Genomic DNA, 57,671 nt, shown 5'->3' with positions numbered 1-57,671 from the left:
CGCCCTGGCAGCCGTGATCGGCGATGGCGCAGTGGCACGCACTGAGGTGGTCAAGAAGGTGTGGGATTACGTCAAGGCCCACAACCTGCAAGACCCCAAAGACAAACGCGTCATCGTGGCGGACGCCAAGTTGCTGCCAGTATTTGGCAAAGACCGCGTGGGCATGTTTGAAATCACCGGTCTGGTCGGCAAGCACTTGGTGGCCAACGACTGAGCACGCACACCTGCGTGACTGACAGCCACGCCGCAGGGCGCTCCAATGGTGGAGCCCTGCGGCGTTTTTCATGGACATGTCATGGGTCAGGCCCATGCTGTGCGATCGATCTTTTGGAGGAAAGCCAGATGACAACGAATTTACCGACCCGCCATATCGTCTTACCCGGCACCACCAATTTTCGAGACCTCGGAGGCTATGTCGGTCATGCAGGCCGCAGCGTGCGCTGGCGTGTGCTGTTTCGCTCAGACCATCTGGCTGGCCTGACGCCAGACAGTTTGAGCACGTTGAAGTCGCTGGGCATACAGCGCAGTGCAGACTTTCGCGGTGTGCAGGAGCGCACCGTCGACGCCTATGCGTGGCAGGGCTTGCACACCCATGCTCTGACGGTGGAGCCCACCGTTGTGCAAAAAGCTATTGCATTGATCCATGCGGGCGGCAGCTTGAGCGTGGCCGATACCGTGGTGCTGATGCAAGAGACCTACCGCAGCTTTGTGCGCGAGAACGCTGCGCAGTTTGCGCAGCTGTTTCGCCTGCTGCTGGAGGAAGATGCTCCCACGGTGTTTCACTGCACGGCTGGCAAAGATCGCACAGGCTGGGCGGCGGCATTGATTCTGGAAGCCCTGGGCGTAGCCAAGGCAGATATTGAGCACGACTACCTGCTGACCAACCAGTTTTACCAGCGACCTGCTGCGATGGCCGCACGTGCCGCTTTGGCCGTGCCCCAGGAGGTGCTGGACGTGCTGTGGCGCGTGCAGCCCGGTTTTCTAGAAAGCGCCTATGCCATGGTGCAGCGTGAGCACGGCGGCATGCAGTCCTATCTGCGAGAGGTGATGCAGCTCGATGACGCAGCGCAGCATGCATTGCGGGCGCGCTATCTGCAAGCTTGAAGAGGCGCTGGTGATCAGCGCTTGCTGGCCGTGCTGCGCAGAGGATGGATGCTCGGGAAACTTTACGCTAAACTGACAAAATTGAGAGCAATCAGCGCTTGTGAGACAAGCGTTTGTCACATTTTCTAGCACATGCCACGGTGGGCTCAAAGGGTCTACCCCTGCAACATCCAAAGTACCAACCATGTTCCGCCGCCGTCTATTTTTAGCTGCCTGTGCAGCCAGCACCATGTGGGTCAGCGCCTGTTCACAGGCGGTTCCCACCAAGATCAGCGTCACACAGGCGCAGCTGGAGCAAGGCTTGAAGGGGCAGTTCCCCAAGCAGTTTCCGATTGCAGGGTTGCTGCAGTTCGACATGCAGCAGCCCCAGTTGCAACTGCTGCCGGCCAGCAACCAGCTGCAGGCCGACTTGGTCGTGCAACTGGCAGGACCCACGCTGCGCACCAGCTACCAAGGCAAGATGCAGGTGCGTTTTGGCTTGTATTACGAGCCCAAAGACCGCAGCGTGCGCGCCCAGCGCGTAGAAGTGATGGCCCTGGAGCTGCAAGACGCCAACCCTGCCATGGCCGAGATGGTGCAAACCTATGGCCTGCGTGTAGCGCAGCAAGCCTTGCAAGGTTTTGCGCTGTATACGGTGAAGCCGCAAGAGCTGGAACTCGCTGACAGTCTGGGGCTGCAGCCCGGCGCCATTACAGTAACAGCGCAGGGCCTGGATGTGGCCATTGAAAGCAAACCCGCAGCCCGATGACACCCTAGTGCTGCTGCGGCAAGGCCGCTAACATGGGGTGTCAACACAATGGAATACCTCAGCCCTAGCGCTGAGGCCAAAGCAGGAGTGAACAACGATGCAGCAATTCAACGGACATCCCATTGCCCGCAAGTGGCCAGCCCAGTTTCCCGACTGGCTGCAGTTGTATTCCTTGCCCACGCCCAATGGCATCAAGGTATCAGTCATGCTGGAAGAGGTGGGCATTCCGTACGAAGCCCACCGGGTGGATATTCAGGCCAATGACCAGTTTTCACCTGAGTTTCTGGCGCTCAACCCCAACAATAAGATACCTGCCATTCTGGATCCGCATGGCCCTGGCGGTCAGCCACTGGCCTTGTTTGAGTCGGGTGCCATCCTGATTTATCTGGCTGAAAAATCGGGCCAGCTGCTGCCCATGGATGCCATGCAGCGCTATGAAACACTGCAGTGGCTGATGTGGCAGATGGGCGGCGCAGGCCCCATGTTTGGACAGGTGGGTTTCTTTCACCGCTATGCCGGCAAGGACTTTGAGGACAAGCGCCCGCTGCAGCGTTATGTGAATGAGGCCAAGCGTTTATTGGGGGTGCTGGACCAGCGCCTGCAAGGCCGCGCATGGATCATGGGGTCTGACTACACGATTGCCGATATTGCGGTGCTGCCGTGGATACGCTGCCTGCACGTGAACTACGATGCGGGCGAGCTGCTGGGCCTGCACGAGTACAAAAACGTGCAGCGCACCTTGGCTGCATGGCTGAACCGGCCGGCGGTACAGCGCGGGTTGAATATGCCGCCAGCGCCCAACTAGCACGACACGTGCACAGCGTTCCAGCGCTGGAACGATCCGTTGCAGCCTCAGGGGCTTGGTAAGTTATTGCCAAGCCCTTATCTTTGAGGCATTGCAACGCTGCACGTTGCCTGCCCACAGGGGGTGGGCATGGCGGCACCAAGCAGGAGCGACGCATGTCTGCATCCCCCATCATCCAAACCTTGCCGCTGGGCGCACGCTGGCCGTGCATTGACCCCTTTTTGTTCTGTGCCCACCACAACGATGCCTACCCTGCCGGTGACGGCAGCATGGGCGTGCAGGCGGTGGAGCTGCAAGACAGGCCCATGGGCAGTGATTTCAGCAACAAGGATGGTTTTTCCATGTACCACGGTGAGCACGTGCCCGGCTTTCCCGGCCACCCGCACCGGGGCTTTGAAACTGTCACGCTGGTGCGCAGTGGCTTGATTGACCACGCCGATTCGCTGGGGGCTGCCGCGCGCTTTGGCGGTGGTGATGTGCAGTGGGTGACCGCAGGTGCAGGCATCATGCACTCGGAGATGTTTCCGCTGCTCAACACCGATGCGCCCAATCCGCTGGAGCTGTTTCAGATCTGGTTGAACTTGCCCGCCAGCCACAAGATGGTCAAACCGCATTTCACGATGCTGTGGAACGAACACATTCCGCGCTTGCAGCACACGGATGACGCCGGAAAAAAGACCACGGTGACTGTGGTGGCCGGGGCGCTGCAAGGGGCTGATGCGCCCTTGTCGCCACCGCCAGAGTCTTGGGCGTCGCAAGCGGCGGCGGATGTGGCGATCTGGACCATCAGCCTGGAGCCCGGTGCACGCTGGAGTCTGCCTGCAGCCCAGGGCGCGCAAACCCGCCGCATGCTGTACTGGTTTGTGGGCAGCCGTTTGCGCGTGGAAGGCGAAAACCTGAGCGAGCATGCTGCGCTGCAGGTGGAGGCAGGCCGCGCTCTGGAGCTGGTGAACACAGGCGCCGATGTGGCTGAGCTGGTCTTGCTGCAAGGCACACCGATTGGCGAGCCTGTGGCGCAGTACGGCCCTTTTGTGATGAACACACAAGAGGAAATCATGCAGGCCATGATGGACTTTCGCCGTACCCAGTTTGGCGGCTGGCCTTGGGACAGCAATGCCCCTGTGCACGGCGCACAGCCCCGGCGTTTTGCCCGCCATCCGGGACAGACGCAGGACGAAGTGCCGACCTCTGCGTAAGGCGCTGAGACCATCCCGTGCAAGGCTTGCAGGGGATGGTGGACAATGCAGCGCATTCCAACCATGGCGGCCAAGCCGCCATTTTTTGTGGCTATGCACATGAACATCACCAAAGACACCGCAGTTACGCTGAACTACAAGATCCATGAAATCCTCAACGGCGGCATTGCCGGTGAGTTGCTGGACAAGGGCGATGTGGCCTACCTGCACGGTGGTTACGAGAATATTTTTGCCAAGGTTGAAGCCGCTTTGGAAGGCAAGGCTGCGGGCGACACGCTGACGGTAGACCTGAGCGTGGAAGACGCCTTTGGCCCCCATGACCCCAGCTTGCAGCGCACCATTCCCAAGGGAGAGTTCCCGGCAGGCGTGAAGGTAGGTGGCCAGCTGCGCGGCACCAATGAGCAGGGCCTGCCCCAGATTTACAACGTGGTAAAGATCAAAGGCCCCGTGGTGCAACTGGACGGCAACCACCCGCTGGCTGGCAAGGCGCTGCGCTTTAGCGGCAAGGTGACAGAGGTGCGCGCAGCTTCAGAAGAAGAAGTGGCACACCGCCATGTGCACGGCGGCCACGGCCACCACCATTGAGCTCTGTGCATTGACGGCCACCACGGTGTACGCAAGCTTTTGTGCACAGCGTGGCCCCGCACGGTAGCGCCGTGCAAGCACCATCAAAAAGCCACCTGCAGGTGGCTTTTTTGCGTCAAACGCTTCTAAAAAATGAGCGTCTTGCTTCTGTTGAATAAAGAGATCAAATAGATATGCATCTGAAGTTGTTATGTCTTGCCAGATAGCTGCTATGGTTTTGGTGGGTTTTGAGAGGGCACTGTACTGAGAGCCATGCTTTTATTCGCAGCCCCTTTGTTGCTGCGCAGAGACATGTTGACGCTGATTGCGAGCGCCAGCCGTGCCATGGTTAGCAGCGTTTACGGCAACAACGAGCCGGTTGCTACAAGCGATAGTGCTATATTTTTGAGTAAGTAACCACACTCCGACAGGTGACTGGTGGTGGGGCATTTGAGGTGCTTTTAATAAAATGCATGAAAACAATTCTCAAAAGCATTTGCATCTCATGAATCATCCTGCATTTACTTTGCGACCCATCGTGGTCGCTTTGTCGTTCTGGGCCTGCGGTGGCAGCGTCTGGGCACAGACCGAAACCCCGGAGCTGGGCACCGTGACCGTAGAAGCCAGCGCTGACGCATCGGCACAGGGGCTGTCCAAGCCTTTTGCGGGCGGCCAGGTAGCCCGGGGTGGCCGTGTAGGCCTGCTGGGCCAGCAGGATGTGATGGATACGCCCTTTCAGCTGACCAGTTACACCAACCAGCTGATTCAGGACCAGCAGGCGCAAAGCGTGGCCGACGTATTGCTCAATGACCCGGCGGTGCGCAGTGCACGCGGTTATGGCAACTTCCAGGAAATCTACATGCTGCGCGGGCTGCCCATGTACTCTGACGATGTGTCGTACAACGGCTTGTACGGCTTGCTGCCACGCCAGTATGTGGCGTCAGAATTTTTTGAACGGGTAGATGTGCTGCATGGCGCCAGTGCGTTCCTCAACGGCGCTGCGCCGGGCGGGAGCAACCTGGGTGGTGCCATCAGTCTGGTGCCCAAGCGTGCCAGCAATCTGCCTTTGAGTCGCGTGACGGCTGGGGTTCAATCGAGTGGGCAGGCCACCGCAGCGGTGGACATTTCGCGCCGCTTTGGCCCAGACCAGAACACGGGAGTGCGCCTGAACGCGGTGCGCCGTGATGGAGACACGGTCGTTGACGGAGAAAGCCGTGGCTTGACAGCTTTGGGGCTGGGGCTGGACTGGCGCAGCCGCAATGTGCGCCTGTCGGCAGATGTGGGTTACCAAAATGACAAGCTCAAGGCACCACGCCCCAGCGTGACACCGGGCGCTGACTTTATTCCCGCCGTACCAGATAGCAAGACCAACTATGCCCAGCCCTGGACCTACTCCAACGCCAAGGATGTATTTGCCACGGCGCGCGCAGAGTGGGATGTGAATGACCAGATCACCGCCTGGGCGGCTGCAGGCATGCGCCGAGGCAAGGAAGGCAACTCGCTGGCCAACCCGACGATGGTGAACCTGTCTGGCGATGCGACGACGGGGCGTTTTGACAACCAGCGCGAAGACGATGTGAGCACCAGTGAGCTGGGCCTGCGCGCACGTTTTGCCACGGCAGGTGTGCAGCACCAGATGGTGGCATCGGCTTCGTGGTTCAGGCACGAGGAGCGCAACGCCTGGGCCATGCTCTGGGCGGGCCCCACGGTGCCAACCAACATTTACACCCCCTGGGGCTCGGCACGCCCGGCCACAGACTGGGGCGGCGGCAACCTGTCCAGCCCCTTGCGCGCGCAGGAAGACCGCACGAAAAGCGTTGCGCTGGCCGATACGCTGTCGTTTTACGACGAGCGTGTGCGCCTGACGCTGGGCCTGCGCCACCAGACCATTGAGCAAAACAGCTACAGCAATGCCACGGGAGCGCCCACCGGCAGCTACAAAAAATCAGCCACGACACCGGTGGTGGGTCTGGTGTTCAAGGCGTCCGAGCAACTGTCGCTGTATGGCAATTACATCGAAGGCCTGGTCAAGGGCGATACAGCCCCGCAGGTAGATAGCAGCAACCAGATCGTGGCCAACGGCGGAGAGGTGTTTTCACCCTATCGCACCAAGCAAAAGGAAGTGGGCTTGAAGTGGGAGAACCAGAATCTGGGGGCCACACTGGCGCTGTACACCATGGACCGTCCGCTCAGCCATTTGCAGCAGCAAGGCTCTCAGCTGGTGTACGGCGAATTTGGCAAACAGCGCTATCGCGGCATGGAAGTGAACGTCTTTGGTGAGCCCATCAAGGGCCTGCGCGTGCTGGGCGGGGTGTCTTTCACACAGGCCAAGCTCAAGGCCACACAAGGTGGTGTGGACCAGGGCAACACGGTCATCGGCGTGCCTAAGCACCAGATGACGCTGGGCGCGGACTGGGATGTGCCCGGCATGAGCGGTCTGTCACTGAATGCACGTGTCATTCACACGGCCAGCCAGTTTGCCAATACCGCCAATACGCTGAAAGTGGCGGCCTGGACGCGCACCGACCTTGGCGTGCGCTACCTGATGGACATGGGCAATGACCGCGTGCTGACCTTGCGCGCGCGTGTGGACAACGTGCTGGACAAGCGCTACTGGGCCTCGGTGGGCGGCTACCCCGGCTCCAACTATCTGGTGCAGTCGGCTCCGCGTACCTTTGCACTCAGTGCCAGCGTTGATTTTTGAGGTGTCTGATGCGTGAGTTATGGACGGTGGTCCACCGCTGGATGGGGCTGACAGTGGCCCTGTTTTTGATCGTTGCCGGGGCCACTGGTGCAGTGATTTCCTGGGACCATGAGATTGATGAATGGCTGAACGCCGATCTGATGCACACCCCGGGTCGTGGTGCCTTGCAGTCTCCGCTGGCTTTGGCCGCTGCGGTGCAAGATAGCGACGCACGGGCCGAAGTGTCTTACATGACGCTGGGGCTGGAAGAGGGGCATGCGGCCTCTTTTCTGGTGCGCCCCAAAGTCGATCCCGCAACAGGGCAGGCGTTTGTGCTGGACTACAACAACGTGTTTGTAGACCCGGTGACCGCACAGATCACTGGCCAGCGCGACTCCAAGAGTCTGGCGCTGAGCAAACGCAACCTCATGCCCTGGCTGCGTCACCTGCATGAAAGTCTGCACATGCCGGCCTTCTGGGGCAGTGACCGCTGGGGCTTCTGGCTCATGGGCGGCGTGGCGCTGATGTGGCTGATTGACAGCTTTGTGGCGCTGTACCTGACGCTGCCGGTGCGCGCAGCGCAGCGCTTGCGTACTGCAGATGCAGGCACTGGCCGTGCGCCACGTGCTTCATGGTGGCGGCGCTGGCAGCCAGCATGGGTGGTGCGCTGGCGGGCAGGGGGCTACAAGCTCAACTTCGATCTGCACCGCGCGGGTGGCCTGTGGGTGTGGGGCATCATCATCGTGGTGTCGTTCACATCGTTCTCTTTGAACCTGTACCGCGAAGTGTTCTACCCGGTGATGAGCACCATCTCCACCACCACGCCGGGGCCTTACGAAACGCTCAAGCCCGCGCCGTACGGCAGCTTCATCACGCCCAAGATTTCGTTTGCGCAGGCCATTGAGATTGCACAGCGCGAAGGTGAGCGGCTGAACTTTGAGCAGTCGCCCGGTGGTATCTGGTATGGCGGAGATTTTCCGTTCTACAACGTTTCGTTCTTTGACCCCAGCGATGAGCTGGGGGCCTTGGGCATGGGCTTGTCCAACATTTATGTCAGTGCTGAAACGGGCGAGGTGCTGGGCTCGCACCGTCCCTGGCATGGCACGGCGGCCGATGTGTTTGTGCAGCTGCAGCTGCCTTTGCATTCCGGACGCATTCTGGGCATGCCGGGGCGCATCATGATGTCCGTGATGGGGCTGATGGTGGTGATGCTGTCGGTGACCGGCATCGTCATTTGGGAGCGCAAACGCCGCGCACGGCGGCGCAAGTAACGGGCAGGTTATTGCATCAAAAGGAGCTATCAGCGCTTATGCTGACTAGTTTTCAAATACTTTTGTATCTGAAAACTAGTCTGTGCAAGCGATGGCAGCTCCTTTTTTATTTGCGCCGCAGCAAGGCACGACGCAGCATGCGTGTGGCGCGGTCGCGGATCTGGAAAGGGCTGTGGCTGACGCCGGGGCGCGTTTTGGCGCGTTCACAAGCGCTCAGGAAATCTTGCAGCAGCACGCTGTCATCCAGAGTGGGCGAATCCGGGTTGCTGAACTCTGGATGCCACTGGGTGGCCGCAATATAGCTTTTGCCGGTGTGGCCACGGTGGCGGTAAATGGCCTCGGGAATGTGGTCGGGCACGCTCCAGGCTTCCACATCAAAACCGGGTGCCACGTCTTTGATGGCCTGATGGTGGATGCTGTTGACACGCGCCATATAGGTGTTGGGGTACAGCTCGGCCAGGCGTGAACCTTGGACGATGTGCACATCGTGCTGGTGCCTGTCGTAGGTGCTGGCATTGCGGTGCAGCTGTGCGCCGGGCACCTGCGTGGCGATGTCCTGGTACAGCGTGCCACCAAAGGCCACATTGATGAGCTGCAGCCCCCGGCATACGCCAAAAATAGGCTTGCCAGCTTGGCTGAACGCCTCGACCACGGCCAGGTCATACAGATCACGCACCCGGTCGCCCAGCCACTCAGGGCGCAGCGGCTCTTCGCCATAGCTGCCGGGCCACACATCAGCACCGCCGTGCATGACCACGCCGTCCAGCCAGTCTGCGTAGTGCGACAGCGTCACGTCGCCCTTGGCTGTTTCACCGGTCGGGCAGGGCACCATGACCACCATGGCCCCGGCGGACATGATCCAGTGGGCGATCGATTGCTCGACGTATTGCAGGGTCTTGCCTGTGAACAGCGGGCGGCTGGGGTCCGCGTGCGAAAAACAGGCGGAAAGGCCGATCTTGAGGCGGCGCGATGCAGGCAGGGACATAGGGTGCTGTTCAGGGGTGGTGGCGCTGCCACTGTTTTACCTGCCCGGACCGGCTTTGTCATGTAGGAGAGTCACCGCACCCGTCGAATGCAGGCAGGCAATCCATGCAGTGCAGGGGCTCTGCTGCTATCTTTTTAAAGGTAATAAAACAATATAAAACAGCCAATGCGCAGTCATCTGACTACGGTGGAGGCGGGTGCATATCCGTTGACGGGTGTCAAGTAGTCGCACCGGGCTGACTTGCAAGCTGCATTTTTGGCCCCACACTGTGACCAAGGAGCAATCGCTGGCTCAGCACTGCTAGGATATAAACCGCAACCTGATTTCCGCTGGACTCAGCAAACCCCCCGCCGTGCTTTAACGGCACGGCTTTTGGTGACAAGGAGAGAGCATGCAAGTACAAGTCCATACCGACGCAACCATCCAAGGCGGCGATTCGCTGGAAGCCTGGGCCCATGAAGAGATCCACTCCAAGTTGGCACGTCTCAAAGAATATGTGGTGCGGGTTGAGGTATTTCTGACTGGCGTCGATGCACTGAAAGCTACCGGTGGCCCTGGCAAGAAATGTGTGCTGGAAACCCGGGCCAACGGCCGCCCGCCCATTGCGGTGAATGCCGAAGCCGAAAAAGTCAACGATGCCTTCAATGCCGCGCTGGAAAAACTGCGCCGCGCAGTGGAGGCGGATCTGGACAAACTGCGTGACAAGCACGGACGTGAAAGTGTGCGTGGGGTGGATGCCCCGCTGACGGGCACCGAAGGCTAAGCACGCGCACTACCTGCCTTCCTGTTAAAAAGCCATGGTCTTTCGACCATGGCTTTTTTGTTGGCGGCCTGCGATACATCGGCGCCAGTTCTGGCCGGTTGTGGCTGTAGTCAGCATGTGTTGGCTGGGCGTCAGAAAATAAACATCTGGAAACGCTTTTGCTGCAAGCCTGCCGCCTAACTGACAGACGGGTGGTCAGGCCTTGGTTACATTCGCAGAACGCATGGCGCTTACGCCTTGCGCAACGATAAGGAGGACACATGACTGCTAAAAGCGAAATGCCCACCAATACCGAAATGCCTGAGCACTTCAAGGCCCGCATTCAGGGAAAGGTGCAGCACCGCGTAGGCGATGGCCAGTTGGAGGACGTTCCGGTTGGTCAGGAAGTGCAGGTAGATGTTGCGATTGCCAGCATGGTGGTGTCATGGGTCAGTGAAGGCCAACCCGTGACGGTCACACTGGCGCGAGAAGAATTTTTGTTCTACGTGGATGAAGGCAGCATTGCCATCCTGCAGTAGCCCTTGTGGTCGTGTAGTGCTAAAAGTCGGCAGTTTGCCGGCTTTTTTTATGCCCGCATCGCAGGTGCCGCAACCGGCTGACCACTGCGTAAAAGGGTTCAAAAGTGAAGTGGCATGCGCTTTTCTGTTGAATGAACAAGGGGGGCTTGAGTGAGGTGTTGTGCGTTGAAAGCCTCTGCTCCGTTGCCCGGTTACGCGCCATAGGCACTCCAACGACGAAGCCCGTCGGCGCATGCCCCGTGTGGCTGGCCGCGCCTTGTCGTGATTGCGGTGCAACTAATGGCAGTTGCGCTGGTGCTGCACCCACAGCTGTTTTGGTGCTTTACACATAGCAAATGATTGGTTGGTGGGGGCGGGGTGTTCTCCCAGAATCCGTGGACTGCGCGCTCTGCGCTGCCTGGGGCCATAGGCCGTGAGGCGACAGTGCAGAGCGTGGTCATTTCCCTTTCTGCAAGACGTTTGTGATGCCCTCTTCTTCCGTGCTTTCCCGTTCTTTGCTGGCCGCTGCTGCTGCGCTGGCCTTCTCCACATCCGTCCAAGCGGAGCGACTGATCCGCATCGTGGTGCCGTTTGGCGCAGGTGCAACGCAGGACACGGTGGCACGCACCTTCAGCAATGAACTGGGCCAGGCGCTGGGAGCCACGGTGGTCGTAGAGAACCGCGCAGGTGCGGGGGGCAGTCTGGGTACTTCGCAGGTGGCCAAAGCGGGCCCCGATGGCAACACCTTGGTGCTGGCCGCAGCCAGCCACAATCTGGCCAGCCACCTGTACGCCAAGCTGCCGTACGACGCACAGAAAGATTTTGTCGGTGTGTCTTTCCTGGGGCGCACAGGTTATGTGGTGGGCGTGCCTGCGGCCTCGGGCATTACCTCGCTGCAAGCCTTGCTGCAGCGTGCCAAGGCCAAGCCGGGTGCGCTCAATTACGCCTCTGCTGGCAACGGCAGTGCCTCACACCTGGCCGCAGCTTTGCTGGCCGCCCGTGCGGGGGTGCAACTGCAGCACATTCCAATGAAATCCACCGGGGACGCCGTCAACGAGCTGCTGGCTGCACGCGTGGAGCTGGTCACGGGTGCCACCATCGGCATGCTGGCCTTTCAGAACGACCCGCGTGTAAAGCTGCTGGCCTATTCGGGCCAGCAGCGCTCGCGCTTCCTGCCCGATGTGCCGACCGTGGCTGAAGCCGGTATCCCCGGCTATGCGTTTGATTCCTGGCTGGGTTTGCTGGCACCTGCGGGCACACCGCCGGCCGAGGTGGAGCGCATCAATGCCGCCGTGCGCAAGGTGCTGGCCGAACCGGCGGTGCAAGAACGCCTGGCGCGTGTGGGGGTGGAAGCGGGCACCCTGCCAGCAGCCCAGTTCCAGCAACTTTTGCGTGATGACTGGGTGGCTGCAGGCCAGATCGTCCAGACAGCAGGCGGGCGCATTGACTGAGCGTTGAGTGGGCTTTTGCCCTTTTGCCCTTTTGTGCGCACCGGGTGTGCTGGGTTATGCCCGGCCGGGGTGACAAGCAACTGGATGTGGCCACCGATGCAAGGATCAGCTCTGGCCGCTGTGGGTGGCTGGGGGTGAACGGCCGCATTCTGGGGCCGGGTCAGCTCAATCTTGCGGCATGAAAAAAAGCCCGTCACCTGTAAAGATGATGGGCTTTTTTGATGGCTGTCAGCGCCTATCTGGCAGGCGCTGGCATCTGATGCTGCTTGTAATCGATAAGATTACTTGCTCACCACGCGCACCATTTCCAGGCACTTGTTGGAGTAGCCCCATTCGTTGTCGTACCAGGCCACAACCTTCACAAAGGTCTTGTCCAGTGCGATACCGGCTTCGGCGTCGAACACGGAGGTGCAGGTCTCACCACGGAAGTCGGTGGCCACCACCTTGTCTTCGGTGTAACCCAGCACGCCCTTCAAGGCGCCTTGCGACTGGGCCTTCATTTCGGCGCAGATTTCTTCGTAGGAAGCTTCAGCGTTGAGCTCGACGGTCAGGTCGACCACGGACACATCGGACGTAGGCACGCGGAAGGACATGCCGGTCAGCTTCTTGTTCAGCTCAGGAATCACCACGCCCACAGCCTTGGCTGCGCCAGTGCTGGAAGGGATGATGTTTTCCAGAATGCCGCGGCCACCGCGCCAGTCTTTGTTGGATGGACCGTCCACGGTCTTTTGTGTGGCAGTGGCTGCGTGCACGGTGGTCATCAGGCCGCGCTTGATGCCCCACTTGTCGTTCAGTACCTTGGCCACAGGTGCCAGGCAGTTGGTGGTGCACGACGCGTTGGAGATGATGTCCTGACCCGCGTAGGTCTTGCAGTTCACGCCAAACACGAACATGGGGGTGTCGTCCTTGGAAGGGGCCGACAAGATGACCTTCTTGGCACCCGCAGCGATGTGCTTGCGTGCGGTTTCGTCGGTCAGGAACAGGCCGGTGGACTCGATCACCACCTCGGCGTTCACTTCGTTCCACTTCAGGTTGGCGGGGTCACGCTCCTGGGTCAGGCGGATCTTCTTGCCGTTGACAACCAAGGTGTTGCCTTCGACCGAAACTTCACCATCAAAGCGGCCATGCACGCTGTCGTACTTGAGCATGTATGCCAGGTAGTCAGGTTCCAGCAGGTCGTTGATACCGACGATTTCGATGTCGGAGAAGTTTTGCAGTGCGGAACGCAGTACGTTACGGCCAATGCGGCCAAAGCCGTTGATACCAACCTTGATAGTCATAGTTGCCTCTTGCTATGGAAAGTGGAGATAAGAGAAAAATGAAATGGGGTGACTGTACGTAAAACACCCGCCAGAGCCAAGGCCGGGGCGGGTGTGATGTGCTTACTTGTTGCGCTGGATCGCTTCGATCACTGTGGCCGCCACGTTTTCAGTGGTGAAACCGAAGTGCTTGAACAACACGGGAGCGGGAGCAGATTCGCCGTAGGTGTCGATGCCCACGACGGCAGCGCAGCCGTACTTCCACCAGAAGTCTGTGACGCCCATCTCAACGGCAATGCGGGGCACGCCTGCGGGCAGGACCGAAGTCTTGTACGCCATGTCCTGGCGGTCAAAGGTGGTGGTGCTGGGCATGGAGACCACGCGCACGGCAATCTTTTGCTCGGCCAGCTGCTTTTGCGCAGCCAGAGCCAGCTGCACTTCAGAGCCGGTGGCAATGATCACGGCCTGGGCCTTCTTGCCCTTCAGACCGACGTCCTTGGGCTCGCTCAGCACGTAAGCGCCGCAAGCGATGTTGTCCAGGGCCTCTTCGGTCTTGGGCGAGTACGCCAGGTTCTGGCGGCTCAGCAGCAGGGCCGTGGGCTTGTTCTTTTGGCTCAGTGCCACAGTCCACGCCATCGCGGTTTCGGTGGTGTCGGCAGGGCGCCAGACGTCCAGACCAGGAATGATGCGCAGGCTGGCGGCGTGCTCAATCGACTGGTGGGTAGGGCCGTCTTCGCCCAGACCGATGGAGTCGTGGGTGAACACATGGATGACGCGCTGCTTCATCAGTGCAGCCATGCGGATCGCATTGCGGCTGTAGTCCGAGAACGTCATGAACGTGCCGCCGTAGGGGATGTAGCCACCATGCAGCGCTACGCCGTTCATGATGGCGGCCATACCGAACTCACGCACACCGTAGTTGATGTGGCGGCCAATCTTGCCGTCTTCGGTCTTGACCACGGCACCCTTGTCGTCCACGCGGAAAGCGGGGGTGGACTTGGTGTTGGTCAGGTTCGAGCCTGTCAGGTCGGCCGAGCCACCCAGCAGTTCGGGCAGCGCTGCAGTCAAGCCTTCCAGCGCCAGTTGGCTGGCCTTGCGGCTGGCCACGGTGGCGGCCTGGTCGTGCGCGTCAGAGGCAATCTTGGCTGCAGTTTCCAGGAAGTTGGCGGGCAAATCGCCGTTCATGCGGCGTGTGAACTCGGCAGCCTGCTCGGGGAAAGCTTTGGTGTAGGCCGCAAACTTCTTGTTCCAGGCAGCTTCCAGCTTCTTGCCGTTGGCCTTGCAATCCCAGTCTGCGTAAACGTCAGCAGGAATGTCGAACGGTGCCGCGGTCCAGTTCAGCTCCAGACGTGCCAGGGCAATTTCGTCGTGGCCCAGTGGCTCGCCGTGGGCCTTGGCCGTGTTGGCGCGGTTGGGCGAGCCCTTGCCGATGTGTGTCTTGCAGCAGATCAGTGTGGGCTTGGTGGCGCTCTTCTTGGCGGCAGCGATGGCTGCGTCCACCGCGTCGACGTTGTGGCCGTCTACGGCGCGGATCACGTTCCAGCCGTAGGCTTCAAAGCGTGCGGGGGTGTCGTCACCGAACCAGGGAGTGACCTGGCCGTCAATCGAGATGCCGTTGTCGTCCCACAGGGCGATCAGCTTGTTGAGCTTCCAGGCACCAGCCAGCGCAGCGGCTTCGTGCGAGATGCCTTCCATCAGGCAGCCGTCACCCATGAATACATAGGTGTGGTGGTCCACGATGGCGTGCTTGGGCTGATTGAACTCAGCAGCCAGCAGCTTCTCAGCCAATGCAAAACCCACGGCATTGGTAATGCCCTGGCCCAGCGGGCCGGTGGTGGTTTCTACACCGGGGGTCACGCCCACTTCGGGGTGGCCAGCAGTCTTGCTGTGCAACTGGCGGAAGTTCTTCAGCTCAGCCATGGGCAGGTCATAGCCGCTCAGGTGCAGCAGAGCGTAGATCAGCATGGAGCCGTGGCCGTTGGACAGAATGAAACGGTCGCGGTTGGCCCAGTGGGGGTTCACGGGGTTGTGCTGCAGGTGGCGGCTCCACAGCGCCACAGCCATGTCGGCCATGCCCATGGGGGCACCGGGGTGGCCGGAGTTTGCTTGTTGCACTGCGTCCATGGCCAGTGCGCGGATTGCGTTGGCCATCATTGGGGTGTTTGCCATGGGAAGGGGATTCCGGAGGGATTGGTTCAAAAGATGGCAGGATTTTACCGATGTGTACTGACGCCGGTTTCCATGCGATTACATAGCCCCCTGCATCGCCTACAGTGTGGGTTGCAGCGCGTGCAGACACGCGTTAGGAACTGATACGTGATAAGCCCTTTTTCTCTCCCCGCCATGTTGCTGGCCGCAGGCCGCGGCGAACGCATGCGCCCTCTGACGGATGCCACCCCGAAACCCTTGCTGCCCGTGCAGGGCCGTGCCTTGCTGGACTGGCACATGGCCGCTTTGCAGCGCGACGGGGTGCGCCATGTGGTGGTCAACACCGCCTGGCTGGGCGCGCAAATACCGGCGCACCTGAACGCCACATGGACGCAGCACGGCATGCAGCTGCAGTACTCGCACGAGCAGGACGATTTTGGTCACGCACTGGAAACGGCGGGCGGTATTGCGCGTGCACTGCCTTTGCTGGGCGATGCCTTTTGGCTGGCTGCAGGCGATGTGTTTGTGCCTGACTTCGTGTTTGACAGCGCTGCTGCACAAGCCTTTGCTGCTTGCGATGACCTGGCACATGTGTGGCTGGTGCCCAACCCGGCGCACAACCCCGGGGGCGACTTTGGGCTGGCCGAAAGCGCACCGGGCAGCGGCACGGGCCGGGCCGTGAACCTGCCGCCTGCCGATATGGCGCGCGATCTGCGACCGCGTTTCACGTACAGCACCATTGCGCTGCTCAAGGCCGAACTGTTTGCTGCGCCGTGGTGCGACATTGCGTCAGGCAATCCGCACGGACAAGCCGTACCACTGGCCCCGCTGCTGCGCCAGGCCATGGATGCGGGGCGCTGTGGCGCCACGCTCTACACCGGGCGCTGGACCGATGTAGGTACGCCGCAGCGGCTGGCGCAGCTGAACGCCGAGCCTTCTTCTGTATAAAAGTGAGCGCCTGTCGCTGGTTTGATGTGTATTTCAAGTGGAAAGATGTTGCAATAGCCCGCAGGTGTAGCGCGTGCCGCTCTTTTTTATGAATCGCCCGGTAACGGGCAGCGGGAGGCGCGCACCTCCCATGGAATGCACATGCAAGTGGACTGGGGCACCTACGGGTGGTTGATAGGCGTGGTGGTGCTGGCATCGGCCTGCCAGAATTTGACGGGTTTTGCCTTTGGACTGATCTTTGTCGGCATGGCCGGCGCCTTGCATCTGATGCCGATTGCCGATGCGGCCAACGTGGCCGGTCTGCTGTCGCTGGTCAATGGCGTGGTCTACCTGCGCAGCCACCCTTTTCAGCCGCGCTGGGACATGCTCAAGCCCATCTTGGTCAGCAGCCTGATCGGGGTGCTGGGCGGGCTGGCGCTGCTGCACTGGCTCAGCGGTGATCTGGTGAACGTGCTGCGCATGCTGCTGGGGGTCACCATCATTGCCTGCGCCATTGTGTTGTTGCTGCAAAAGCAGCAGCGCACAACGCTCTCGGGGCCGGGGGCGATGTGGGTGGCCGGCGGGCTTTCGGGGGTGCTGGGCGGCTTGTTTTCCACGTCCGGGCCGCCCATGGTCTATCACCTGTACCGCCAGCCACTGTCGCCGCAGCTGGTGCGCCAGTGTCTGCTGATCATGTTTCTGGCCAACACTGTGCTGCGGCTGGGCATTGTGATTCCCACGGGCGGGCTGAGCCTTGCGTCGCTGATGACCGCCGCTGTGGCCGTGCCGGTGGTGGCAGGCGTGACCTGGCTGCTGGCCAAATACCCGCCGCCACTGTCTACGCGCGTGCTGCAGTGGATGGTTTGCAGCCTGCTGCTGGCTGCAGGCGTCAGCATGCTGCTGGCATAGCCCTTGGAGCATTACCCTGGGGGCGTCATGGCTGCGCTTGGTCGTTCCTGGGTATTTGGTGCTTTCTCTGAGTCACCAGTTTTCGATGCGCTGGGGTGCCTGAATGGCGTGTGACCGGCGCTTGAAACGCGTGCGTTCAGCGCCGCCCAGCGCCAACAGGTGCTGCCAAGAGGGCCATCTGGCGCGCAGCAGGCGGCAGCGGCAGTACGATATGCCGATGACCTCTGTTTACGCACAACGCCGCGCTCGTCTGGCTGCCCAATTGGGCGATGGCGGGATTGCCATCATTCCCACGGCACCCGAGCGGGGCCGTAACCGCGACAACAGCTACCTGTACCGGCACGACAGCTACTTTTATTACCTCACCGGTTTCACCGAGCCCAACGCCTGTCTGGTTCTGAAAGCGGACGGCAGCAGCACCTTGTTTTGCCAGCCTAAGGATCTGGAGCGCGAAATCTGGGATGGCTACCGTCTGGGCCCAGAGGCGGCGGTCACCACACTGGGTGTCAGTGATGCCGCCTCCATTGAAGACATGGACACGCGCCTGCCCCGTTTGCTGGAAAACCAGACAACAGTCTGGTGGCCATTCGCCACACACGAAGGGCTGGCGGCCCGCGTAGAGGCCTGGCTCAATCAGGTGCGAGCCCGCACACGCGCGGGCGCACTGTGCCCGGCTGCACAAGGCGATGTGTGCACACTGATCGATGAGATGCGGCTGATTAAAGATGCGCACGAGCTGGACATCATGCGCCGCGCAAGCCAGATCAGCGCCCGGGCCCACATTCGCGCCATGCAGCGCTCAGCGCGCATGTTGCGCGCTGGACAAGATTGCCGCGAATACCATCTGGATGCTGAGCTGCTGCACGAATTCCGCCAGGGCGGGGCCAATGGCGTGGCCTATGACTCCATCGTGGCCGCTGGTCCCAATGCCTGTGTGCTGCACTACCGCGCTGACAAAGCACCCGTGCGCCAGGGCGATCTGGTGCTCATTGATGCAGGTTGTGAGCTGGATGGCTACGCCAGCGACATCACCCGCACTTTCCCTGCCAATGGCCGTTTTACCGGCCCGCAACGTGCGTTGTACGAGCTGGTGCTGGAAAGCCAGAAAGCCGCCATTGCGGTGACCAAGCCCGGCCAGCGTTTCATGGACCCGCACGATGCCACCGTGGCCGTGCTGGCACAGGGCATGCTGGATGTGGGCCTGCTGGACAAAAACGTCTATGGCAACGCGCAGGATGTGATCGCCCAGCGTGCCTACTTTCAGTTTTACATGCACCGTACTGGCCACTGGCTGGGCATGGATGTGCACGACTGTGGCAGCTATGTGGAACCCACCGAGATTGCGCAAAGCCAGCAACAGATAGACGCCCTGAGTGGCCAGGTCACCACCACCCGCCCAAGCCGCATCTTGCGCCCGGGCATGGTGACCACGATTGAACCCGGTATCTACGTGCGCCCAGCGCCCGGGGTGCCCGAGCAGTTTCACCATATTGGCATTCGCATCGAAGATGATGCCGTGGTGACGGACAACGGTTGCGAGCTGATCACCCGTGGCGTACCCGTTGAGGCCGATGAAATTGAAGCGCTGATGCGCGACTAAAAAAACGAATGGAGACCTTTTGATGCGTTTGCAAGACCTGTATATCCGCCGTGCCACCAAAATTGTGGCAACCCTGGGCCCTGCATCGAGTGATATCGAGCTGCTCACGAAAATGATTGCCACGGGCGTCAACGTCGTGCGCCTGAACTTCAGCCATGGCACCGCACAAGACCATATTGACCGCGCCAAGACCGTGCGCGAAGCCGCAGTGCTGGCGGGCCGCGAAGTGGCCATCATGGCCGACCTGCAAGGCCCCAAGATTCGCGTTGGCAAGTTTGCCCAGGGCAAGGTCATGCTGCAGGAGGGCGCCAGCTTCGTGCTGGACGCCAGCCGCAGTGAGCCCGGTGACATCAATGGCGTCGGTCTGGACTACAAGGAGCTGCCACGCGATGTGAAAGCCGGTGATGTGCTGCTGCTCAATGATGGCCTGATCGTACTCACGATCGATCGCGTGCTGGGGCAGGCCGTACACACCACGGTGACCATTGGCGGCGAGCTGTCCAACAACAAGGGCATTAACAAGCAAGGCGGCGGACTGACCGCCCCGGCCCTGACGGCCAAGGACATGGAAGACATCAAGACGGCCATTGCTCTGGGGGCCGACTATGTGGCGGTGAGCTTTCCCAAAAACGCCACCGACATGGAAATGGCGCGTCAGCTGTGCACGGTAGCCTGTGCGGGCACCAGCCACCGCCCGGGTCTGATTGCCAAGATTGAGCGTGCTGAAGCCATTCCGCTGCTGGAAGAAATTTTGCGCGTCTCTGACGGCATCATGGTGGCGCGTGGCGATCTGGCGGTGGAGGTGGGCAACGCTGCCGTGCCTGCGCTGCAAAAGAAAATGATCCGCATGGCGCGCGAGATGGACAAGGTGGTCATCACCGCCACGCAAATGATGGAGAGCATGATCACCAACCCCGTGCCCACGCGCGCCGAGGTGAGTGACGTGGCCAACGCTGTGCTGGATGGCACCGACGCGGTGATGCTGAGCGCAGAAACTGCAGCGGGCAAATACCCGCTGGAGACCGTACGCGAAATGGCCAAAATTTGCGCTGCCGCCGAGGCCGCGGAAGACCGCCGCCAGGACGCTCAGTTTGGTGAACGTGAATTCACACGCATCGATCAGGCCATTGCGCTGGGCGCGCTGTTTACCGCCAACAAGCTGGGTGCCAAAGCCATTGTGGCAATGACGGACAGCGGCTCCACCGCATTGTGGATGAGCCGCCACCGGATTCATACGCCCATTTATGCGCTGACCCCCAAGGTCAGCACCCAGCGCAAGATGGCCCTGTACCGCAATGTGCGCCCTCTGCTCATGGACACCAGTGCGGAGCGTGACACCGCCTTGCAGCAGGCAGAAAGCCACTTGCGCATGCGCGGCATTGTGCAGCCGGGTGACGTGTATGCCATTACCTGCGGCGAGCCCATGGGCCAGCCCGGTGGCTCCAACATGCTGAAAATCTGCCGCGTCGACTGACCGCATCGCCGCGGTTGAGGACAATAAAAAGGCAGCCCTTGGGCTGCCTTTTTACGTGCACGGTGACACGGCGCGGGCTATGCAACTGCCTGCAACTGGATGGGCAAATCACCGTCGAGGTGAATGCGCTCTGCCAGATCCACTTCCCAGGACAGATAGTCGCGAAAGGCCTGCAGCTGGGCTTCGCCTTCGTAAGCCCATGGGCCATACCAGCGGTCGAACTGCTGCGGTGCGGCACGTGCCAGACCGGCCTCGGTAGGCAGGCCCTGCTGCTGCCAGGCCTGCGTGCCACCCAGCAGGGCGCGCACATCACGGCCTGTTGCACGGCGCCATTCAGCGGCTGCCAAGCCCGCCAAAGTGCCATCGGCAGAGGTGATCACCAGAGTGGTGTGCTTGAAGCGATCCGGCTCTGTTGCCCACAAAGCACCCAAGGCGGGGCGCCCTGCATGCCAGCTGCCGGGAATGTGGGCATGGCGATAGTCCAGACTGCTGTCGATATCGAACACCGCCACGGCATCGCTCTGGGCGCTGGCCTGCAAAGCGGCCAGATCGCTGGGCTGGATCCAGACGGCATCGCCAAAGGCCACTGGCAGCACAGGCTGAATCTCGGGGCCAGCCTGCAAGGCTGCCGTTGCGGGTGCCTGCTCCAGCACAAACACTTCGTGCAGGCCCAGCTGCTGCACCCACGCGGCGGTGGTGAGCGCGCGCAGCAGTTGTGGGTCGTGCAGCACCACGCGGGCGCGCAGCGTACCGACGTAATGGTCGGTGGATTGCACCAGTTGCCCGCCGGGTGCATGGCGCCAGCCCGCTAAATGGCTGGCCTGGTATTCCTGCGGGCCACGCACGTCGAACAGAAAAACCGAGCGAGCGCTGTCTTGCTGCACAAAGCCTTGCACCGTCTGCCAATCCACAATCTGCACGCCTGCCTGCTGAGCCACTTTGCGCGCTTGCGCCAGTGCCGGTGCTTGCGCTGGCAGGTAGGGTGCAACGCGGTCTGCGCCCACCTCCAGCTTGCGCCCGGACAGCACCCAGCCTTGCGCCCCATCCTTGAGCGACAGCACAGGGTTGGGAATGGCTGCATGGATCAGTGTTTGCGCGCCCAAGATGCTGCGTGTACGTCCGCCGCAGTTGACCACCACCAGTGTTTCGGGATCGGGTGCAATCGCCTGAATGCGCTGCGCCAGCTCGGCGCCCGGGCAGTTGATGGCGCCGGGAATGGTGCGCAGCCGGTATTCCTCCCAGGGGCGGCTGTCCACCACCACATGGTCCACACCATCGCGGCGCAATTGCTCCAGCGCATCGACATCAATCACGGGCGTTTTCAAGGTGTGTTCAATCACCTCGCCAAAGGCCTTGCTGGGAACGTAGACACCATCAAACAGCGGGTAACCCGCGGCCACCCACGCGGTGGTGCCGCCAGCCAGCACGTGCAGGTTGTGGTAGCCCGCATGCTGCAGGCGCTGGGCCGCAATGGGGGCGGTTTCTCCCTGTGCGTCGATCAGCACCAGACGTGCTCCACGGCGTGGCACCAGGCGCTCTATCAGCAGCTCCAGGCGGCTCAAGGGCGCAGAGCTGGACAGCAGCAAATGGCCAAGGCCGAACAGGCCTTCTTCGCGCACGTCGATCAGTGCAATTTCGTGCCCATCAGCAATCGCCGTTTTGAGCTGTGCAGGGGTCAGGGAAGTCAGGGGTTGGGTCATGTCAATGCACTCCGGTGGTGCCAGACCATGGTCTGGCGACAAGAAATGGGGGGTTGCGGTGTGAAAGAAAGTGGCTTCAGGCGCTGGTTGCCAGGGCTGCATGGCGGCGGCGGATGGCTGGAATCAATGCCGAGATCACCAGTGCAGTGGCGGCCAGCAGCAGGGCCAGCGACAGCGACCGCGTGAAGAACACGCTGTAGTCCCCGCGCGAGACGGCCAAGGTGCGGCGAAAGCTGGCTTCCAGCATCGGGCCCAGCACAAAGCCCAGCAGCAGGGGCACAGGGGACACCGCCAGCTTGGCCAATGCATAGCCCAGGACACCAAAGGCAGCCAGAATCAGTACATCAAAGGTTGAACCACGCACCGAGTACGCCCCCACGGCACAGAACACCAAAATGGCGGGGTACAGAAAGCGGTAGGGAATGCTCAGCAGCTTGATCCACAGGCCGATCAAGGGCAGGTTCAGCACCACCAGCATCAGGTTGCCAATCCACATGGAGGCAATCAGGCCCCAGAACACATCGGGATGGCGCGTGGCCACTTCAGGGCCGGGCTGGATGTTGTGGATCATCATGGCGCCCACCATCAGCGCCATGACGGCGCTGCCCGGCACACCCAGCGTCAGCAGCGGAATGAAATTGGTCTGCGCCGCAGCGTTGTTGGCAGACTCTGGCGCGGCGACCCCTTCAATGGCACCGTGGCCCATTTCATGGGCGTTGCGTGACAGTTTCTTTTCAATGGTGTAGCCCGCAAACGCTGCAATGGTGACGCCTGCACCCGGCAAAATGCCAAGCACCGACCCAATGGCTGTGCCTCGCAAAATGGAGGGCACCATGCGGCGCACATCCTGTGCCGTCGGTCGCAGGCCCGAGACTGGGGCCACGGTGCCAGCGGTGCGGTCGGTGGCCTGCTGCTCCAGGTTGTAGGCAATCTCGGCAACCCCGAACACGCCCATGGCCAGCGCGGTGAACTCAATGCCATCCATCATCTCGGGAATGTCGCCTGTGAAACGCAGGGCCCCGGAGTTGACATCCACGCCCGCCAGGCTGAGCAGCAAACCCAGAATCATCAGCCCCAGTGACTTGTCGATGGAGTCAGGCGAGAGTGCAACCGAGCCCACCAGGCCCAGCAGCATCAAAGAAAAATACTCAGCAGGCCCAAAACGGAAAGCAATTTCAGACAGGGGCGCGGCCAGCGCGGCAGTCAGCAGCACGCCAAAAGAGCCGGCGATGAACGAACCAATGGCGGCTGCCGTGAGCGCCGGCCCTGCACGCCCCTGTCGAGCCATGGCGTGTCCATCGATCACTGTCACCGCCGACGATGACTCGCCGGGCAGCTTGAGCAAAATGGCCGTGGTCGAGCCGCCGTACTGTGCACCGTAATAAATGCCGGCCAGCATGATCAAGGCCGACACAGGGGGCAGGTTGTACGTGACCGGCAGCAGCATGGCGATGGTGGCCACAGGCCCAAGCCCGGGCAGGATGCCGATCAGCGTGCCGACCAAGCAGCCACCGAATGCGTACAGCAGGTTGTGCCACGACAAGGCGGTGGAAAATCCAAGTTGGAGGTTGTTCAGCAATTCCATGGCAAGGCAGACGCAGAGGCAAAAAAACAGGGGAAAAACGAAGAAGACTTAGGCGGGCCACAGCGGCAGTGGCAGATCCAGCAGCAGCACAAAGAGCACGGTGTTGAGCAGCACCAGCACGGCTGCGTTGAGCAGCGTGCCGCGCCAGGTGAATTCACGGCTGGCCAGGCTGGATGCAACCACCAGTCCAAAAACCGACAGCACCAGGCCCAGGGGTTTGAGCGCCAGGCCAAAAGCGGCGACCGATCCGGTCATCCAGGCCAGCGTGCGCCAGTCCCAGCGCTGCAGCGGCAAACGCGGGGTCTTGGCCGATGTGGCCCCTGCACAGAGCACCAGGCCGAGCAGCGCCAGCACGATGCCCAGCCAGAATGGAAAGTAGCCCGGCCCCATGGCCGAGGCGCTGCCCAGCTCGTAGCCCCAGGAGACCACGGCGAACGCGGCGCCCGTGGCGATGTAGGCTGCGCCAACGGCGAAGTCACGCTGATTGCGAATCGTCACAGCCATGGTGATCAACGCAGTTGAATGCCGGTTTCTGCGATCACCTTGGCGTAACCCGTCAGGTTCTCGCGCAGGGTGTCATCCAGTTGCTGGGCAGAGCCACCGGCCAGCGTGAAACCCAGCGCTTCGAGCTGTGAAGAAATCTCTGGCTGCTGCAGCACGGCCACGATGTCGCGGTTGAGTTGCTCCACCACGGCCTTGGGGGTGGCAGAAGGTGCCACGATGCCTTGCCAGCTCTCTACCGCGTAACCGGGAAAGCCGGATTCGGCCACCGTGGGTACGTTGGGCAGTGCTTTGGAGCGCTGGGCGGTGGTGACAGCAATTGGCACCAGCTTGCCAGCGCGCACATATTCGGTCACGGCGGCCAGTGTGATGAGCGTGCCGTCAATGTGACCGCCCAGCACGTCCAGCGCAGCGGGGCCACCACCGGGGTAGGCAATGTAGTTGGGGCTGGCGCCAATGCGCTGGCTCAGCATTTCGTGCGCCAGGTGCTGCAAGCTGCCCTTGCTGCCGGGCAGGCCCAGGGTGATCTGGCCGGGCTTGCTTTTGAGCAAGGCGGCATATTGCTGCAGGTTGCTGACCCCCAGGTCCGGGCGCACCACCAAAATTTGCGGATTGACCACGGCTTTGACGACGCCCGAAAAATCTTTTTCCACGTCATACGGCACGCGCCGGCCTTGCAGGGCATTGAGTGCCAGACCGTCACCCGCCAGCAGCAGGGTGTACCCATCGGGGCGTGATTTGGTGACTTGCGCTGCGCCAATGCTGCCGCCTGCGCCGGGCACGTTCTCCACCACCACCGACTGCCCCCAGCGCTCGGTCAGTTTTTGCGAAAGCGTGCGGCCCAGCTTGTCGGCGCTGCCGCCGGCCGCCACCGGTACCACGATGCGCACGGTTTTGTTAGGAAACACGGATGCCTGCACAGCACCACCCCAAAGACCACCCACTGCTGTGAGTGCTGCACCTGCCAACCATTGCCGTCGTTTCATACCAACCCCTGCGTAAAAGAAAGGGCAGTCTAAAAATGCGGGCGGCGTGTGGCTACGAATCAAAACGCGCATGCAAATGCGGTTTGCGCATATGCATGCTGTGTTTCATATGGATTGGATGGGTGGCGCAAGGCTGGGCTGGCAAGCGCAGTGTGCGGGCTTGCTTTAGGCGGGTAAAATCGAAGGTTACCAATCGGTTACAGCAGCAGCACCAGCCTGACTGTCACCCCCAGACCAACTTTTACCGGAACACGATCATGCCTCTCATCTCGATGCGCGAAATGCTCGACCATGCCGCCGAAAACGGCTATGGCATCCCCGCCTTTAACGTCAACAACCTGGAACAAGTTCAGGCCGTGATGACGGCGGCTGACGAAGTGGGCGCGCCCGTGATCCTGCAGGCCAGCGCTGGCGCCCGCAAATACGCTGGTGAGCCCTTCATCAAGCACCTGATTCAGGCTGCTGCAGAGATGTTCCCCCACATTCCGCTGGTCATGCACCAGGACCACGGCACCACCCCCGATATTTGCCAGGGCGCGCTGAACCTGGGCTTTGGCTCGGTGATGATGGACGGCTCTTTGCTGGGCGACGGCAAGACCCCCTCATCCTTTGAATACAACGTGGACGTGACCCAGCAGGTGGTGGCCATGGCCCACCGCATTGGCGCGACCGTTGAAGGCGAGCTGGGCTGCCTGGGCAACCTGGAAACCGGCGAAGCCGGTGAAGAAGACGGCATTGGTGCAGAAGGCAAGCTGGACCACAGCCAGATGCTGACTGACCCCGAAGAAGCTGCTGTGTTCGTGAAAGCCACGCAACTGGACGCTTTGGCCATTGCCATTGGTACCAGCCACGGTGCGTACAAGTTCAGCCGCCCCCCTACGGGCGACATTCTGTCGATCCAGCGCGTCAAGGAAATTCACGCCCGCATCCCCAACACCCACCTGGTGATGCACGGTTCCTCATCGGTGCCCCAAGAACTGCTGGCCATGATCAACCAGTACGGCGGCAAGATGAAGGAGACCTACGGCGTACCCGTCGAGGAAATCCAGGAAGCCATCAAGTACGGCGTGCGCAAGGTGAACATTGATACCGACATCCGCCTGGCCATGACCGGCGCGGTGCGCAAGTTCCTGGCTGAGAACCCCGACAAGTTTGACGCCCGCGAGTGGCTCAAGCCCGCCCGTGAAGCTGCCAAGCAAGTGTGCAAGGCGCGTTACCTGCAATTTGGCTGCGAAGGCCAGGGCAGCAAGATCAAGGGCTACACCCTGGAGCAGATGGCCAAGAAGTATGCAGCCGGTGAACTGGCGCAATTGGTGAAGTAATCACCGCAGCAAGGCAAACTGGCCTTGTTCTTGCGTGAAAGCCCGCATGGTTTTGCCATACGGGCTTTTTTATGCTGCGCAGTTGGTGGTGGCGCTTTACGCGAAATTGTTAACTTTTGCAACAATCAAGGGAAAGCCACTATTGCCGATTAGGCATGTCCGTAACGCATAAATTCATGCAAAATTAGTGAAAAGTTGTTCACAATTCGAGCAACAAGGAATTTTTATGAGCACTCACATTCTTCGCCGCACGCTGATTGCTTGCGGTGCCGCCATGCTGGCGGCCGGTCCTGCCTTTGCAGATGATGCCGCTTCGTACCCCAACAAGCCTGTGACCATTGTTGTCGGCTATCCCGCAGGTGGCTCGACCGATCTGGTGGGCCGTCTGGTGGCCAACGAGATCGAAAAGCACCTGGGCCAATCGGTCGTGGTGGAAAACCTGGGCGGTGCTGGTGGCGCGATTGGTGCGCAAAAGGTGGCAAATGCCAAGCCCGATGGCTATACCTTGCTGGTGGGTGCGAACAATGAAATTGCCATTGCCAACCAGATCAACAAGTCGGTGAAGTACAAGATCACGGACTTCACTCCCATCGGTCTGGTGGCTTCGCAGCCCATGGTGCTGGTCGCTTCCGCCAAGGCTGGCGTGAAAAACACCAAGGAATTCGTGGCTGCCGTGAAGGCCAACCCTGCCAAATTCAGCTACGGCTCCTCGGGTGTGGGTACTGCCTTGCACCTGGCCGGCGAAATGATGAAGGACCAGGGCAAGATTGACATGCAGCACGTGCCTTACCGTGGCGTGCCTGCACTGACCAACGATGTGATGGGCAACAACATCGAATACGGCATCTTTGTGCTGTCTTCGGGTCTGCCTTTGATCAAGGCTGGCAAGGTCACTGCCATCGCCACGACTGAAGCCAAGCGCTACGGTGCAACGCCTGAGATTCCAGCGCTGGCTGAGCAGCCTGAGTTCAAGAACGTGGACATCAACTCGTGGTTCGCCATGCTGGCCCCTGCCAACTTGCCCGCGCCTATTGCAGCCAAGCTCAAGACCGCACTGGACAAGACCATGGCTTCGCCTGAGTTCCGCAAGAAAATGGAAGATGCTGGCGCTGCCGTGATGGACAGCAAGATCGATGCTGGCAAGTACATCAACGGTGAAATCGTGAAGTACAAGAAGATCATTGACGTGGCGAAGATCGAGCTGTAATCAGCTCTGACAGCCACTGTCAAAAAGCCCGCATGACCCAGTCATTGCGGGCTTTTTCATGAATTGAATAAAAAAGGAGCTGCCAGCGCTTGCGGGTGCTTGTTTTTGATGCTTTTTATATCTAAGAACAAACACTGATAGGCGTTGACAGCTCTTATTGTTGCAGTCGTACGGGTTTGAGCAGGTCGCTTTCAACGCCCTGGGCCAAGAGCTGCTCATCCACAGGCTCGTTCAGCAGCAGGTTGCGCGCCAGCAGCCCGTAGGCTGCAGCACTCTGGATGCCATAGCCGCCCTGGGCGGCCACCCAGAACAGGCCGCGAATCTGGTCATCCCAGCCAATCACCATTTCGCCGTCAGCCACAAACGAGCGCAGGCCTGCCCAGGTGTGGGTGGGGCGGCGAATCTGCAGCGTGGTGGCCTGTTCGATGCTCCAGATGCCGGTGGCGATGTCTTCTTCTTCGGGTTGCACATCATGGGGGTAGGTGGCATCGGCGTTGGCGGGAGAGCCCAGCAGCTGGCCCGCATCGGGCTTGAAGTAAAAACTTTCATCGGCGCTGATGACCGCGGGCCAGTGAGAGGCGTCCATGCCTTCGGGCGCGGGGAAGGTGAACGCGCTGCGCCGTGCAGGCACCAGGCCAATGGCGCGGGCTCTTGCCAGCTCGCCAATGTCGTCGGCCCAGGCACCCGCAGCGTTGACCAGGGTGTGGCCCTGCAGGCTGCGGCCATCGGCCAGCGTGATGGTCCAGGTGTGCGTGGCGCTGTCGTGCGCCAGAGCCTGCACCTCGGCGTTGCACCACAACTGCCCGCCTTGCTGGCGCATGCCGCGCAAAAAAGCCTGGTGCAGGGCGTGCACATCAATATCACGTGCACCATCGTCTACAAATCCGTCCACGATGCTGGCGTTGAGCACCGGCACCAGCGCACGCAGCGCATCCCCGTTAAGCCGCTGTGCGCGGGTGGAGTGTTTGGCAGCCTCGGCATAGGCGGCATCAATGAGTGGTTTTTGAGCGGCGGTGGCCACATACATCACCCCCCGGGGGCGCAGCAGGGCGGTGTCGGCAAAGCCGGTCGGCGGGTGTTCGTAAAACGCACGGCTGGCACGGGTGAGGGCCTGCACCTGCGCAGGGCCGTAATGCTCTTCAAACAGCGCGGCGGAGCGGCCGGTGGTGTGGTAGCCGGGCTGTGCTTCGCGCTCCAGCACCAGTACGCGCTGGCCGGCCTGCGCCAGGTGCCAGCCCGTGGTGGCACCCGCCATGCCTGCACCCACCACAATCACATCCCATGTTTGGTCGTTCACTGCTTTTCCTTCACTTTGATGCATGTTGCCACCTTACACCCGCTGTGCAGGCATGGCTTGGAGGCCTGAAAGAATTCATGCAGGGCCAGCAAGGCCTGCAGGCAGTGAGCGGGCCAAGTTGCACCACGCTCAGGCCAGCGGCATGCATGCGCGAACGCATGGCAGGGCGCGTGCACGTTCAGATGCAGGTGGCTGAAGTTCCGGGCGTTTTGTGCACCAGTGCGCCGTGGAGAACTTAAGTTTTGAGATAGCTCTTGAGGTAGTGCCCGGTATGGCTCTGGGCAGATTTGACAATCTTTTCGGGTGTGCCAACGGCCACCACCTGACCACCGCCAGAGCCGCCTTCGGGGCCCATGTCTATGATCCAGTCTGCGGTTTTGATCACGTCCAGGTTGTGCTCAATCACCACGATGGTGTTGCCCGCATCGCGCAGCTGGTGCAGCACCTTGAGCAGCAGTTGCACATCGGCAAAGTGCAGCCCGGTGGTGGGTTCATCCAGAATGTAGAGCGTGCGGCCGGTATCGCGTTTGGACAGTTCCTGTGCCAGCTTGACGCGCTGGGCTTCACCGCCGGACAGCGTGGTGGCGCTTTGGCCCAGACGGATATACCCCAGTCCCACATCCAGCAGCGTTTGCAGCTTGCGCGCAATGCTGGGCACGTCCTTGAAAAAGGCGTGCGCTTCTTCTACCGTCATGCCCAGCACGTCGGCAATGTTCTTGCCCTTCCACTGCACTTCCAGCGTTTCGCGGTTGTAGCGCTTACCGTGGCAGGTATCGCAGGGCACATACACATCCGGCAAAAAGTGCATTTCTACCTTGATCATGCCGTCGCCCTGACAGGTTTCGCAGCGGCCACCGGCCACGTTGAACGAGAAACGACCGGGGCCGTAGCCGCGCTCTTTGGCGGTATTGGTTTCGGTAAACAGCTCGCGAATCGGTGCAAACAAGCCGGTGTAGGTGGCCGGGTTGCTGCGTGGCGTGCGACCAATGGGGGCCTGGTCGACGTTGATGACCTTGTCAAAATGCTCCAGCCCTTCCAGCGCCTGGTGGGGGGCTGGCTCGGCGCTGGCGCGGTAAAGCTGGCGCGCCACTTCGGCGTACAGCGTGTCGTTGACCAGGGTACTTTTGCCTGAGCCAGACACGCCGGTCACGCAGGTAAACAGCCCGACAGGGAATTCGGCAGTCACCGTTTGCAGGTTGTGGCCGCTGGCACCCACTACGCGCAAAGCTTGCAGCGCGTGGTGGTTGGGTGAGCTGGTGCTGGGCGCTGCAGGAAAGCCGGTGGATGGCTTGCCTTGCACCTCGTCCACCTTCACGGGCTGCCAGGGTGTGCGGCGCTTGGGCACGGCAATGCTTTTGGTGCCGCTGAGGTACTGGCCGGTGGGGGACTGCGGGTTGGCCTTGACTTGCTCGAACGTGCCTTGCGCCATCACGCGCCCGCCGTGTACGCCTGCACCGGGACCCATGTCGATGATGCAGTCGGCTGCACGCATCATGTCTTCATCGTGTTCCACCACGATCACGCTGTTACCAATGTTGCGCAGGTGCTCCAGCGTGGCAATCAGGCGGTCGTTGTCGCGCTGGTGCAGGCCAATGCTGGGCTCGTCGAGCACATACATCACGCCCGTCAGGCCGCTGCCAATCTGGCGTGCCAGCCGAATGCGCTGCGATTCACCGCCCGAGAGCGTGTCGGCGCTGCGGTCCAGACTCAGATAATTGAGGCCTACATCCAGCAAGAAGCGCAGGCGCGAGGCGATCTCGTTGACCACCTTTTCTGCGATGTCGGCCTTGTTGCCTTGCAGCTTGAGCGTGGTGAACCAGTGGTGTGCCTCTGACAGAGTCAGCGCATTGAGTTGATAGATGGCTTGGGCCTGATCGCCATCGCCTACACGCACAAAGCGCGCTTCGCGGCGCAAGCGCGTGCCCTTGCAGTCGGGGCAGGAGCGGATGCTGCGCAGGCGTGCCAGATCATCGCGCACGATTTGTGAATCGGTCTCGCGCAGGCGGCGCGCCATATTGGGGATTACGCCTTCAAACACATGCTCCACCACAGTGGGCTTGCCGTCGCCCTCATAGGTGAAGGCAATTTTCTCGGTACCTGAGCCCCAGAGCACCACTTTTTGCACCTCGGCGGGCCAGCTCTCGAACGAGGCTGCAACGTCTTGCCTGTAGTGCTTTGCAATGCTTTGCAGCAGCGTGAAGTAGGTGCTGTTGCGGCTGTCCCAGCCATGGATGGCGCCGTTGGCCACACTCACGCTAGGAAAGGGGACGACCTTGTCCGGGTCAAAGTCTTCGCTCACGCCCAGGCCATCGCAGGTAGGGCAGGCACCCATGGGCGAGTTGAACGAGAACAGGCGTGGCTCCAGCTCTTCCAGCGAGTAAGTGCACAGCGGGCAGGCAAAGCGGCTGCTGAAAACGTGTTCTTCACCGGAGTCCATGTCCACTGCCAGCACGCGGCCACTGGAGGCTTCGCCGCCAATGCGCAGCGCCGCTTCAATGCTTTCGGCCAGGCGCTGCTGCAAGTCGGCGCGCACCTTGATGCGATCGACCACCACATCAACATCGTGTTTGCTGTTCTTGTCCAGCGCAGGCAGACTGCCCGCATCCACCACGGCACCGTTGATGCGAAAGCGGATGTAGCCCTGGGCCTGCATCTGCGTGAATAAATCGGTGAAGTCTCCCTTGCGGCTGCGCGCTACAGGGGCAATGAGCATGAGCTTGGTGCCTTCGGGCATGGCCAAAATGGCATCCACCATCTGGCTCACGGTTTGTGCCTGCAGGGGCAGCTCGTGCTCGGGGCAATACGGTGTGCCAGCGCGGGCAAATAGCAGGCGCAGGTAGTCGTTGATTTCGGTGATGGTGCCCACGGTCGAGCGTGGGTTGTGGCTGGCTGCCTTTTGCTCGATGGCAATAGCAGGTGACAGGCCCTCAATCAAGTCCACGTCGGGCTTGTCCAGCTGTCCCAGAAACTGCCGCGCATAGGCCGACAGGCTTTCCACGTAGCGGCGCTGGCCTTCGGCATACAAAGTGTCAAACGCGAGGCTGGACTTGCCTGAACCCGACAGCCCGGTGATCACCACCAGCTGGTTGCGCGGAATGTCCAGGTCAATGTTCTTGAGATTGTGCGTACGCGCACCGCGAATGCTGATGCGGGTGTGACCAATGGCATGACCCAGATAGCGCCCTGTGGTGTCTGGCGCATCTGCTGGTAGTGGGGAAGAAGAAGCTGCAGTCACGGGAGGGCGGTGGTATGTGCGAAGGGAAATCGCCCATCATAGAGATTTGGCACGCCCCATGTGTGGCGGCCATGCCCCCAATCGCAGACAATAAGGGTTTGGCGCAGCCAGCGCGTGTCCGGCCTGACGGGTTGCAATGCGCGGTTTTCGCGTCTCCCACTTTAGTTTTACCGCGTGTCCAAGTCCCACAACGACCCCCTCACCATCGCCGCCGATACTGCTGTCAGCAGCAAGATGACCCCGCAAGAACGCCGCTCCAGCGCCAGCCTGGCGCTGATTTTTGCGTTGCGCATGCTGGGGCTGTTCTTGGTGTTGCCGGTGTTTGCCTTGGAAGCGGCGCATTACCCCGGAGGTGACGACCCCGTCATGGTGGGCCTGGCCATGGGGCTGTATGGCCTGACGCAGGCGGTGTTTCAGCTGCCGCTGGGCATGGCCTCGGATCGCTTTGGCCGCAAGCGCATCATTGTCGGCGGCCTGGTGGTGTTTGCCATTGGCAGTCTGGTGGCGGCACTGGCTGATTCACTCACCGGCTTGATGCTGGGCCGCGCCCTGCAAGGTGCGGGTGCGGTGTCGGCCGCTGTGACGGCGCTGATGTCAGATCTGACACGGGACAGCGTACGCACCAAGGCCATGGCCATGGTCGGCGGCTCCATCGGTTTGATGTTCGCGCTGGCGCTGGTGCTCAGCCCGTTGCTGGCCGCATGGGGCGGTCTGTCGGGCATCTTTGGCCTGACCTTTGCCCTGGCGCTGTGCGGCGTTGCCGTGGTGATCTGGGTGGTGCCGCCCGAGCCGGTTGAGCACCACAGCGAGCGACGTGGCAAGCCCGCAGAGCTGCTGCAGCACAAAGACTTGCTGCGTTTGAATGCCGGTGTGTTTATTTTGCACACCGTGCAAATGGCCATGTGGGTGGCCGTACCCGCCTTGCTGGTGGCTGCCGGGCTGCTGAAAGACGCGCACTGGAAGGTGTATCTGCCTGCAGTGGTGCTGTCGTTTGTGGCCATGGGCGGGCTGTTTTCCATGGAGCGCAAAGGCAAGCTGCGCGCAGCCTTGCTGGGGGCCATCAGCTTGGTGCTGATCGTGCAGATCGGTCTGGGCGTCGTGGCTCAGACCAGCGCGCAACCCTCGCTGGCGCTGATGGGTGTGCTGATGTTCTTGTTTTTTGTCGGCTTTAACGTGCTCGAGGCCAGCCAGCCCAGTCTGGTCTCTCGCATGGCGCCAGCACACCTGCGCGGGGCCGCACTGGGAGCGTACAACACGCTGCAGTCGCTGGGCTTGTTTGCTGGTGGTTTCCTGGGCGGCGCGCTGGCCAAGTGGGGCGGCATGCCAGCCTTGTTCACCAGCACCGCGGTGCTGATGGTGCTGTGGCTGGCGATCACCTGGCCGCTGCGACCTGTGGGGCGGCCCGTACGATCCTGAAAATAGGAGCGCTTAACGCATTCCTACAAAAGGTTTCAAAGTGAAAATACTTTGAAACCTTTGTTTTATATGCGCTTGAAGCTCTTGTTTTTGAAAAAACGTCGCTCATCCACCACGCTGCGCAGCGGGAATTTGGGTGGATGTGCAGGCGTTAAAAACATCAGTTAAGCTGCGTTCCTGCAGCCTGCCGGAGGGGCTGCAATTACTGATCTGGTTCGGGACCCTCCCCCTTCACGCCCGAACTACCTGCACAGGATTTTTCACACCATGGCATCTGTCAACAAAGTCATCATCGTCGGCAATCTGGGTCGCGACCCCGAAATGCGCACCTTCCCAAGCGGCGATCAGGTGGCCAACGTCACCATCGCCACGACCGACCGCTGGCGCGACAAGAACACCGGCGAGAACAAAGAATCTACCGAGTGGCACCGCATTGTGTTTAATGGCCGCTTGGCTGAAATCGTGGGTCAATACCTGCGCAAGGGCAGCCAGGTCTATGTAGAAGGCAGCCTGCGCACCCGCAAGTGGACCGACCAGGCCACCGGCCAGGAGCGTTACGCCACCGAAATTCGCGCTGACAGCATGCAGATGCTGGGTAGCCGACAAGGCATGGGTGGTGGCAATCAGGGCCAGGGCGGTGGCTACGCAGAAGACAGCGGCTACGGTGACAACGGCGGTTATGAAGCCGCTGCTCCAGCGCCCCGTCGTCCGGCTGCAGCCCCAGCACCCCGCCAAGCCGCTCCACAGCAGCGCATGGCTTCGCCAGCCGCAGCACCCGCTCCGATGGCACCGCCTCCACAGCGTGCGGCTTCAGGCTTTGACGATATGGATGACGACATTCCGTTTTAATTTCGCACTTTGACTGCGCTGACTCTCAAGCCCATACGGCTGTCCGTATGGGCTTTTTGCATGGGGCACAGGTTTTAGGCCTGCGCAGGCGCGGGGATTAACGTGTGGCGACATCGGCACGGCGGCTTCTGCGCCAGACTGTCTGCTCTATTTACGTTTGCGTTCTGCGTGCTGTTGCCATGTTTTCTTTCTACGCCAACGAATGGCGCCGCTTGCTGCTGGGCTTTGATACTGAATCCAGCGCTGTATTGGCGCAGATTGCACAAACCCACAATCAAGTTTTGGCAGAGCATTTTTACAGCGCCATGCTGGAAGATGAAGCAGCCTCAGGGTTGCTGTCCCATGAACAGGTGCAGTCCCGCTTGATGGGTTCCATGCGCCGGTGGATTGTCCAAGTTCTGAGTGCACAGGTTGACGATGACTTGGGTGCCCTGGTTGCGCACCAGGTCAAGATTGGTGAAGTCCATGCACGCATCGATGTCCCGGTGCATCTGGTGCTGCGTGGTGCACGCAGTCTGAAAGAGGGTTTGCGGGCCGTGTTGAGGCAAGAGGCCGCAACTGACTATGCCGAGGCGATGCAAATGGCGGCCACCCTGATTGACCACGCCATGGAGGCCATGTCGCAAGGTTATGCCATCTCACGCGATCGCAACGCGCGCACCACAGAGGCCTACCGTTTATTTTCTGTCACACAAAACTTGGCGACCGTGCGCGAGCAGCGCCGTGCGGAACTGCTGGACTGGGAAAACCAATGCCTGTATCTGCATGCCATGGGGGCAGGCAACCAGCCGCTGAGCAGCTTGTCGACCTCTGACTTTGGCCTGTGGTTCCGCCACAAAGGGGTGGACATTTTCAACGGTGCTCCGGCAACGCAGAGCATTCTGGATGCGATTGAACAAATCGACAGTCACTTGCTGCCGGCCCTGATGCAGGCCAAGGGCGCAGATGTGGGCTTGCCGCTGCTGCAGCTGCGTGAGCAATCGCGCCACATTGCGATGAACTTGGAGTCGCTGTTCACCCAAAACAGCGAACTGGATGCAGGGCGTGATGTCTTGACCCAGTTGCTCAACCGCAAATTCTTGCCCGTGGTGCTGTCCAAAGAGGTGGCCTACGCGCGCAAACATGCCTCGACGTTCAGTATCGTCAGCATTGATATCGACCATTTCAAGCGCATCAATGACCAGCATGGCCACGAAGGCGGCGACATGGTGCTGCAGCAAGTGGCGCTAACGCTCAGCAACAACATTCGGGGTGGAGATTACCTCTTCCGTCTGGGGGGTGAAGAGTTCTTGATGCTGTTGGTGGATACGCCTGCCACCGGTGCGGCCAGCGTGGCAGAAAAACTGCGCGCCCATATTGAGCGGGAGGTGTTCCATCTGCCGCAGAACGAACGCAGGAACATCACGATCAGTGCAGGGGTGGCCTCCTTTGATGGCCATCCGGACTACCAGCGGATATTGCGTGAAAGTGACGAGGCGCTCTACCGGGCCAAAAACGAAGGCCGCAATCGCGTGGTCAGCGCCTAAAACGGTCAAAGCGGCCAAAAACAAAGCCTGCAACAGTAATGCTGCAGGCTTTGTCGTTGGTGAAGGCTGCGCGTGCTTAACGCAGATTCAGCACGTCAAACATGTCGAACTGGCCCGTGTTCTGGCTGGCCAGGAAGCGCACGGCGCGCAAGCTGCCCTGCGCATAGGTCGAGCGGCTGCTGGACTTGTGGGTGATCTCGATGCGCTCTCCCGTGCCGGCAAACAGCACCGTGTGGTCGCCCACGATGTCTCCGCCCCGCACCGTGGCAAAGCCAATGGTGTTTTCCTTGCGCTCGCCCGTATGACCAAATCGCTCATACACCGCACGGTCTTGCAGCTGTGTGCCCTGGGCTTGTGCAATCACCTCACCCATCTTGAGCGCGGTGCCAGAAGGCGCATCGACCTTGTGCTTGTGGTGGGCTTCGATGATTTCGATGTCGTAGTCCGTATCCAGCGCCTTGGCAGCCATCTCCAGCAGCTTCAATGTCACGTTGACGCCCACGCTCATGTTGGGGGCCAGCATGATGGCTGTCTGCTGTGCAAAGGCGGCGATCTGCGCTTTTTCCTCTTCGCTGAACCCGGTGGTGCCGATCACCGCTTTCACGCCCAGCTGTGCACACACAGCCAGATGAGCCAGCGTACCTTGCGGGCGTGTGAAATCGATCAGAAAGTCCGCTTTGGACAAGGCGCTCTTCAGGTCACTTTCAATCACAGCGCCGCTGGTCTGGCCCAGAAAGGCGGCAGCATCCATGCCCAGTGCCGGGCTGCCGGGCAAGTCCAGCGCAGCGGTCAGTACGCAGTCGCCACTGTTTTGAATAGCCTCCACCAGCATGCGGCCCATGCGGCCTGAGGCACCGGCTACAGCGACACGCAAAGGGGTGGTGGGGGAAGAAGTCGAGGTCATAACAATCCAGTCAGTGTGTCAAACGTACAAAGCCGCTCAGCGCTGATGGCGGAGCGGCTTGTGCACAGCAGCGCAGAGAGGCGGCTGCGTTAGCGGCTTTCCAGTGGAGGGTAGCTGCGCTGAGGCTGTGCGGTTTCTTCGGTCACAGTATCTGCAGCTTTGTTCTTGGCAGCAGGAAACTTAGCCAGCTGTTCTTCCGTGGCTTGCAGGTTCGGAATCTTCAGCTTGCCGATGGGTTTGCCCAACGCGGCAACGAATTCGGACTCGGATGGCATTTCATCGCCCTCTGCGCGGACAAACCGCTCACCGTCGAAGAACACGGCCAGCTTGCGGTTTTGTTCCTGCACGCCTTGGCGCTTGATGGTGAACACATATTCCCAGCGATCGTTGTGGAACACGCTGGTTAACAGCGGTGTGCCCAAGATCTCGCGCACTTGCTGGCGGCTCATGCCCGGTTGCAAAGCTTGCACCTGTTCACGAGAAACAAAATTGCCCTGCACCACTTCCACCTTGTAGGGTGTGATGGCGCTCATGGCATTGCGTGTGGTTTCACCAACGCTGCTGCATGCAGCCAAGAGTGAGGCTAGAGACAGAGTCAACGCCACACGGAGGCGACAACGAGCTTGTACATGCATGGGTAATCGGTCAAAGGATATGATCTGCACCATTGTAGCGGCAGGTTTTTGTTTGGGCTTACGCAAGTTTGGCCCTGCTATGAACTGGCCGTTTTGATGTCTGAGGCTAGCTGTCGTAAGCTAGCGCCAAACAGCCACTCTCCAATTACGCCATGAAGAACATTGAAGACCTTAAAAGCACGGGCCTGAAAGCGACACTGCCGCGTCTGAAAATTTTGGAGATTTTCCAAATTGGAAAGCAACGCCACATGACCGCAGAAGATGTCTTCCGTGTGCTGCTGGATGAGCGCTCAGACATTGGCCTGGCAACGGTGTACCGTGTACTGACGCAGTTTGAACAAGCCGGCATCTTGCTGCGCAGCAACTTTGAAAGCGGCAAGGCCGTTTACGAGTTGAATGAAGGTCAGCACCATGACCACTTTGTGTGCACTTCCTGCGGCAAGGTGGAAGAGTTTTACGACCCTGAAATTGAAAAGCGTCAGCAAATGATTGCCGATCAGATGGGCTGGAGCATTCAGGACCACTCCATGTCCCTGTATGGACAGTGCGCCGCCTGTTCCAGCAAGGCCACCAACAAGCGCTGACTTGCGCGGTAAAACGCACTGAAAAAAGGCATTCCCACGGAATGCCTTTTTGTATTTTGGGGCTCAATGGCCTGCGCCTTTGCCCATGTCGCGTTCCATGGCTTTGCGGTGGCGCTCCACAAACTCCTGATAAGTGTCGATGCCACGCAGCTGCAAGATGCTGTTGCGCACAGCGGCCTCGACCAGTACGGCAATGTTGCGGCCTGCAGTCACAGGAATGACCACCTTGCGCACCAAAATGCCCAGCACATCCTGGGTCAGTGGCTCTTGCGGCAGACGTTCATATTCCCGCTCCATGGTTTCTTTGCGCACCAGATGAACGATGAGCTTGAGCCGCATTTTGCGACGCACGGCCGTTTCCCCAAAGATGGCGCGGATGTCGAGCAAGCCGATGCCGCGCACCTCCAGCAAGTTTTGCAGCAACTCAGGGCACTTGCCTTCAATGGTGGTCTGGTTGATCCGGTACAGGTCCACCGCATCGTCGGCCACCAGTCCGTTGCCACGCGTGATCAGCTCAAGCCCCAGTTCACTTTTACCCAAGCCTGATTCGCCGGTGATCATGACTCCCATGCCCAAGATGTCCATGAACACCCCGTGCATGGTGGTGCGGTCGGCAAAGTGCTTGGACAGATATGCACGCAGTACATCAATCACAAACGCAGATGCTTCTGCCGTGGAGAACATGGGAATCTGTGCCTGCTCGCACATGGTGAGCAGCGCTGGAGGCGCTTGCTGGCCATCTGCCAGCACTAAAACGGGAGGCTCCAGATTGACGATGCGGCCAATGCGGCGCGCACAGTCTTCGGGGGTGGCGTTGAGCAGGTATGCCACCTCGCGTTCGCCCAGCACTTGCAGGCGATAGGGGTGGATGTAGTTGAGGTAGCCAACGAGGTCAGCGCCAGAGCGCGCAGAGCGCACCGCTATTTCATCGAAACGGCGCTCTGAAGCGCCCAGGCCTGCCAGCCATTCCCAGCGCAAGGTTTCACGGAAAGCTTCGAAAAGCCGGTTGGCGTTGATGGCTTTGTGGCGCATGGGCGAGGCTTAAAGGCCTTGCCAGCCTGATGCACCGGCAAGGCGGGTGGTTAGGAGGCTGCGGTGGATTTCCAGTCGGCGATCAACTGGTAGAGGGCTTCAGCGTAGGTGGCGTTTTTGAGCGATTCACGCAGATTGCTGTCGCTCAGCAGCTCGGCAATTTCGGAAAGGATTTCCAGGTGTTGCTGGGTGGCAGCTTCAGGCACCAGCAGAAAGATAAGCAACTGCACCGATTGCTCGTCAGGTGCATCAAAGCCAATCGGGCGCGCCAGTTGAAATACGGCGGCCATCGGGGCCTTTAAACCCTTGATGCGACCATGGGGAATGGCTACACCATGTCCCAAACCCGTGGAGCCCAGGCGCTCGCGGGCGAACAGGCTGTCAGTGATCAATGCACGCGAGAGACCATGCAGCCCTTCAAACAAGAGCCCAGCTTCTTCGAAAGCGCGTTTTTTGCTGGTGGCATCAACGCTCACAAGCACTTGAGCGGGCGACAAAATGGAGGCAAGACGGTTCATTTGAAAACTATTATGCATCGCCCGAGCCGAAAATGTCTGGCAGGTGCGTGGGAGCAAAAAGGCCGCCAACCGGCGGCCTGTCATTGAGGACTTTACCTAAATCTTCGCACAAGCAAAAGGCTTTGCACCTCAATGGAGCTCGATGGTACTCAATTCCCGCTTAACCGGGGCGCTGCGCCAGCCTTGGACTCGGGTTTTATGTCCCATTACCTGGCGGTCAAGCTTGTCTACCAGTTCGTCAATGGCGGCGTAAAGGTTCAGGTGCTTGCTGCCGGCATGCAGCGCATTGCCTTTGATGAGAATGCTGCATTCGGCACGCTGGCGACGCTCTTTCTGCGATTCGTTGTGCTTGGACAGCAGTACCTTGATGTGGATGACCTGGTCAAAGTGGCGCAATACGCGCTCCAGTTTGGAGGCAACGTAGGCGCGCAGTGCAGGGCTTACTTCGAGATGGTGGCCGCTGATGGTTAGGTTCATGAATCAACCTCCTGTGCTTTCAGGTTCGCAAAGCTGTGACCGCACACCAGTGTGCTGTGCGGAAAGGGGCGGTTGAATGCGCATTCGTCGCTTGACACCACTATGCGCCTCTTGCCGGGCCTGTGCAACGGCATTTCGGCACGCTTTGCTGGGGAATGGACGCCTTGCAGACGGAAGCGCAAATTCAGCGCAAAATAAGCTGTTTTTGCTGAGGGCTGCACTGTGCGTTTGCTGCCATTCATGATCGGCATTGACATCGAAGCAGTCGCGATTGTCAGCTTTGTGCGCGCCAGTCCGGCTCTAAAATCCTGCATCGGAGCACCGCCTGTTAGCCTGTCGCTGATGGCCCTGCCACGTTCCGACCTCCTTTTGTCTGCCCTCTCATGACACAGTCCACGACTTCTGCTTTGCACACTTCCAACATCACCTCGCTGCCGCTGCTGGCTCGCGGCAAGGTACGTGACAACTACGCCGTGGGCGATGATCGAATTTTGATGGTGGCGTCTGACCGTCTGTCGGCTTTCGATGTGATCATGGGCGAGCCCATTCCGGGCAAGGGGGTGCTGCTGACGCAGATGGCGCTGTTCTGGTTTGACAAGCTGGGGCACATCTGCCCGAACCACCTGACCGGTGAAGCGCCCGAGTCCGTAGTGACGCCTGAGGAAGTCAAGCAGGTGCAGGGCCGCTCCATGCTGGTCAAGCGCCTCAAGCCCATCATGATTGAAGCGGTGGTGCGCGGCTATCTGGCCGGCAGCGGCTGGAAGGAATACCAGGAAAACCAGGCCGTATGTGGCGTGAAGCTGCCAGCGGGCCTGGTGAACTCGGCCAAGTTGCCTGAACCCATCTATACCCCTGCTGCCAAGGCAGAGATGGGCGATCACGACGAAAACATCACCTACGAACGCACGGTAGAAATGGTGGGCGAGGAGCTGGCCGCCAAAATTCGCGACACCGCAATCCGTATTTACAAAGAAGCGGCAGAGATTGCGCTGACCAAGGGCATGATCATTGCGGATACCAAGTTTGAGTTTGGTCTGACCGATGACGGCGAGCTGGTGCTGATGGACGAGGTGCTGACACCCGACAGCTCGCGCTATTGGCCCGTGGAAGGCTACGAAGATGCGCTCAAGGCAGGTGTGAACCCGCCCAGCTACGACAAGCAGTTTGTGCGCGACTGGCTTGAGCAGGCCAAGGTCAATGGCAAGCTGTGGGACAAGACAGCGCCTTCGCCCCGCCTGCCGCAGGAAGTGATCGATAAGACCGCCGCCAAGTACCGCGAAGCGCTGCAACGACTGACTGCCTGAGGGGTGGGTCGCCCTTGCAGGTACGTAAAAAAGCAGCCTTGAGGCTGCTTTTTTTTTGTGAAAGCTTTTTAAAAGAAGAGCTGTTAGCGCTTGCCCAGCCTTGTTTTCGATATAAAAAGTATTTGAAAAGCTTATTGTTTAAGCGATGAATGCTCTCTTTTTATCTGCGTGAAGGCGTGGCTTGCAAGGCTGTGACGACGTCGGTGGCCAGTTTGCGCAGTGCTTGCCAGCCGTCTCGGGGCCAGCCGTCAGCCGGTAAACCTTTGACGATGCCATCGACCACATGCGCGGAATGCAGCAGACGTACGGCGGCATTGGGCGTCAGGCGGGGCACGATGCGCTCAAACAGTTTTTCTTTGGGCCCCCAGATGCGCAAGCTGCGCAGCACCATGGGCAGGGGCTGCCCACTGGCCAGTGCATCTTTCACGCGTTTGAGGTTGCGAATGTCTTCAGACAGCGTCCAGTGCACCAGCACTTCGGCCGTGCCTTCGGCTTGCAGCCCGTCGAGCATGCGCACCACACGTGGCAGATTGCCCGACAGCACGGCTTCGGACAGCTTGAAGACGTCGTAGCGGGCGACGTTGAGCACGGCTTGCTCCACAACTTCGTAGCTCAACTCGCCTGCGGGCTGCAGCAAGCCGAGTTTTTGAATCTCCTGATGCGCCGCCAGCAAGTTGCCTTCGACGCGGTCGGCAAAGAACTGCAGCGTGCGCTGGCCTTCTTCACCCGACGCCACACGCTGGTTTTGCTGTGCCAGGCGCTGTGCTATCCATCCTGGCAGGGCGGCGCGTTCAATGGCATCGATCTGGATGGTGACGCCATTGGCATCCAGTGCGCCAAACCATGCGCCTTTTTTGGTGGCCGCATCCATGCGGGGCAGAGTGATGATGGTCAGCGTGTTTTCATCGTGTGCAGCCGAACTGGCCAGCTGCTGTATGGCGGTGCTGCCGTCTTTGCCGGGTTTGCCGGAAGGAATGCGAATTTCGACCAGCTGCTTGTCGGCAAACAGGCTGAGCGAGCCACCAGCGGCGAGCACGCTGCTCCAGTCAAAATGCGCGCCTTGCACGGTATGCACGCTGCGCTCGGAGTGGCCAGCAGCACGTGCAGCGGCGCGGATCGCATCCGCCGCCTCCTGCGCTTGCAGTGGCTCATCGCCGTGCAGGGTGTACAAAGGCCGCAAACCTTTTTGCAGGTGTGCGGCCAGTTGGTTCAGAGCCAGTTGCATGCGAAAGTTAATCAGTCGCAGGCGCGTGAGCGGCTGCCAGACGGCGCAGCAGCTGTTGTGCCAGGTCGGAGTACATGTTGCGGTAGAGCGCGGCTTCTTCTTCGTCCTTGGCCAGGGCCAGAGATTCGCTGTAGCTCATCTCGCGCTTTTGCTGCATTTCTGTGTCTTCAATCCAGACGCGGCCTTCTCTGTCAACCAGCTTGAAGCGGGCAAACAGGCGCAGCTCCACTTCACGCACCTGGCCTGAGGCGGTTTTGGCCAGAATTACGCGTTGACGGCGCTCGCCCAGCAAAAACAAGGTGACCTCTGCGGTATCGGGTTTGGCGGGTGGCAAGATCACTGTGAGGTTGCCGCCCGCGGTGGCCAGGTTGCGCAGTACTTCGCGCGTAAAGGGAGAGCCCTCGGGCGCTCGCACGAACAGGGTCGAGAACGGGAAGGACGGCGCGCCACGCAGGCGAAAGCCGCAGGCGCTGACCACAGGGGCCAGGGCCATCAGAGAAAGCAGCGTACGTTTGCGCATGGCGTGCATCCTTGGGGTTGCGTTAGACGACGATGTTGACCAGGCGGCCAGGCACCACGATCACCTTCTTGGGTGCGGCGCCGTTGGTGAACTTCAGCGCGTCTTCGTTGGCCAAAGCCACGGCTTCGATCTGCGCCTTGTCGGCCGAGGCAGGCACGCGGATGGAGCCACGCAGCTTGCCGTTGACCTGCAGCACCAGCTCCAGCTCATCTTGCATCAGCGCCTTGGGGTCTACCTCGGGCCAGGATGCATCCAGAATGTCGCCTTGCTTGTTGGCGTAGCCCAGCGCCTTCCACAGCATGTGGGTCAGGTGAGGGGTAGCGGGGTAGAGTACGCGCAGCAAGATGCCGAAGCTTTCGATCATGGCGATCTGGCCGTCGGCGGTGTGCGTCGCCTTGAAGCCTTCCAGCGCGTTGATCATCTTCATCGCACCCGACACTACGGTGTTGTACTGCATGCGCTGGTAGTCATAGTCCACCTGCTTGAGCACGGTGTGAATCTCCAGTCGCAGGGCCTTGGCATCCTTGTCAAACTGCACATCATCCAGGCTGTCCAGGCCCAGCGCCAGCATGATGGCGGGGGTGTAGTTCACGCCCAGCAGCTTGTGGCCAAAGTTGTACACACGGCGCAGGAAGCGGTAGCTGCCCTCTACGCCGGCGTCATTCCACTCCAGCGTCAGCTCGGGCGGCGCGGTGAACATGGTGTACAGACGTGCGGTGTCAGCGCCGTACTTTTCAATCAGCTCTTGCGGATCGATACCGTTGTTCTTTGACTTGGACATGGTGCCCACGCCCTCGTAGTCAATGGCTGTGCCCACGGGCAGCATGCCGTCGGCGCTGTCCACTGCCACCTTGAGCTTGGCACCAGTGATCTTGCCGCCTTCGTCCAGCACGTGTTCCACGTCCTTGGGCCAGAAGTATTCCTTGGCGCCCTTTGCGGTGCGGCGGCTGTAGATGTGGTTGAGCACCATGCCTTGCGTCAGCAACTGGGTGAAGGGCTCATCGACCTTCACCAGACCCAGATCGCGCATCACCTTGGTCCAGAAGCGGGCGTACAGCAGGTGCAAGATGGCGTGTTCAATGCCGCCGATGTACTGGTCCATGGGCATCCAGTAGTCGGCACCCTCGGCCACCATTTTCTCGCTGTTCTGTGCGTCGCAATAGCGCATGAAGTACCACGAGCTGTCCACGAAGGTGTCCATCGTGTCGGTTTCGCGGCGGGCGCTCTTGCCGCAGCAGGGGCAGACCACGCCAGCATGGAAGGCCTCTGACTTGACCAGCGGGTTGCCTGAGCCATCGGGCACAAGGTCTTGCGGCAGCACCACGGGCAGGTCTTTTTCAGGCACAGGCTGGGCGCCACAATCTTCGCAATGGATGATCGGGATGGGTGTGCCCCAGTAGCGCTGGCGGCTCACCCCCCAGTCGCGCAGACGCCAGGTGGTCTTCTTTTCGCCCAGATTTTTGGCGGCCAGCAGTTCGGCCACCTTGTCCACAGCTTGCACCTGGTTGAGGCCGTTGAGCGCACCAGAGTTGATACAGACACACTTTTGCTTGTCGCCATACCACTCTTGCCAGGCATCGGTGTTGAAGGTCTGGCCCTCTACCGTTACCACTTGCTCGATGGGCAGGCTGTACTTCTTGGCAAAGGCAAAGTCGCGTTCGTCGTGGGCAGGCACGCCCATGACGGCACCGTCGCCATAGCTCATCAGCACATAGTTGCCCACCCAGACTTGCACCTGCTTGCCAGTGATGGGGTGAGTCACGAACAGGCCCGTGGGCATGCCCTCTTTTTCCTTGACGGCCAGCTCTGCCTCAGTCGTTCCGCCCTTTTTGCACTCTTCAATGAATGCGGCCAGCTTTGGGGCGCTGGCTGCAGCGTGCTGTGCCAAGGGGTGTTCAGCGGCCACGGCGCAGAACGTGACGCCCATGATGGTGTCGGCACGCGTGGTGAAGACGTACATCTTGCCGTCGTCAATCAGCTTGCCAGCAGCGTCCTTGATGTCGTGGGTGAACGCAAAGCGCACGCCGGCGCTTTTGCCAATCCAGTTCTCCTGCATCAGGCGCACCTTGTCGGGCCAGCCAGTCAGCGTGGCCTTGTCGTTGCCCACTTGTACGTGCTCCAGCAGCTCCTGGGCGTAGTTGGTGATGGCCAGGTAGTAGCCCGGAATCTCACGCTTTTCAACCGGCGCGCCAGTGCGCCAGCCGCGCCCGTCAATCACCTGTTCGTTGGCCAGTACGGTCTGGTCCACCGGGTCCCAGTTGACCACCTGGGTCTTGCGGTAGGCAATGCCTTTTTCCAGCATTTTCAGGAACAGCCACTGGTTCCACTTGTAGTACTCGGGGTCGCAGGTGGTGATTTCACGGCTCCAGTCGATGGCCAGACCCATCGCCTGCATCTGGTTCTTCATGTACGCGATGTTGTCGTACGTCCACTTGGCTGGAGGCACCTTGTTCTTGAGCGCTGCGTTTTCTGCAGGCAGACCAAACGCATCCCAGCCCATGGGCATCAAGACGTTGTAGCCCTTCATGCGCAGCTGGCGCGTGAGCATGTCATTGATGGTGTAGTTGCGCACGTGGCCCATGTGCAGCTTGCCGCTGGGGTAGGGCAGCATGGAGCAGGCGTAGAACTTCTTCTTGTTGCTGTCTTCTACGACGCGATAGGCATCGGTGGCGGTCCAGTGGTCGTGTGCGGCGCGCTCGACCTCAATGTGGTTGTATTTGTCTTGCATGGAACTGGTTGGTGGTGCTGCAGTCACAATACTGCTTCGCGTAGATTTTAGGCGCTTGGGCGCAGCTTACCGCTGTCATGGGCTGACACCCCCGCAGCCCTCTGCGCCTCTGCGGCCGAATGGCCGTTTTTTCATGGCCGTTTTTCGTGCCTGTTTTTATGTTTTGTAACTCCGCAGTGCCAAGGCGTTGCGGTGAAGAGGTGAGCTTCGGTGAGTGTGTCTTCGTCTATTTTTGCGCTGTATGCCGATATGGAGCCTTGGGCCCAAGCGACCAGCGGTTTGATGCTGCTGGCCCTGCTGGCGATCGTCTCGCGTTTTATTGCGCAAGGCGTGCTGTTTCATTTTGTGCGCATGTGGCGCAACACCATGCCGCTGGGCTGGGCGCAAATTTTGCTGCACGACCATGTGCTGGTGCGCATTGCCAAGATTGTGCCTTCGGTGGTGGTGCAGCTGGGTATCGGCTGGGTGCAGCAATTGCCTGCTACGGCAACAACAGCTATCGGCAATGCGGCTGCGGCTTTCACCATCTATCACATCGTGCGCGCCTTCACGGCCTTGCTCAGCGAGATCAACGAGGCCCATGACCGCCATGATGGCCCCAAGGCCACGCAGTCGCGCTCTATCAAAAGTTATGTGCAATTGGGCAAGCTGCTGGCCTATGGGCTGGGTGGGCTGCTGATTGTGGCCAGTGTTTTGAATCGCTCGCCGCTGCTGCTGCTCTCGGGACTGGGTGCCATGTCGGCCGTGTTGATGCTGGTCTTCAAGGACACCATCATGTCATTTGTGGCCGGGGTGCAACTGTCTTCCAACGACATGATGCGCGTGGGCGACTGGATTGAAATGCCCCAGGTGGGAGCAGACGGCTTTGTGGTGGACATTGCGCTGAACACCGTCAAGGTGCAGAACTGGGACAAGACCATCACCACCATTCCCACGTGGAAGCTGATGAGCGAGAGTTTTAAGAACTGGCGCGGCATGTTTGATGCCGGGGGCCGCCGCATTTTGCGTGCGCTGCATATTGATGCCGCCACCGTGCACTTGCTGACCGCCGAAGAGCGCAGGGCGTTGACGGGCATTGACTTGCTCAAAAGCTACTGGAATGAACGCGATGGGCTGCTGGCTCAGCCGGAATCGGCAGAGCACGCCATGCCTTTGCAGGCGATTGCACCAGAGATGGTGACCAATCTGGCTGCCTTCAAAGCCTATGCCTATGCGTATTTGCTGGCGCATCCGCGCATTGCCAAGGGTCCGGGCATGTTTTTGCTGGCGCGCACGCTGGAGCCATCGCCCACAGGCATTCCCTTGCAGCTGTTTTGTTACACCAGCACCACGGTGTGGGTGGAGTACGAAGGCATTCAGGGCGAGATCTTTGACCACCTGATCGGGGTGCTGCCGCTGTTTGGCCTGTCGCTGTACCAGCGCTCATCGGACTACAGCAACCGCCAGATCGTGCATGCGCTGAGCCATGACGAACCCGAGCACCCCTGAGAGCTGCTCTAAACCCGCACCCGCACGCACAAGCGGGTGCCCAGAGATAATTTCAAGCTATGACTAAGCACCGTGTAGTCGTTGGCCTGTCCGGCGGCGTAGATTCAGCAGTGACGGCCCATTTGCTCAAGCAGCAAGGGTGCGACGTGGTCGGCATCTTCATGAAGAACTGGGAAGATGACGATGACAGCGAGTTTTGCTCCAGCCGGCAAGACTTCTTGGATGCGGCCAGCGTGGCCGATGTGCTGGGCATTGAGATTGAGCACGTCAACTTCGCTGCTGACTACAAAGACCGCGTATTTGCCGAGTTTTTGCGCGAATACCAAGCAGGGCGCACCCCTAACCCTGATGTGCTGTGCAATGCCGAGATCAAGTTCAAGGCATTTTTGGACCATGCCATGCGCTTGGGTGCCGACAAAATAGCCACCGGTCATTACGCCCGTGTGCGCCAGAATGCGGACACCGGCCTGTTCGAGCTGCTCAAGGGCGTGGACAACAGCAAGGACCAGAGCTACTTTTTGCATCGCCTCAGTCAGGCGCAGTTGTCCAAGGCCATGTTCCCCGTGGGCGAGCTGTGCAAGACCGAAGTGCGCCGGATTGCCGAAGAAATCGGCCTGCCCAATGCCAAGAAGAAAGACTCCACCGGCATCTGCTTCATTGGCGAGCGCCCTTTCCGTGAGTTCTTGAATCGTTACATCAGCAAAGAGCCGGGCTGGATGCTGGATGACCGTAACCGCCGCCTGGGAAAACACGTGGGGCTGAGCTTTTACACCTTGGGTCAGCGTTCGGGTCTGGGCATTGGCGGTGTCAAGGAAAAGGGGGCTGCCCGCGGCGAGGGTGACCACGCACCGTGGTTTGTGGCGGCCAAAGAGATGGAAAAGAACGTACTGCGCGTGGTGCAAGGGCACGACCACCCTATGCTGCTGTCGCACCGGCTGGACGCAGACAGCGCCAGCTGGGTGGCCGGGCATCCGCCGGCTGCGGGCACTTACGGCTCTAAAACCCGTTACCGCCAGCCGGACTCACCCGCTGTCATCACGAGCGCGGCAACCAGCAGCCACTTTCGTCTGGATTTCCCCGAAGCACAGTGGGCCGTCACGCCTGGCCAGTCGGCCGTGCTGTATGACGGCGAGGTGTGCCTGGGCGGCGGCATCATCGCTGCGGTTGACCCCAAGGATTGATCGAACCCTTCGTACATTCAAGGCAGCTGAGGCTGCCTTTTTTTGATCAAGTTTTGATCAAATCGACTGCAGGCGCATACGTAGCAAGCGCTGGCAGCGATGGTTTACATGCCCAGTTGCGCCCGTGCTTTGTCCAGCCAGCCGCGCAAATGCTCGTGTAAATCAGCTTGACTGAAAGAGCAGCTTTCTTCGGTAAACAAGGCGCTGGACTCCAGCCGGTCCAGCAGTTGCAGCAGCACGGGGGCATAGCGCTCGGGCAGCGCCGCAAGCAGTGCCTGTGAGGCGCGCGCTTGCTCGTTGAGGGCAGAGGCACTGATGCTGCCATCTTCAAAGCGCAGCAAGGCATCTTGCAATGCTTGCAGCTGAACGAGGGCGTTGGTCTCGGCGGTCATGGGTGTTTCCTGCGCAATGGTGGTGTAGCTGCAGTGTAGAACCAGTGGCGCAGCCTTGTTCCAGCAACACCACGCACTTCTCAGCGAGAATGGTGGCATGAATGCGCTGAACATTGCCGAATACATGCAAACCTTGGGTTTGCAAGCAAAAGTGGCTGCAGCCCAAATGGCGCGCGCCAATGCTGCTACCAAAAGCAAAGCCCTGCTGGCCTTGGCCCGCTTGCTGCGCGAGAGCGTAGAAGCTTTGCAGATCGATAACGCCAAAGACCTGGAACGCGCCATGGCCAACGGTTTGGCTGCACCCATGGTGGATCGCTTGCGGCTGACACCCAAGGTGCTGGAAACCTGCGCCCAGGGCTGCGAGCAGCTGGCGCTGATGCCCGATGTGATTGGCGAAATCACGGGCATGAAGCAGCAGCCCAGCGGTATCCGCGTGGGCCAGATGCGTGTACCTATCGGTGTGTTCGGCATGATTTTTGAAAGCCGCCCCAATGTGACCATTGAAGCGGCCAGCCTGAGTATCAAGAGCGGCAACGCCTGCATATTGCGCGGTGGCTCCGAGGCGATTGAGTCGAACAAGGCCCTGGCCAAACTGGTGGCGCAGGCCATGCAGGAGGCCGGTTTGCCCGCGCACGGCGTGCAACTGGTCGCCACCACCGATCGCGAAGCGGTCGGCCAACTGATTGCCATGCCCGCCTATGTAGATGTGATCATTCCCCGGGGTGGCAAGAGCCTGATTGAACGCATCAGCCGCGAAGCCAAGGTGCCGGTCATCAAGCATCTGGATGGCAATTGCCACACCTATGTGGACGACCCTTGCGACATCGATCTGGCGGTGAAGGTGACCGACAACGCCAAAACTAACAAGTACAGCCCCTGCAATGCCACTGAAAGCTTGCTGGTGGCCCGTGCGGTGGCGCAGACTTTCCTGCCCAGAATTGGCGCCATCTTTGCTGCCAAAGGGGTTGAGATGCGAGGCTGCCCCGAGTCGCTGGCAATCTTGCAGGCTGTGCAGGGCCTTAAGCTGGTGGCCGCGACCGAAGCGGACTGGAGTGAGGAATACCTGGCCCCCATCATCAGCGTGAAGGTGGTGGATGGTGTGGATGCCGCCATTGCCCACATCAACCGGTACTCCAGCGGTCACACCGAGGCCATCCTGACTCGCGACCATGTGCATGCCCAGCGATTTTTGCGCGAGGTGGATTCGGCCAGCGTCATGGTCAACGCCAGCACACGCTTTGCCGATGGTTTTGAGTACGGTCTGGGTGCAGAGATCGGCATCAGCACTGACAAATTCCATGCGCGCGGTCCGGTGGGCATTGAGGGGCTGACATCCCTTAAATACGTGGTACTGGGCGAAGGCGACGTTCGCAGTTAAAGGCTCCAAACCAAAAGGCTGCTTCGGCTGCCTTTTTCTTTGGCCATCGGCGCAAGACGGAAAAATGGCATGAAGATCATCATCTTGGGGGCGGGGCGTGTGGGTTACAGCGTGGCAGAGAGTCTGGTCTCCGAGCGCAATGACATCACAGTGATTGATACGGATGCAGGGAGGCTGGCCGAGCTGCAAGACCGTTTTGACCTGCGCGGCGTGGTGGGCAACGGCATTGATCAGCAGGTGCTGGCGGAGGCCGGTGCGGCAGATACCGACTTGCTGATTGCCTGCGCGGCCCAGGATGAAACCAACCTTGTGTGCTGCAAGATTGCACACATGGTCTTTGGTATTCCGACGCGAGTGGCACGCGTGCGTTCATCCGGCTTTGATGTGAACCAGCCCTTGATGGGGACCGATGGATTTGCCGTAGACGCCATCATTTGCCCCGAGGCTTCTCTGACCCGCTACATCCGCAAACTGATTGAGTACCCCGACTCCCTGCAGGTGCGTGAGTTTGCCGGTGGGCGAGCGTGCCTGTCTTCGGTGCGTGCCCGTGCACGGGCTCCTGCAGTAGGCATGCGCATTGGAGATTTGCGCATGCACAACCCAGATCTGGGGCTGCGCGTTGTGGCCATCTACCGCCGTTTTGCCGATGAACCTGACCGTTTTGTACGCTGCGATGGTGCTACGCGCATCGAGCCTGGCGATGAAGTCTTTGTGTTGGCGGCCCGCGAGCATTTGCAAGAAGTACTGAATGCTTTTCACCGCCCCAGCGACCAGCCTGCGCGGGCTGTCCGCCGCATTTTGATAGCGGGTGGCGGACAAGTCAGCCTGCAATTGGCGCAGGAGCTGGCGGCCGAGTCTGACCAGTTCATCATCAAGATCATTGAAGATGACCCTCGGCGCTGCGAGCAACTGGCGGCGGCGTTGCCCAGCGAGGTGCTGGTACTGCAGGGCAGCCACACGGATGAGGATTTGTTCTTTGAAGAAAACGTTGAAGAGACCGATCTGTTTCTGGCCCTGACGGAAGACGACGAAAACAACATCATGGCCAGCCTGCTGGCCAAGCGCATGGGGGCCAGCCGCGTGCTGGCACTGATTAACCGGCGCAGCTATGCCGATTTGATGCACGGCACGCAGATTGATATTGCGCTGTCACCTGCGCAGGCCATGCTGGGTGAGTTTTTAGCCCACGTGCGCAAGGGTGATGTGCAGGCCGTGCACAGCCTGCGACGGGGTGTGGCCGAAGCGCTGGAAATTGTGGCGCGTGGAGATCGCAAAAACTCCAAGGTGGTGGGACGCAAGGTGGGCGATTTGAAGTTGCCGCCGGAGGTGCACATTGGGCTGATCATTCGCGGTCTTCCGGATACAGAGGACATTCGTGCACAGGCCGATGGGGTGGAGCCCGAAGTCATCATTCCGCGCAGCCATTCGGTGATTGAAAGCAATGACCATGTGGTGTTCTTCCTGCCCAACAAGCGGTTGGTGCAGGAGGTGGAGCGCCTGTTTCGCGTGAGCGCCACTTTCTTTTAAGCGCTGGAGCCCGCCATGCGAGACCTCTTTCCAGTTCTGCGCGTCTTGGGCGTGCTACTGGTGTTTTTTGCCCTCAGCATGAATGTGCCGATGGCGGCTTCGTGGTTTTTAGAAGATGGCATGTGGCAAGCGTGGCCCAGTGCCATGACAGTCACGGCGGTGCTGGGGCTATTGATGTGGTTTTGCATGCGCCACCACAAGCAAGAGCTGCAGCCGCGGCATGGCGTGATCTTGGTAACTTTGGTCTGGGTGTGCCTGCCTTTGAGCGCCGCTTTGCCCATGATGCTGATTTACAATCAGCTTGGACTGGATCTGTCTTTTACCTACGCTTATTTCGAAGCGGTATCGGGGCTGACTACAGCGGGCTCATCGGTGCTGTCCAATCTGGATGCGCTGCCGGTTTCGCTCAATATCTGGCGCACTTTTCTTCAATGGATTGGTGGCATGGGTATTTTGATCTTGGCGGTGGCTATCTTGCCGCTGCTGGGAGTGGGGGGCAGTCAGCTGTTTCGTGCAGAGGCTGCAGGGCCGGTCAAAGACACCAAACTCACACCACGTATCACCGGCACAGCCAAGGGGCTGTGGGGTGTGTATGCCGTGTTCTCAGTCAGCTGCTTTGTGGCATTTTGGTTGGGAGGCATGACACCGCTGGACGCTGTGATGCATATGTTCACCACGGTGAGCCTGGGTGGCTTGTCGCCGCATGATGCCAGCTTGGCGTATTTCAAATCACCGCTGCTGGAAGTCATTACCTTTGTCTTCATGGTGGCGGCCAGCTGCAACTTTGCGCTGTATTTTGTGGCCATGCGCAAAGGCAACTGGCGGGGGTTCTGGCATGACCCTGAAATGCGAGCCACCGTTGGGGTACTGCTGGCAGGTGGACTGTTTGTTGCGCTGCTGCTGTGGGTCAAAGGGATTTATAGCCCGCTGGATGCATTGCGCTACGGGATGTTCAACACCGTGTCAGTGGCGACGACCACCGGCTTTGTGACAGCAGATTATTTGACCTGGCCGGTGTTTGCGCCGGTGTTCATGCTGATCTTGTCGGGCATGGCGACCAGCGCAGGCTCGACGGGCGGCGGCATCAAGATGATGCGCATGCTGATTTTGTTCAGTCAGGCGCGGCGTGAGCTGACAAGACTTGTGCACCCGCGCGCAGTACAACCCGTTGTAATGGGCGGGCGCGTTGTGGATAACCGCATGATTTTTGCGGTTATGGCCTTTATGCTCGTCTATGGCGGCACGATTGTGCTGCTCAGCATGGTGCTCATGCTGACGGATCTGGATCCTCTCACCGCATTTTCAGCTGTTGTGGCGAGCGTGAACTGTGTGGGGCCGGGGCTGGGGGCTGTGGGGCCAACATCCTCTTATGCGGCGCTGACAGACTTGCAAATTTGGGTTTGCACCTTAGGTATGTTGTTAGGAAGGCTGGAGATTTTGAGCTTTCTGGCACTGCTAACTCCAGCATTCTGGAGAAGGTGAGTGAGCACATGCGTATGATTCGGGGAATAAGGGTTAGTACTTAATTTTGTTGTGACTCCCTACAATTACACAACCACCGTCGTTTGAGGACATAAATGGTTCCACATCTCATTACTGCTTTGACCGGCCCGATTAACGAGCTAGAACAGCGCATCATCGATTCCATGCCCGCGATTGAGCGCTGGTTTCGTTTGGAGTGGATGGAGCACACGCCGCCCTTCTACAGCTCGGTGGATATCCGTAACTCGGGGTTCAAGCTGGCACCTGTGGACACCAACCTGTTCCCAGGCAACTGGAACAATCTGACCGACCAGATGCTGCCTTTGGCAGTGCAGGCCACCATGGCGGCGATCGAAAAGATCTGCCCCGAGGCGCGCAACCTCCTGATCATTCCGGAGAACTACAACCGCAACCCTTCGTACCTGAGCAACTTGGCACAGCTGCAGCGCATCTTCAAGATGGCTGGACTGAATGCGCGCTTGGGTTCGATCAGTCCGGACATCAAAAAGCCCACAGAGCTCAAGCTGCCCAATGGTGAAACCGTGCTGCTGGAGCCGGTGATTCGCACCAAGCGCCGCATTGGGCTCAAGCATTTTGACCCTTGTACCATTTTGCTCAACAACGACCTGTCGGCCGGTGCGCCGGGCATTCTGGAGGAGCTGTACGAGCAGTACCTGCTGCCCCCGTTGCATGCAGGCTGGAGTGTGCGCCGCAAGAGCCGTCATTTCCAGAGCTACGAAGAGGTGGCCAAGCGTTTTGGCAAGCTGCTGGGTATTGACCATTGGTTGATCAACCCCCTGTTCGCCAAAGCCGAAGGCCTGGACTTCACCGAAGGTGCGAACACCGGCATGGACAATCTGGCCGCGCAAGTGGATGCGCTGCTGACGAAGGTGCGCCGCAAGTACAAGGAATACGGTATCAAGGAAAAGCCGTTTGCCATCGTCAAAGCGGACAACGGCACCTACGGTATGGGCGTGATGACAGTGCGCGACGCCAAGGAGCTCGATGAGCTGACCAAGAAGGCGCGCAACAAGATGGGCATCATCAAAGACGGCCAGATGGTGCAGGACGTCATCATCCAGGAGGGCGTTCAAACCTCTGAGCGCATGCACGATGCCGTGGCCGAGCCCGTGGTCTACACGCTGGATCGCTATGTGGTGGGTGGCTTTTATCGCATGCACCCTGAGCGTGGTGTCGATGAGAACCTGAACGCGCCCGGCTCCAGCTATGTGCCTTTGGCGTTTGCGCACAGCACCCACATGCCCCAGCCCGGCATGCACCCCGGAGCCAGCGCTCCCAACCGTTTTTACATGTATGGCGTGATTGCGCGTCTGGCCATGCTGTCTGCCAGCTATGAGCTGGAAGCGACCAACCCGGATGCCGAGGTGTACGACTGACGCTGGGGTGTGATTGCGGGGTTCTGTAAAACAATAGCTATTAACGCGCATGTGGCTTAGGTCTTAAATATAAAACTATTTGAAATCTATATGTAGCAAGCGTTGGTAGCTCTTATTTTCTAAAGCGCGTGGTGCAAGCCCCGCGCTTTTTTTATGACCTGTGCGCTGTAGCGTGCCTGCAGGTATGGCGCACAGCCGCCGGTCTGCGCACAATGTGCAGCTATGCAATTTTTTAAAGACTTCAGCCTGTCCGCGCTGAGCGCTGGCTTTGTGGCGGTGCTGGTGGGGGTTACCAGTTCGGTGGCTCTGATCTTTCAGGCGGCGCAGGCCTTTGGGGCTACTCCTGCACAAATCAGTTCATGGATGTGGGCGCTGGGTTGGGGTATCGGCTTGTGCTGTGCGGTGCCGTCACTCATTTTGCGCAAACCAGTCATGGTGGCTTGGTCTACACCTGGGGCTGCCGTTTTGGCGGCAGCAGGCGTGACGGGCGGCTTCTCGATGGCCGAGGCCGTCGGTGCCTTCATGGTCAGTGCGGCCCTGATTGCGCTGTTTGGTCTGAGCGGCTGGTTTGAAAAGCTCATGGATCGCATTCCAGCATCCATTGCCGCCGCCTTGCTGGCCGGTGTGCTGGCCCGGTTTGGTTTGCAGGTGTTTGAATCTGCGCAAACCGCGTTGCCTTTGGTGCTGCTCATGCTGGTGGTGTATTTGCTCTCGCGCCGCGTGCTGCCACGCTACGCCGTCATGACTACGTTGCTGGCAGGTGTTGCTTATGCCGCAAGCCTTGGGCTGATGCAGTGGGAGCAAGTGCAGTGGTCATTGGCCATGCCTGTGTGGACGGCACCCGTATTTTCTTGGCAGGCCTGCGTCAGCTTGGCATTGCCTTTGTTTGTGGTGACCATGGCATCGCAGAACTTGCCGGGTGTCGCGGTCATTCGCTCTGCAGGCTATGACCTGCCCATCTCTAAATTGGTGGGCATGACGGGAATCGCCACCTTGCTGCTCGCGCCTTTTGGCGCCTTTGGCATCAACTTGGCGGCCATTACCGCCGCCATGTGCATGGGGCCAGAGGCGCATAACGACAAAGCCAAGCGCTATACCGCCGCAGTGTGGTGTGGGCTGTTCTATGTAGTGATCGGCATCTTTGGTGCCGTCGTGGCGGGTTTGCTGGCCGCTTTCCCCAAAGAGCTGGTCATGGCGATTGCGGGGTTGGCTTTGCTGGGCAGCATCGGTGGCGGCCTGGTCGTTGCGTTGCAGCAAGAAAGCAGCCGCGAGCCCGCACTCATCACCTTTTTGGTCACGCTCAGCGGCATCGTGATTGCCGGGGTTGGCTCTGCATTCTGGGGTGTGGTTGCAGGTGGTTTGGCCTTGTTTGTGCAACAGTACAACCCTTGGCGTACAAAGTAACGCTGCGTTTTCTGTTTTTCACTGAACGGGTTGATCCCCTGCAAACCATGCAATTTCTTTTCGTTGCCGATCCGCTGGATACCTTCAACACCAAAAAGGACAGCACCTTTGCCATGATGCGCGAGGCGCAAAAGCGGGGCCACACCGTTTTTGCAACAGAGCCTAAAGACATCAGCTGGCAAGTTGGTGGCAAGGTCATGGCGCAGGTGCGCCAGCTACGGTTGACGGGCAGCCTTCAAGACTGGTACGAAGAAGTGTCTGTAGAGCAGCAGCCCTTGGCCAGCTTTGACGGCGTGCTGATGCGCAAAGATCCTCCCTTTGACAGCGAGTTCTTCTACACCACCCATATGCTCGGACAGGCTGAGCGAGAAGGTGCCAAGGTCTTCAATAAGCCCGCTGCGCTGCGTGACCACCCTGAGAAAATGGCGGTCATGGAATTTCCCGAGGTGCTGGGCCCTACGCTCATCACTCGCAACCCCCAAGACATTCGCGCCTTCCACGCCCAGCACCAGGACATCATCCTGAAGCCTCTGGATGGCATGGGCGGGATGGGCATCTTTCGGGTAGGCGCTGATGGCATGAACCTGGGCTCCATCATCGAGACACTCAACCAGCAAGGCACCACCAGTGTCATGGTGCAAAAGTTCCTGCCTGCGATTGCGCAGGGTGACAAGCGCATCCTCATCATCGGCGGCAAGCCCGTGCCGTATTGCCTGGCCCGCATCCCTCAAGGCAGTGAAGTGCGCGGTAACTTGGCAGCGGGTGGTAAAGGTGTGGCGCAACCCTTGAGCGACAGTGACAAAGTCATCGCTGAAAAACTGGGTCCCATCTTGGCCCAGCGTGGTTTGTTGCTGGTAGGTCTGGATGTGATTGGTGACAAGGTCACGGAAATCAACGTCACCAGCCCTACGTGTTTCCAGGAGATCCAGCAGCAGACGGGTTGTGATGTCCCGGCGCTGTTCGTCGATGCCTTGGAACAGGCTGTTCTGGCTGCCTGATTACGCCTTCAAAGCACCCGCCGGAAGGCGGGTGCAGGAATTTCTAGGGAATTCCCTGACGGGCGTCAAAAGTCAGGTTAGAATTGCGGTCTTCGCTGCTAACGACGACGTTACGGTGAAGCAAAAGAAGTTCTAAAAATTCTTTTGCAAGCACTGCGAAAACGGTGCTACAATACAAGGCTTCGCTGATCGCAGCGGGGTTAAGTTCCAAGAAGAGATTTTTGGGATGTTTCTTTAAAAAGATACAGCCGATAAGCGTGGGCGTTTGAAGGCGAATTGCCAAGTTCTTTTAGAACTAATCAAACGCTCATGGAGATAGAAGTGAAGTTCACTTCAATTCCGTTTTTATGAGTGAAGTCGAGAGACTTTAAATTTATCAAGATCGAACTGTAGAGTTTGATCCTGGCTCAGATTGAACGCTGGCGGCATGCCTTACACATGCAAGTCGAACGGTAACAGGTCTTCGGATGCTGACGAGTGGCGAACGGG

General features: G+C 59.8%; 49 protein-coding genes and 1 rRNA gene (1 of these 50 running past the window's edge). 32 read left to right on the top strand and 18 right to left on the bottom strand.

Features of this window, described 5'->3' with window-relative positions; genetic code table 11:
* From IB213_RS13880 to IB213_RS13845, 8 genes are all read left to right on the top strand, one after another.
* A protein-coding gene (locus tag IB213_RS13880; RefSeq protein WP_192407269.1) for a DNA topoisomerase III crosses the window boundary here: on the top strand, nt 1-214 show its 3' portion. 2,708 nt of this gene lie to the left of the window's left edge; 214 of the gene's 2,922 nt are visible here — the last part of the coding sequence; its start codon lies beyond the left edge, outside the window; its stop codon occupies nt 212-214.
* Nucleotides 215-342: 128 nt separating this feature from the next.
* Nucleotides 343-1,104 carry a tyrosine-protein phosphatase gene (locus IB213_RS13875; RefSeq protein WP_192407266.1) on the top strand — a complete coding sequence of 254 codons (762 nt, stop codon included), beginning with the start codon at nt 343-345 and terminating at the stop codon, nt 1,102-1,104.
* A gap of 184 nt (nt 1,105-1,288) precedes the next feature.
* The gene (locus tag IB213_RS13870; protein ID WP_192407264.1) at nt 1,289-1,852 is read left to right on the top strand and encodes a DUF1439 domain-containing protein; all 564 of its coding nucleotides are present in this window, start codon (nt 1,289-1,291) and stop codon (nt 1,850-1,852) included.
* Nucleotides 1,853-1,949: 97 nt separating this feature from the next.
* Nucleotides 1,950-2,657: a glutathione S-transferase N-terminal domain-containing protein gene (locus IB213_RS13865; RefSeq protein ID WP_191721844.1), complete on the top strand. Its 708-nt coding sequence runs from the start codon at nt 1,950-1,952 to the stop codon at nt 2,655-2,657.
* Between the two features lie 155 nt (nt 2,658-2,812).
* Entirely contained in the window at nt 2,813-3,853 is a 1,041-nt protein-coding gene (locus tag IB213_RS13860; protein ID WP_192407262.1) for a pirin family protein, read from the top strand.
* Between the two features lie 99 nt (nt 3,854-3,952).
* Nucleotides 3,953-4,438: a peptidylprolyl isomerase gene (locus tag IB213_RS13855; RefSeq protein WP_191722278.1), complete on the top strand. Its 486-nt coding sequence runs from the start codon at nt 3,953-3,955 to the stop codon at nt 4,436-4,438.
* Nucleotides 4,439-4,922: 484 nt separating this feature from the next.
* Complete coding sequence (locus IB213_RS13850) at nt 4,923-7,121, top strand: TonB-dependent siderophore receptor (protein ID WP_192407259.1); 2,199 nt, start codon at nt 4,923-4,925, stop codon at nt 7,119-7,121.
* 8 nt (nt 7,122-7,129) lie between these two features.
* Entirely contained in the window at nt 7,130-8,371 is a 1,242-nt protein-coding gene (locus tag IB213_RS13845) for a PepSY domain-containing protein (protein ID WP_192407257.1), read from the top strand.
* A 106-nt stretch (nt 8,372-8,477) separates the two neighbouring features.
* On the opposite strand, the gene IB213_RS13840 is transcribed toward IB213_RS13845, so the two are convergent.
* Nucleotides 8,478-9,356, bottom strand: coding sequence for a gamma-glutamyl-gamma-aminobutyrate hydrolase family protein (locus tag IB213_RS13840; protein WP_191721840.1), 879 nt, complete (start codon nt 9,354-9,356; stop codon nt 8,478-8,480).
* Nucleotides 9,357-9,747: 391 nt separating this feature from the next.
* On the opposite strand from IB213_RS13840, the gene IB213_RS13835 reads away from it, so the two are divergent.
* From IB213_RS13835 to IB213_RS18250, 4 genes are all read left to right on the top strand, one after another.
* Entirely contained in the window at nt 9,748-10,119 is a 372-nt protein-coding gene (locus IB213_RS13835) for an HPF/RaiA family ribosome-associated protein (protein WP_191721839.1), read from the top strand.
* A 260-nt stretch (nt 10,120-10,379) separates the two neighbouring features.
* Entirely contained in the window at nt 10,380-10,637 is a 258-nt protein-coding gene (locus IB213_RS13830) for a hypothetical protein (RefSeq protein ID WP_191721838.1), read from the top strand.
* Between the two features lie 464 nt (nt 10,638-11,101).
* Nucleotides 11,102-12,067, top strand: coding sequence for a tripartite tricarboxylate transporter substrate-binding protein (locus IB213_RS13825; protein WP_192407254.1), 966 nt, complete (start codon nt 11,102-11,104; stop codon nt 12,065-12,067).
* A gap of 56 nt (nt 12,068-12,123) precedes the next feature.
* The gene (locus tag IB213_RS18250) at nt 12,124-12,249 is read left to right on the top strand and encodes a hypothetical protein (RefSeq protein WP_255501909.1); all 126 of its coding nucleotides are present in this window, start codon (nt 12,124-12,126) and stop codon (nt 12,247-12,249) included.
* Between the two features lie 99 nt (nt 12,250-12,348).
* On the opposite strand, the gene gap is transcribed toward IB213_RS18250, so the two are convergent.
* Both gap and tkt read right to left on the bottom strand, forming a co-directional pair.
* Nucleotides 12,349-13,347: a type I glyceraldehyde-3-phosphate dehydrogenase gene (gene gap / locus IB213_RS13820; RefSeq protein ID WP_191721836.1), complete on the bottom strand. Its 999-nt coding sequence runs from the start codon at nt 13,345-13,347 to the stop codon at nt 12,349-12,351.
* Nucleotides 13,348-13,449: 102 nt separating this feature from the next.
* Nucleotides 13,450-15,495 (bottom strand): transketolase, encoded by a 2,046-nt coding sequence (gene tkt / locus IB213_RS13815; protein WP_192407251.1) that lies wholly within the window; start codon nt 15,493-15,495, stop codon nt 13,450-13,452.
* Between the two features lie 174 nt (nt 15,496-15,669).
* On the opposite strand from tkt, the gene IB213_RS13810 reads away from it, so the two are divergent.
* The 4 genes from IB213_RS13810 (at nt 15,670) to pyk (ending at nt 20,384) form a co-directional block, all read left to right on the top strand.
* Nucleotides 15,670-16,422, top strand: coding sequence for a nucleotidyltransferase family protein (locus IB213_RS13810; RefSeq protein WP_192407618.1), 753 nt, complete (start codon nt 15,670-15,672; stop codon nt 16,420-16,422).
* A 141-nt stretch (nt 16,423-16,563) separates the two neighbouring features.
* Nucleotides 16,564-17,310 (top strand): sulfite exporter TauE/SafE family protein, encoded by a 747-nt coding sequence (locus IB213_RS13805; RefSeq protein ID WP_191721833.1) that lies wholly within the window; start codon nt 16,564-16,566, stop codon nt 17,308-17,310.
* Between the two features lie 217 nt (nt 17,311-17,527).
* Nucleotides 17,528-18,910 carry an aminopeptidase P N-terminal domain-containing protein gene (locus IB213_RS13800; protein WP_192407249.1) on the top strand — a complete coding sequence of 461 codons (1,383 nt, stop codon included), beginning with the start codon at nt 17,528-17,530 and terminating at the stop codon, nt 18,908-18,910.
* Between the two features lie 37 nt (nt 18,911-18,947).
* Complete coding sequence (pyk, locus tag IB213_RS13795; protein WP_192407617.1) at nt 18,948-20,384, top strand: pyruvate kinase; 1,437 nt, start codon at nt 18,948-18,950, stop codon at nt 20,382-20,384.
* A 77-nt stretch (nt 20,385-20,461) separates the two neighbouring features.
* Here the strand turns inward: pyk and IB213_RS13790 are convergent, their stop codons facing one another.
* From IB213_RS13790 to IB213_RS13775, 4 genes are all read right to left on the bottom strand, one after another.
* Nucleotides 20,462-22,084, bottom strand: a complete 1,623-nt coding sequence (locus IB213_RS13790) for a rhodanese-like domain-containing protein (protein ID WP_192407247.1) — start codon at nt 22,082-22,084, stop codon at nt 20,462-20,464.
* 76 nt (nt 22,085-22,160) lie between these two features.
* Nucleotides 22,161-23,669 (bottom strand): tripartite tricarboxylate transporter permease, encoded by a 1,509-nt coding sequence (locus tag IB213_RS13785; RefSeq protein WP_192407244.1) that lies wholly within the window; start codon nt 23,667-23,669, stop codon nt 22,161-22,163.
* 48 nt (nt 23,670-23,717) lie between these two features.
* A complete protein-coding gene (locus IB213_RS13780) occupies nt 23,718-24,167 on the bottom strand; it encodes a tripartite tricarboxylate transporter TctB family protein (protein ID WP_191722275.1) in 450 nt (149 codons plus the stop codon).
* 11 nt (nt 24,168-24,178) lie between these two features.
* A complete protein-coding gene (locus IB213_RS13775; RefSeq protein WP_192407242.1) occupies nt 24,179-25,156 on the bottom strand; it encodes a tripartite tricarboxylate transporter substrate binding protein in 978 nt (325 codons plus the stop codon).
* Nucleotides 25,157-25,413: 257 nt separating this feature from the next.
* On the opposite strand from IB213_RS13775, the gene fba reads away from it, so the two are divergent.
* On the top strand, nt 25,414-26,478 hold the full coding sequence (gene fba, locus IB213_RS13770) for a class II fructose-bisphosphate aldolase (protein WP_191721829.1): 1,065 nt from the start codon (nt 25,414-25,416) through the stop codon (nt 26,476-26,478).
* Between the two features lie 226 nt (nt 26,479-26,704).
* Nucleotides 26,705-27,685: a tripartite tricarboxylate transporter substrate binding protein gene (locus IB213_RS13765; protein ID WP_191721828.1), complete on the top strand. Its 981-nt coding sequence runs from the start codon at nt 26,705-26,707 to the stop codon at nt 27,683-27,685.
* Between the two features lie 154 nt (nt 27,686-27,839).
* On the opposite strand, the gene IB213_RS13760 is transcribed toward IB213_RS13765, so the two are convergent.
* Entirely contained in the window at nt 27,840-28,982 is a 1,143-nt protein-coding gene (locus tag IB213_RS13760; RefSeq protein ID WP_318244900.1) for an FAD-dependent oxidoreductase, read from the bottom strand.
* Nucleotides 28,983-29,217: 235 nt separating this feature from the next.
* Nucleotides 29,218-32,217, bottom strand: a complete 3,000-nt coding sequence (uvrA, locus tag IB213_RS13755; protein WP_192407239.1) for an excinuclease ABC subunit UvrA — start codon at nt 32,215-32,217, stop codon at nt 29,218-29,220.
* 234 nt (nt 32,218-32,451) lie between these two features.
* Here uvrA and IB213_RS13750 point away from each other — a divergent pair, with 234 nt between their 5' ends.
* The 3 genes from IB213_RS13750 to IB213_RS13740 all read left to right on the top strand — a co-directional run bounded on the left by IB213_RS13750 (nt 32,452) and on the right by IB213_RS13740 (nt 36,008).
* Nucleotides 32,452-33,633, top strand: coding sequence for an MFS transporter (locus IB213_RS13750; RefSeq protein ID WP_192407616.1), 1,182 nt, complete (start codon nt 32,452-32,454; stop codon nt 33,631-33,633).
* 267 nt (nt 33,634-33,900) lie between these two features.
* A complete protein-coding gene (gene ssb / locus IB213_RS13745) occupies nt 33,901-34,482 on the top strand; it encodes a single-stranded DNA-binding protein (protein WP_192407237.1) in 582 nt (193 codons plus the stop codon).
* A 179-nt stretch (nt 34,483-34,661) separates the two neighbouring features.
* Nucleotides 34,662-36,008 carry a diguanylate cyclase gene (locus IB213_RS13740; protein WP_191721824.1) on the top strand — a complete coding sequence of 449 codons (1,347 nt, stop codon included), beginning with the start codon at nt 34,662-34,664 and terminating at the stop codon, nt 36,006-36,008.
* 76 nt (nt 36,009-36,084) lie between these two features.
* Here IB213_RS13740 and dapB read toward each other — a convergent pair whose 3' ends face one another.
* Together dapB and IB213_RS13730 are read right to left on the bottom strand one after the other, a co-directional pair.
* Complete coding sequence (dapB, locus tag IB213_RS13735) at nt 36,085-36,912, bottom strand: 4-hydroxy-tetrahydrodipicolinate reductase (RefSeq protein ID WP_191721823.1); 828 nt, start codon at nt 36,910-36,912, stop codon at nt 36,085-36,087.
* 89 nt (nt 36,913-37,001) lie between these two features.
* Nucleotides 37,002-37,547: an outer membrane protein assembly factor BamE gene (locus tag IB213_RS13730; protein WP_191721822.1), complete on the bottom strand. Its 546-nt coding sequence runs from the start codon at nt 37,545-37,547 to the stop codon at nt 37,002-37,004.
* Between the two features lie 152 nt (nt 37,548-37,699).
* Here IB213_RS13730 and fur point away from each other — a divergent pair, with 152 nt between their 5' ends.
* Nucleotides 37,700-38,131 carry a ferric iron uptake transcriptional regulator gene (gene fur, locus IB213_RS13725; RefSeq protein WP_191721821.1) on the top strand — a complete coding sequence of 144 codons (432 nt, stop codon included), beginning with the start codon at nt 37,700-37,702 and terminating at the stop codon, nt 38,129-38,131.
* A gap of 63 nt (nt 38,132-38,194) precedes the next feature.
* On the opposite strand, the gene hprK is transcribed toward fur, so the two are convergent.
* From hprK to hpf, 3 genes are all read right to left on the bottom strand, one after another.
* A complete protein-coding gene (gene hprK / locus IB213_RS13720) occupies nt 38,195-39,163 on the bottom strand; it encodes an HPr(Ser) kinase/phosphatase (protein WP_191721820.1) in 969 nt (322 codons plus the stop codon).
* A 50-nt stretch (nt 39,164-39,213) separates the two neighbouring features.
* Nucleotides 39,214-39,681, bottom strand: a complete 468-nt coding sequence (gene ptsN / locus IB213_RS13715) for a PTS IIA-like nitrogen regulatory protein PtsN (protein WP_191721819.1) — start codon at nt 39,679-39,681, stop codon at nt 39,214-39,216.
* A 129-nt stretch (nt 39,682-39,810) separates the two neighbouring features.
* On the bottom strand, nt 39,811-40,158 hold the full coding sequence (hpf, locus tag IB213_RS13710; protein ID WP_192407235.1) for a ribosome hibernation-promoting factor, HPF/YfiA family: 348 nt from the start codon (nt 40,156-40,158) through the stop codon (nt 39,811-39,813).
* Nucleotides 40,159-40,541: 383 nt separating this feature from the next.
* Here hpf and IB213_RS13705 point away from each other — a divergent pair, with 383 nt between their 5' ends.
* Entirely contained in the window at nt 40,542-41,462 is a 921-nt protein-coding gene (locus tag IB213_RS13705; RefSeq protein ID WP_191721816.1) for a phosphoribosylaminoimidazolesuccinocarboxamide synthase, read from the top strand.
* Nucleotides 41,463-41,622: 160 nt separating this feature from the next.
* On the opposite strand, the gene holA is transcribed toward IB213_RS13705, so the two are convergent.
* Genes holA through leuS form a run of 3 tightly spaced genes read right to left on the bottom strand, consistent with a single transcriptional unit; the run spans nt 41,623 to nt 45,935 of the window.
* Nucleotides 41,623-42,687 (bottom strand): DNA polymerase III subunit delta, encoded by a 1,065-nt coding sequence (holA, locus tag IB213_RS13700; RefSeq protein WP_192407233.1) that lies wholly within the window; start codon nt 42,685-42,687, stop codon nt 41,623-41,625.
* Between the two features lie 7 nt (nt 42,688-42,694).
* Entirely contained in the window at nt 42,695-43,207 is a 513-nt protein-coding gene (gene lptE / locus IB213_RS13695) for an LPS assembly lipoprotein LptE (RefSeq protein WP_192407231.1), read from the bottom strand.
* A gap of 22 nt (nt 43,208-43,229) precedes the next feature.
* Nucleotides 43,230-45,935, bottom strand: a complete 2,706-nt coding sequence (gene leuS, locus IB213_RS13690; protein WP_192407229.1) for a leucine--tRNA ligase — start codon at nt 45,933-45,935, stop codon at nt 43,230-43,232.
* A 249-nt stretch (nt 45,936-46,184) separates the two neighbouring features.
* Between leuS and IB213_RS13685 the strand changes: the two genes are divergently transcribed.
* Nucleotides 46,185-47,423 carry a mechanosensitive ion channel family protein gene (locus IB213_RS13685; protein WP_191722273.1) on the top strand — a complete coding sequence of 413 codons (1,239 nt, stop codon included), beginning with the start codon at nt 46,185-46,187 and terminating at the stop codon, nt 47,421-47,423.
* A gap of 59 nt (nt 47,424-47,482) precedes the next feature.
* A complete protein-coding gene (mnmA, locus tag IB213_RS13680; protein WP_192407228.1) occupies nt 47,483-48,604 on the top strand; it encodes a tRNA 2-thiouridine(34) synthase MnmA in 1,122 nt (373 codons plus the stop codon).
* Between the two features lie 104 nt (nt 48,605-48,708).
* Here the strand turns inward: mnmA and IB213_RS13675 are convergent, their stop codons facing one another.
* Nucleotides 48,709-48,996, bottom strand: coding sequence for a hypothetical protein (locus IB213_RS13675; RefSeq protein ID WP_192407226.1), 288 nt, complete (start codon nt 48,994-48,996; stop codon nt 48,709-48,711).
* A gap of 97 nt (nt 48,997-49,093) precedes the next feature.
* On the opposite strand from IB213_RS13675, the gene IB213_RS13670 reads away from it, so the two are divergent.
* The 7 genes from IB213_RS13670 to IB213_RS13640 all read left to right on the top strand — a co-directional run.
* Nucleotides 49,094-50,374, top strand: a complete 1,281-nt coding sequence (locus IB213_RS13670) for a glutamate-5-semialdehyde dehydrogenase (protein ID WP_192407224.1) — start codon at nt 49,094-49,096, stop codon at nt 50,372-50,374.
* Between the two features lie 69 nt (nt 50,375-50,443).
* Nucleotides 50,444-51,901, top strand: a complete 1,458-nt coding sequence (trkA, locus tag IB213_RS13665) for a Trk system potassium transporter TrkA (RefSeq protein ID WP_191721809.1) — start codon at nt 50,444-50,446, stop codon at nt 51,899-51,901.
* A gap of 15 nt (nt 51,902-51,916) precedes the next feature.
* The gene (locus tag IB213_RS13660; RefSeq protein ID WP_192407222.1) at nt 51,917-53,383 is read left to right on the top strand and encodes a TrkH family potassium uptake protein; all 1,467 of its coding nucleotides are present in this window, start codon (nt 51,917-51,919) and stop codon (nt 53,381-53,383) included.
* 95 nt (nt 53,384-53,478) lie between these two features.
* The gene (gshA, locus tag IB213_RS13655; protein WP_191721807.1) at nt 53,479-54,780 is read left to right on the top strand and encodes a glutamate--cysteine ligase; all 1,302 of its coding nucleotides are present in this window, start codon (nt 53,479-53,481) and stop codon (nt 54,778-54,780) included.
* A gap of 222 nt (nt 54,781-55,002) precedes the next feature.
* Nucleotides 55,003-56,184, top strand: a complete 1,182-nt coding sequence (locus IB213_RS13650) for a benzoate/H(+) symporter BenE family transporter (protein WP_192407220.1) — start codon at nt 55,003-55,005, stop codon at nt 56,182-56,184.
* 47 nt (nt 56,185-56,231) lie between these two features.
* Nucleotides 56,232-57,182, top strand: a complete 951-nt coding sequence (gshB, locus tag IB213_RS13645) for a glutathione synthase (protein WP_192407212.1) — start codon at nt 56,232-56,234, stop codon at nt 57,180-57,182.
* A 384-nt stretch (nt 57,183-57,566) separates the two neighbouring features.
* Nucleotides 57,567-57,671 (top strand): 16S ribosomal RNA (locus IB213_RS13640); the annotation flags it as partial.

It is taken from the genome of Comamonas sp. CMM02 (assembly GCF_014851485.1).
GTDB classification, from domain to species: domain Bacteria; phylum Pseudomonadota; class Gammaproteobacteria; order Burkholderiales; family Burkholderiaceae_C; genus Comamonas; species Comamonas avium.
Note: the sequence above shows the minus strand (reverse complement) of the source record. Positions and strands in the feature narration are given on the sequence as shown.

Bases quoted from the DNA above. Each gene is read 5' to 3' on its own strand.
- IB213_RS13875 (WP_192407266.1), top strand. From the start codon at position 343: ATGACAACGAATTTACCGACCCGCCATATCGTCTTACCCGGCACCACC.
- IB213_RS13870 (WP_192407264.1), top strand. From the start codon at position 1,289: ATGTTCCGCCGCCGTCTATTTTTAGCTGCCTGTGCAGCCAGCACCATG.
- IB213_RS13865 (WP_191721844.1), top strand. From the start codon at position 1,950: ATGCAGCAATTCAACGGACATCCCATTGCCCGCAAGTGGCCAGCCCAG.
- IB213_RS13860 (WP_192407262.1), top strand. From the start codon at position 2,813: ATGTCTGCATCCCCCATCATCCAAACCTTGCCGCTGGGCGCACGCTGG.
- IB213_RS13855 (WP_191722278.1), top strand. From the start codon at position 3,953: ATGAACATCACCAAAGACACCGCAGTTACGCTGAACTACAAGATCCAT.
- IB213_RS13850 (WP_192407259.1), top strand. From the start codon at position 4,923: ATGAATCATCCTGCATTTACTTTGCGACCCATCGTGGTCGCTTTGTCG.
- IB213_RS13845 (WP_192407257.1), top strand. From the start codon at position 7,130: ATGCGTGAGTTATGGACGGTGGTCCACCGCTGGATGGGGCTGACAGTG.
- IB213_RS13840 (WP_191721840.1), bottom strand. From the start codon at position 9,356: ATGTCCCTGCCTGCATCGCGCCGCCTCAAGATCGGCCTTTCCGCCTGT.
- IB213_RS13835 (WP_191721839.1), top strand. From the start codon at position 9,748: ATGCAAGTACAAGTCCATACCGACGCAACCATCCAAGGCGGCGATTCG.
- IB213_RS13830 (WP_191721838.1), top strand. From the start codon at position 10,380: ATGACTGCTAAAAGCGAAATGCCCACCAATACCGAAATGCCTGAGCAC.
- IB213_RS13825 (WP_192407254.1), top strand. From the start codon at position 11,102: ATGCCCTCTTCTTCCGTGCTTTCCCGTTCTTTGCTGGCCGCTGCTGCT.
- IB213_RS18250 (WP_255501909.1), top strand. From the start codon at position 12,124: ATGCCCGGCCGGGGTGACAAGCAACTGGATGTGGCCACCGATGCAAGG.
- gap (WP_191721836.1), bottom strand. From the start codon at position 13,347: ATGACTATCAAGGTTGGTATCAACGGCTTTGGCCGCATTGGCCGTAAC.
- tkt (WP_192407251.1), bottom strand. From the start codon at position 15,495: ATGGCAAACACCCCAATGATGGCCAACGCAATCCGCGCACTGGCCATG.
- IB213_RS13810 (WP_192407618.1), top strand. From the start codon at position 15,670: ATGTTGCTGGCCGCAGGCCGCGGCGAACGCATGCGCCCTCTGACGGAT.
- IB213_RS13805 (WP_191721833.1), top strand. From the start codon at position 16,564: ATGCAAGTGGACTGGGGCACCTACGGGTGGTTGATAGGCGTGGTGGTG.
- IB213_RS13800 (WP_192407249.1), top strand. From the start codon at position 17,528: ATGACCTCTGTTTACGCACAACGCCGCGCTCGTCTGGCTGCCCAATTG.
- IB213_RS13790 (WP_192407247.1), bottom strand. From the start codon at position 22,084: ATGACCCAACCCCTGACTTCCCTGACCCCTGCACAGCTCAAAACGGCG.
- IB213_RS13785 (WP_192407244.1), bottom strand. From the start codon at position 23,669: ATGGAATTGCTGAACAACCTCCAACTTGGATTTTCCACCGCCTTGTCG.
- IB213_RS13775 (WP_192407242.1), bottom strand. From the start codon at position 25,156: ATGAAACGACGGCAATGGTTGGCAGGTGCAGCACTCACAGCAGTGGGT.
- fba (WP_191721829.1), top strand. From the start codon at position 25,414: ATGCCTCTCATCTCGATGCGCGAAATGCTCGACCATGCCGCCGAAAAC.
- IB213_RS13765 (WP_191721828.1), top strand. From the start codon at position 26,705: ATGAGCACTCACATTCTTCGCCGCACGCTGATTGCTTGCGGTGCCGCC.
- IB213_RS13750 (WP_192407616.1), top strand. From the start codon at position 32,452: ATGACCCCGCAAGAACGCCGCTCCAGCGCCAGCCTGGCGCTGATTTTT.
- ssb (WP_192407237.1), top strand. From the start codon at position 33,901: ATGGCATCTGTCAACAAAGTCATCATCGTCGGCAATCTGGGTCGCGAC.
- IB213_RS13740 (WP_191721824.1), top strand. From the start codon at position 34,662: ATGTTTTCTTTCTACGCCAACGAATGGCGCCGCTTGCTGCTGGGCTTT.
- dapB (WP_191721823.1), bottom strand. From the start codon at position 36,912: ATGACCTCGACTTCTTCCCCCACCACCCCTTTGCGTGTCGCTGTAGCC.
- IB213_RS13730 (WP_191721822.1), bottom strand. From the start codon at position 37,547: ATGCATGTACAAGCTCGTTGTCGCCTCCGTGTGGCGTTGACTCTGTCT.
- fur (WP_191721821.1), top strand. From the start codon at position 37,700: ATGAAGAACATTGAAGACCTTAAAAGCACGGGCCTGAAAGCGACACTG.
- hprK (WP_191721820.1), bottom strand. From the start codon at position 39,163: ATGCGCCACAAAGCCATCAACGCCAACCGGCTTTTCGAAGCTTTCCGT.
- ptsN (WP_191721819.1), bottom strand. From the start codon at position 39,681: ATGAACCGTCTTGCCTCCATTTTGTCGCCCGCTCAAGTGCTTGTGAGC.
- hpf (WP_192407235.1), bottom strand. From the start codon at position 40,158: ATGAACCTAACCATCAGCGGCCACCATCTCGAAGTAAGCCCTGCACTG.
- IB213_RS13705 (WP_191721816.1), top strand. From the start codon at position 40,542: ATGACACAGTCCACGACTTCTGCTTTGCACACTTCCAACATCACCTCG.
- holA (WP_192407233.1), bottom strand. From the start codon at position 42,687: ATGCAACTGGCTCTGAACCAACTGGCCGCACACCTGCAAAAAGGTTTG.
- lptE (WP_192407231.1), bottom strand. From the start codon at position 43,207: ATGCGCAAACGTACGCTGCTTTCTCTGATGGCCCTGGCCCCTGTGGTC.
- leuS (WP_192407229.1), bottom strand. From the start codon at position 45,935: ATGCAAGACAAATACAACCACATTGAGGTCGAGCGCGCCGCACACGAC.
- IB213_RS13685 (WP_191722273.1), top strand. From the start codon at position 46,185: ATGGAGCCTTGGGCCCAAGCGACCAGCGGTTTGATGCTGCTGGCCCTG.
- mnmA (WP_192407228.1), top strand. From the start codon at position 47,483: ATGACTAAGCACCGTGTAGTCGTTGGCCTGTCCGGCGGCGTAGATTCA.
- IB213_RS13675 (WP_192407226.1), bottom strand. From the start codon at position 48,996: ATGACCGCCGAGACCAACGCCCTCGTTCAGCTGCAAGCATTGCAAGAT.
- IB213_RS13670 (WP_192407224.1), top strand. From the start codon at position 49,094: ATGAATGCGCTGAACATTGCCGAATACATGCAAACCTTGGGTTTGCAA.
- trkA (WP_191721809.1), top strand. From the start codon at position 50,444: ATGAAGATCATCATCTTGGGGGCGGGGCGTGTGGGTTACAGCGTGGCA.
- IB213_RS13660 (WP_192407222.1), top strand. From the start codon at position 51,917: ATGCGAGACCTCTTTCCAGTTCTGCGCGTCTTGGGCGTGCTACTGGTG.
- gshA (WP_191721807.1), top strand. From the start codon at position 53,479: ATGGTTCCACATCTCATTACTGCTTTGACCGGCCCGATTAACGAGCTA.
- IB213_RS13650 (WP_192407220.1), top strand. From the start codon at position 55,003: ATGCAATTTTTTAAAGACTTCAGCCTGTCCGCGCTGAGCGCTGGCTTT.
- gshB (WP_192407212.1), top strand. From the start codon at position 56,232: ATGCAATTTCTTTTCGTTGCCGATCCGCTGGATACCTTCAACACCAAA.